At 71.0% G+C, this 56,114-nt stretch carries 52 protein-coding genes (1 of these 52 running past the window's edge); 26 read left to right on the forward strand and 26 right to left on the reverse strand.

What is annotated here, in order from left to right; translation table 11 throughout:
• Positions 1-195: 195 nt before the first annotated feature.
• From L3K22_RS08605 to L3K22_RS08615, 3 genes are all read right to left on the reverse strand, one after another.
• On the reverse strand, positions 196-1,761 hold the full coding sequence (locus L3K22_RS08605) for a GMC family oxidoreductase (RefSeq protein ID WP_263311007.1): 1,566 nt from the start codon (positions 1,759-1,761) through the stop codon (positions 196-198).
• On the reverse strand, positions 1,758-2,351 hold the full coding sequence (locus tag L3K22_RS08610; RefSeq protein ID WP_062947727.1) for a hypothetical protein: 594 nt from the start codon (positions 2,349-2,351) through the stop codon (positions 1,758-1,760). The genes L3K22_RS08605 and L3K22_RS08610 overlap by 4 nt, the downstream gene beginning before the upstream one ends.
• Positions 2,352-2,465: 114 nt before the next feature.
• Complete coding sequence (locus tag L3K22_RS08615; RefSeq protein ID WP_263311008.1) at positions 2,466-3,257, reverse strand: IclR family transcriptional regulator; 792 nt, start codon at positions 3,255-3,257, stop codon at positions 2,466-2,468.
• Between the two features lie 123 nt (positions 3,258-3,380).
• Here L3K22_RS08615 and L3K22_RS08620 point away from each other — a divergent pair, with 123 nt between their 5' ends.
• The 6 genes from L3K22_RS08620 to L3K22_RS08645 all read left to right on the forward strand — a co-directional run bounded on the left by L3K22_RS08620 (position 3,381) and on the right by L3K22_RS08645 (position 8,631).
• A complete protein-coding gene (locus L3K22_RS08620; protein ID WP_263311009.1) occupies positions 3,381-3,701 on the forward strand; it encodes a putative quinol monooxygenase in 321 nt (106 codons plus the stop codon).
• A gap of 524 nt (positions 3,702-4,225) precedes the next feature.
• Entirely contained in the window at positions 4,226-5,671 is a 1,446-nt protein-coding gene (locus tag L3K22_RS08625; protein WP_263311010.1) for an MDR family MFS transporter, read from the forward strand.
• Between the two features lie 169 nt (positions 5,672-5,840).
• On the forward strand, positions 5,841-6,596 hold the full coding sequence (locus L3K22_RS08630; protein WP_263311011.1) for a helix-turn-helix transcriptional regulator: 756 nt from the start codon (positions 5,841-5,843) through the stop codon (positions 6,594-6,596).
• Positions 6,597-6,724: 128 nt separating this feature from the next.
• Positions 6,725-7,528: a VOC family protein gene (locus tag L3K22_RS08635; RefSeq protein WP_263311012.1), complete on the forward strand. Its 804-nt coding sequence runs from the start codon at positions 6,725-6,727 to the stop codon at positions 7,526-7,528.
• A 101-nt stretch (positions 7,529-7,629) separates the two neighbouring features.
• Positions 7,630-8,124 (forward strand): flavin reductase family protein, encoded by a 495-nt coding sequence (locus L3K22_RS08640; protein WP_263311013.1) that lies wholly within the window; start codon positions 7,630-7,632, stop codon positions 8,122-8,124.
• 195 nt (positions 8,125-8,319) lie between these two features.
• Positions 8,320-8,631 (forward strand): hypothetical protein, encoded by a 312-nt coding sequence (locus tag L3K22_RS08645; RefSeq protein ID WP_263311014.1) that lies wholly within the window; start codon positions 8,320-8,322, stop codon positions 8,629-8,631.
• Positions 8,632-8,647: 16 nt separating this feature from the next.
• Here L3K22_RS08645 and L3K22_RS08650 read toward each other — a convergent pair whose 3' ends face one another.
• Positions 8,648-10,309: an ABC-F family ATP-binding cassette domain-containing protein gene (locus tag L3K22_RS08650; protein WP_263311015.1), complete on the reverse strand. Its 1,662-nt coding sequence runs from the start codon at positions 10,307-10,309 to the stop codon at positions 8,648-8,650.
• A gap of 136 nt (positions 10,310-10,445) precedes the next feature.
• On the opposite strand from L3K22_RS08650, the gene L3K22_RS08655 reads away from it, so the two are divergent.
• Complete coding sequence (locus L3K22_RS08655) at positions 10,446-11,666, forward strand: acyl-CoA dehydrogenase family protein (protein WP_263311016.1); 1,221 nt, start codon at positions 10,446-10,448, stop codon at positions 11,664-11,666.
• A 1-nt stretch (position 11,667) separates the two neighbouring features.
• Here L3K22_RS08655 and L3K22_RS08660 read toward each other — a convergent pair whose 3' ends face one another.
• The 7 genes from L3K22_RS08660 to L3K22_RS08690 form a co-directional block, all read right to left on the reverse strand.
• Positions 11,668-13,962, reverse strand: coding sequence for a sodium-translocating pyrophosphatase (locus tag L3K22_RS08660; protein ID WP_263311017.1), 2,295 nt, complete (start codon positions 13,960-13,962; stop codon positions 11,668-11,670).
• Between the two features lie 223 nt (positions 13,963-14,185).
• The gene (locus L3K22_RS08665; RefSeq protein ID WP_263311018.1) at positions 14,186-14,731 is read right to left on the reverse strand and encodes a DUF4411 family protein; all 546 of its coding nucleotides are present in this window, start codon (positions 14,729-14,731) and stop codon (positions 14,186-14,188) included.
• Complete coding sequence (locus tag L3K22_RS08670) at positions 14,731-15,891, reverse strand: ImmA/IrrE family metallo-endopeptidase (protein WP_263311019.1); 1,161 nt, start codon at positions 15,889-15,891, stop codon at positions 14,731-14,733. Before L3K22_RS08670 ends, L3K22_RS08665 begins: the two co-directional genes overlap by 1 nt.
• A 130-nt stretch (positions 15,892-16,021) precedes the next feature.
• Positions 16,022-19,228: a type I restriction endonuclease subunit R gene (locus L3K22_RS08675; protein ID WP_263311020.1), complete on the reverse strand. Its 3,207-nt coding sequence runs from the start codon at positions 19,226-19,228 to the stop codon at positions 16,022-16,024.
• A gap of 1 nt (position 19,229) precedes the next feature.
• Complete coding sequence (locus tag L3K22_RS08680) at positions 19,230-20,396, reverse strand: restriction endonuclease subunit S (RefSeq protein ID WP_263311021.1); 1,167 nt, start codon at positions 20,394-20,396, stop codon at positions 19,230-19,232.
• Entirely contained in the window at positions 20,393-21,994 is a 1,602-nt protein-coding gene (locus tag L3K22_RS08685; RefSeq protein ID WP_263311022.1) for a type I restriction-modification system subunit M, read from the reverse strand. The genes L3K22_RS08680 and L3K22_RS08685 overlap by 4 nt, the downstream gene beginning before the upstream one ends.
• Positions 21,994-23,955 carry a hypothetical protein gene (locus L3K22_RS08690; RefSeq protein WP_263311023.1) on the reverse strand — a complete coding sequence of 654 codons (1,962 nt, stop codon included), beginning with the start codon at positions 23,953-23,955 and terminating at the stop codon, positions 21,994-21,996. Before L3K22_RS08690 ends, L3K22_RS08685 begins: the two co-directional genes overlap by 1 nt.
• A 191-nt stretch (positions 23,956-24,146) precedes the next feature.
• Here L3K22_RS08690 and L3K22_RS08695 point away from each other — a divergent pair, with 191 nt between their 5' ends.
• Positions 24,147-25,001 carry a hypothetical protein gene (locus L3K22_RS08695; protein ID WP_263311024.1) on the forward strand — a complete coding sequence of 285 codons (855 nt, stop codon included), beginning with the start codon at positions 24,147-24,149 and terminating at the stop codon, positions 24,999-25,001.
• Positions 25,002-25,100: 99 nt separating this feature from the next.
• Positions 25,101-25,397 (forward strand): hypothetical protein, encoded by a 297-nt coding sequence (locus tag L3K22_RS08700; protein ID WP_263311025.1) that lies wholly within the window; start codon positions 25,101-25,103, stop codon positions 25,395-25,397.
• Between the two features lie 86 nt (positions 25,398-25,483).
• On the opposite strand, the gene L3K22_RS08705 is transcribed toward L3K22_RS08700, so the two are convergent.
• From L3K22_RS08705 to L3K22_RS08715, 3 genes are all read right to left on the reverse strand, one after another.
• On the reverse strand, positions 25,484-27,085 hold the full coding sequence (locus L3K22_RS08705; RefSeq protein ID WP_263311026.1) for an L-lactate permease: 1,602 nt from the start codon (positions 27,083-27,085) through the stop codon (positions 25,484-25,486).
• A gap of 140 nt (positions 27,086-27,225) precedes the next feature.
• Entirely contained in the window at positions 27,226-28,176 is a 951-nt protein-coding gene (locus tag L3K22_RS08710) for an L-lactate dehydrogenase (RefSeq protein ID WP_263311027.1), read from the reverse strand.
• Positions 28,177-28,311: 135 nt separating this feature from the next.
• On the reverse strand, positions 28,312-28,626 hold the full coding sequence (locus L3K22_RS08715) for a 4a-hydroxytetrahydrobiopterin dehydratase (RefSeq protein WP_263311028.1): 315 nt from the start codon (positions 28,624-28,626) through the stop codon (positions 28,312-28,314).
• A 61-nt stretch (positions 28,627-28,687) separates the two neighbouring features.
• Between L3K22_RS08715 and arfB the strand changes: the two genes are divergently transcribed.
• Both arfB and L3K22_RS08725 read left to right on the forward strand, forming a co-directional pair.
• On the forward strand, positions 28,688-29,128 hold the full coding sequence (arfB, locus tag L3K22_RS08720) for an alternative ribosome rescue aminoacyl-tRNA hydrolase ArfB (RefSeq protein ID WP_263311029.1): 441 nt from the start codon (positions 28,688-28,690) through the stop codon (positions 29,126-29,128).
• Between the two features lie 121 nt (positions 29,129-29,249).
• Positions 29,250-29,831 carry a 1-acyl-sn-glycerol-3-phosphate acyltransferase gene (locus L3K22_RS08725; RefSeq protein ID WP_263311030.1) on the forward strand — a complete coding sequence of 194 codons (582 nt, stop codon included), beginning with the start codon at positions 29,250-29,252 and terminating at the stop codon, positions 29,829-29,831.
• Between the two features lie 73 nt (positions 29,832-29,904).
• Here the strand turns inward: L3K22_RS08725 and L3K22_RS08730 are convergent, their stop codons facing one another.
• Positions 29,905-30,639, reverse strand: coding sequence for a DUF429 domain-containing protein (locus L3K22_RS08730; protein ID WP_263311031.1), 735 nt, complete (start codon positions 30,637-30,639; stop codon positions 29,905-29,907).
• A gap of 37 nt (positions 30,640-30,676) precedes the next feature.
• On the opposite strand from L3K22_RS08730, the gene L3K22_RS08735 reads away from it, so the two are divergent.
• The 3 genes from L3K22_RS08735 to L3K22_RS08745 all read left to right on the forward strand — a co-directional run bounded on the left by L3K22_RS08735 (position 30,677) and on the right by L3K22_RS08745 (position 33,049).
• Positions 30,677-31,579 carry a DUF3152 domain-containing protein gene (locus L3K22_RS08735; RefSeq protein ID WP_263311032.1) on the forward strand — a complete coding sequence of 301 codons (903 nt, stop codon included), beginning with the start codon at positions 30,677-30,679 and terminating at the stop codon, positions 31,577-31,579.
• 137 nt (positions 31,580-31,716) lie between these two features.
• On the forward strand, positions 31,717-31,959 hold the full coding sequence (locus L3K22_RS08740) for a PspC domain-containing protein (protein ID WP_029360345.1): 243 nt from the start codon (positions 31,717-31,719) through the stop codon (positions 31,957-31,959).
• 70 nt (positions 31,960-32,029) lie between these two features.
• Positions 32,030-33,049 (forward strand): LLM class flavin-dependent oxidoreductase, encoded by a 1,020-nt coding sequence (locus L3K22_RS08745; protein ID WP_263311033.1) that lies wholly within the window; start codon positions 32,030-32,032, stop codon positions 33,047-33,049.
• Positions 33,050-33,132: 83 nt separating this feature from the next.
• Here L3K22_RS08745 and L3K22_RS08750 read toward each other — a convergent pair whose 3' ends face one another.
• Positions 33,133-33,576: a VOC family protein gene (locus tag L3K22_RS08750; RefSeq protein ID WP_263311034.1), complete on the reverse strand. Its 444-nt coding sequence runs from the start codon at positions 33,574-33,576 to the stop codon at positions 33,133-33,135.
• A gap of 155 nt (positions 33,577-33,731) precedes the next feature.
• Between L3K22_RS08750 and L3K22_RS08755 the strand changes: the two genes are divergently transcribed.
• The 6 genes from L3K22_RS08755 (at position 33,732) to L3K22_RS08780 (ending at position 43,174) form a co-directional block, all read left to right on the forward strand.
• Positions 33,732-34,208, forward strand: coding sequence for a VOC family protein (locus L3K22_RS08755; protein WP_263311035.1), 477 nt, complete (start codon positions 33,732-33,734; stop codon positions 34,206-34,208).
• A gap of 141 nt (positions 34,209-34,349) precedes the next feature.
• The gene (locus L3K22_RS08760; RefSeq protein WP_263311036.1) at positions 34,350-35,267 is read left to right on the forward strand and encodes a DMT family transporter; all 918 of its coding nucleotides are present in this window, start codon (positions 34,350-34,352) and stop codon (positions 35,265-35,267) included.
• Positions 35,268-35,600: 333 nt separating this feature from the next.
• A complete protein-coding gene (betT, locus tag L3K22_RS08765) occupies positions 35,601-37,832 on the forward strand; it encodes a choline BCCT transporter BetT (protein WP_263311037.1) in 2,232 nt (743 codons plus the stop codon).
• On the forward strand, positions 37,825-39,309 hold the full coding sequence (locus L3K22_RS08770; protein WP_263311038.1) for an aldehyde dehydrogenase family protein: 1,485 nt from the start codon (positions 37,825-37,827) through the stop codon (positions 39,307-39,309). Before betT ends, L3K22_RS08770 begins: the two co-directional genes overlap by 8 nt.
• 78 nt (positions 39,310-39,387) lie before the next feature.
• On the forward strand, positions 39,388-40,977 hold the full coding sequence (locus tag L3K22_RS08775; RefSeq protein ID WP_263311039.1) for a GMC family oxidoreductase: 1,590 nt from the start codon (positions 39,388-39,390) through the stop codon (positions 40,975-40,977).
• Positions 40,978-41,158: 181 nt separating this feature from the next.
• Positions 41,159-43,174, forward strand: a complete 2,016-nt coding sequence (locus L3K22_RS08780; protein WP_263311040.1) for a BCCT family transporter — start codon at positions 41,159-41,161, stop codon at positions 43,172-43,174.
• Positions 43,175-43,282: 108 nt separating this feature from the next.
• Here the strand turns inward: L3K22_RS08780 and L3K22_RS08785 are convergent, their stop codons facing one another.
• A complete protein-coding gene (locus tag L3K22_RS08785; protein WP_263311041.1) occupies positions 43,283-43,651 on the reverse strand; it encodes a nuclear transport factor 2 family protein in 369 nt (122 codons plus the stop codon).
• A gap of 9 nt (positions 43,652-43,660) precedes the next feature.
• On the opposite strand from L3K22_RS08785, the gene L3K22_RS08790 reads away from it, so the two are divergent.
• Positions 43,661-43,804: a hypothetical protein gene (locus L3K22_RS08790; RefSeq protein ID WP_263311042.1), complete on the forward strand. Its 144-nt coding sequence runs from the start codon at positions 43,661-43,663 to the stop codon at positions 43,802-43,804.
• Positions 43,805-43,837: 33 nt separating this feature from the next.
• Here L3K22_RS08790 and L3K22_RS08795 read toward each other — a convergent pair whose 3' ends face one another.
• From L3K22_RS08795 to L3K22_RS08805, 3 genes are read right to left on the reverse strand one after another with little or no spacing between them, the layout of a single operon-like run.
• Positions 43,838-44,734 (reverse strand): alpha/beta fold hydrolase, encoded by an 897-nt coding sequence (locus L3K22_RS08795; protein WP_263311082.1) that lies wholly within the window; start codon positions 44,732-44,734, stop codon positions 43,838-43,840.
• On the reverse strand, positions 44,619-45,071 hold the full coding sequence (locus L3K22_RS08800; protein ID WP_263311043.1) for an NAD(+)--rifampin ADP-ribosyltransferase: 453 nt from the start codon (positions 45,069-45,071) through the stop codon (positions 44,619-44,621). Before L3K22_RS08800 ends, L3K22_RS08795 begins: the two co-directional genes overlap by 116 nt.
• Positions 45,068-47,563: an excinuclease ABC subunit UvrA gene (locus L3K22_RS08805; RefSeq protein WP_263311044.1), complete on the reverse strand. Its 2,496-nt coding sequence runs from the start codon at positions 47,561-47,563 to the stop codon at positions 45,068-45,070. Before L3K22_RS08805 ends, L3K22_RS08800 begins: the two co-directional genes overlap by 4 nt.
• A 119-nt stretch (positions 47,564-47,682) precedes the next feature.
• Here L3K22_RS08805 and L3K22_RS08810 point away from each other — a divergent pair, with 119 nt between their 5' ends.
• The gene (locus L3K22_RS08810; protein WP_263311045.1) at positions 47,683-49,323 is read left to right on the forward strand and encodes an alkaline phosphatase D family protein; all 1,641 of its coding nucleotides are present in this window, start codon (positions 47,683-47,685) and stop codon (positions 49,321-49,323) included.
• Positions 49,324-49,329: 6 nt separating this feature from the next.
• On the opposite strand, the gene L3K22_RS08815 is transcribed toward L3K22_RS08810, so the two are convergent.
• Positions 49,330-49,677 (reverse strand): putative quinol monooxygenase, encoded by a 348-nt coding sequence (locus L3K22_RS08815; protein ID WP_263311046.1) that lies wholly within the window; start codon positions 49,675-49,677, stop codon positions 49,330-49,332.
• On the reverse strand, positions 49,578-50,873 hold the full coding sequence (locus L3K22_RS08820; protein ID WP_263311047.1) for a condensation domain-containing protein: 1,296 nt from the start codon (positions 50,871-50,873) through the stop codon (positions 49,578-49,580). The genes L3K22_RS08815 and L3K22_RS08820 overlap by 100 nt, the downstream gene beginning before the upstream one ends.
• A 47-nt stretch (positions 50,874-50,920) precedes the next feature.
• On the opposite strand from L3K22_RS08820, the gene L3K22_RS08825 reads away from it, so the two are divergent.
• Positions 50,921-51,727, forward strand: coding sequence for an alpha/beta fold hydrolase (locus L3K22_RS08825; RefSeq protein ID WP_263311048.1), 807 nt, complete (start codon positions 50,921-50,923; stop codon positions 51,725-51,727).
• Here the strand turns inward: L3K22_RS08825 and L3K22_RS08830 are convergent.
• The 3 genes from L3K22_RS08830 to L3K22_RS08840 all read right to left on the reverse strand — a co-directional run bounded on the left by L3K22_RS08830 (position 51,714) and on the right by L3K22_RS08840 (position 53,560).
• Entirely contained in the window at positions 51,714-52,199 is a 486-nt protein-coding gene (locus tag L3K22_RS08830; RefSeq protein ID WP_263311049.1) for a GNAT family N-acetyltransferase, read from the reverse strand. The genes L3K22_RS08825 and L3K22_RS08830 overlap by 14 nt on opposite strands.
• Entirely contained in the window at positions 52,192-52,374 is a 183-nt protein-coding gene (locus L3K22_RS08835; protein ID WP_263311050.1) for a hypothetical protein, read from the reverse strand. Before L3K22_RS08835 ends, L3K22_RS08830 begins: the two co-directional genes overlap by 8 nt.
• A 184-nt stretch (positions 52,375-52,558) precedes the next feature.
• Positions 52,559-53,560 (reverse strand): IS481 family transposase, encoded by a 1,002-nt coding sequence (locus L3K22_RS08840; RefSeq protein WP_263311051.1) that lies wholly within the window; start codon positions 53,558-53,560, stop codon positions 52,559-52,561.
• A gap of 124 nt (positions 53,561-53,684) precedes the next feature.
• Here L3K22_RS08840 and L3K22_RS08845 point away from each other — a divergent pair, with 124 nt between their 5' ends.
• The 3 genes from L3K22_RS08845 to L3K22_RS08855 are packed head-to-tail and all read left to right on the forward strand — an operon-like array spanning position 53,685 to position 55,743.
• On the forward strand, positions 53,685-54,404 hold the full coding sequence (locus tag L3K22_RS08845) for a histidine phosphatase family protein (protein ID WP_263311052.1): 720 nt from the start codon (positions 53,685-53,687) through the stop codon (positions 54,402-54,404).
• The gene (locus L3K22_RS08850) at positions 54,401-54,976 is read left to right on the forward strand and encodes a DUF3090 domain-containing protein (protein ID WP_263311053.1); all 576 of its coding nucleotides are present in this window, start codon (positions 54,401-54,403) and stop codon (positions 54,974-54,976) included. Before L3K22_RS08845 ends, L3K22_RS08850 begins: the two co-directional genes overlap by 4 nt.
• Positions 54,976-55,743, forward strand: a complete 768-nt coding sequence (locus tag L3K22_RS08855; protein ID WP_263311054.1) for an SCO1664 family protein — start codon at positions 54,976-54,978, stop codon at positions 55,741-55,743. Before L3K22_RS08850 ends, L3K22_RS08855 begins: the two co-directional genes overlap by 1 nt.
• 300 nt (positions 55,744-56,043) lie before the next feature.
• On the opposite strand, the gene L3K22_RS08860 is transcribed toward L3K22_RS08855, so the two are convergent.
• Positions 56,044-56,114: the end of a PIN domain nuclease gene (locus L3K22_RS08860; RefSeq protein WP_070502224.1), read on the reverse strand. It continues 349 nt past the right edge of the window; the window shows 71 of its 420 coding nt (coding positions 350-420); its start codon lies beyond the right edge, outside the window — the gene reads right to left on this strand; the stop codon is at positions 56,044-56,046.

The following is a 56,114-nucleotide window of genomic DNA, read 5'->3' on the forward strand; positions in this document are numbered from 1 at the left end:
CTCCGCACCGTTCAGGACATGCTCAACGCAAGACCCCGAGTGGTCCTCGACGGGGCTACTCCCAGTGAGACACTCGAAGAACTGATCACCACAGTCGCACTCACCGACTGAACCGGCCTTCTCGATACCGGTCGAGATCTGCCTCTCGATTCCTGAAGGATCCCGGCGGGGCCGCCGGGACCCGTCCGCTCCGGATCAGACGGTGCCGGCGCGGAGCGACTCGGCGATGTGCTCGGCCTGACGGATCGCGAGCGCCACGATCGTCAGCGTCGGGTTCGCCGCGGCGCCGGTGGTGAACTGCGAGCCGTCCGAGACGAACAGGTTCGGCACGTCGTGCGCCCGCCCGAAGCGATCCACCACACCGTCCTCCGGCCGCTCGCTCATCCGGCAGGTGCCGAGGTTGTGCGTGGAGGGGTACGGGGTGGTGCGATGCGTGCCCACCGCCCCCACGGCCTCGTACAGCGCCTCGCCGCGGGAGTAGGCGTGCTCGCGCATCGCGAGGTCGTTGGGGTGATCGTCGAAGTGGACGTGCGCGACCGGCAGGCCGTGCTGGTCCGTGACGGTGGGGTCGAGCGTGACGGCGTTGGACTCCTGGGGCATGTCCTCCCCCACCAGCCAGCAGCCGGCGGTGTTCTCGTAGGCGTCCAGCAGACGGGTGAAGCTCGGCCCCCAGGCGCCCGGCTCGACGAAGGTCGCCATGAAGGCGGGCCCGAGAGAGATGGTCTGGATGTAGTAGCCGCCGGCGAAGCCGCGGGAGGGATCGTGCACGGACTCGTCGCTGATGTTCCCGGCCATCGTCTCGCCGCGGTACATGTGCACCGGCTTGTCGAACTGCGCGTACACGCTGCCGGTCATGTGGCGCATGTAGTTGCGGCCCACGAGGCCGGAGGAGTTCGCGAGCCCGTCGGGGAACAGCGACGAGGAGCTCAGGTGCAGCAGGCGCGGCGTCTCGATCGCGTTGCCGGCGACGCACACGAGCTTCGCCGCCTGGCGGTGCAGGTTGCCCTCGGCGTCGAGGTAGAGCACTGCATCGACCCGCCCCGTCCGGTCGTGCAGGATCTGCGCGACGTGGGAGTCGGGCCGCAGGTCGAGCTTCCCCGTGGCGAGGGCGCGCGGGATCTCGCGCACCATCGTCGACCACTTCGCGCCGCTCTTGTCACCCTGGAAGTTGAAGCCGTCCTGGATCGAAGCGGGTCGGCCGTCATAGGGCTCGGCGTTGGTGCCGTAGGGCCCGGTGGCGTAGTGGCGGTAGCCGAGCTTCTCGGCGCCCGCAGCGAGGACCTTGTAATTGTTGTTCGCCGGCAGCGGCGGTCGGCCCCCGCGGTGGGTGGAACCGATCGCGTCCTCGGCGCGGGTGTAGTACGGCTCGAGCTCCTCGTAGCTCAGCGGCCAGTCCATCAGGCTCGCGCCGTCGACCCGGCCGTAGGTGCTGCGGGTGCGGAACTCGTGCGGCTTGAAGCGGGGGGTCGCCCCGGACCAATGGGTGGTGGTGCCGCCGACGGCCTTGACGATCCAGGCCGGCAGGTTCGGGAAGTCCTTCGCGATGCGCCAGCTGCCGGAGGTGGTGCGGGTGTCGGCCCACGCCATCTGGTCGAAGGCGGCCCATTCGAGGTTCATGTAGTCCTCGCCGCGCAGGTACGGGCCGGCCTCGAGCAGCACGCACTCGATGCCCGCCTTGGTCAGCTCGTAGGCGAGGGTGCCGCCGCCGGCACCCGACCCGATGATGACGACGGCCTCGGTGGAGTGGTCGATACTGCTCATGCCTGCTGCCCCTTCGTCCCGCGGCCGGTGCGTCCGGCGCGCGCCCTGCTCTGTCCTGCCGGGACGGCGGCGCCCCGGACGCTCTTAGTGGTCGCCCCGCGGGGGAGATCGGAGACGACCTCCTCCAGCGGCTCCCCGTCGTACTCCTCGATCCGCGGATCCGGCAGCCAGTCCAGATCGTCGAAGCCGCGGTGGAGGTAGCCGCCCTTCTCGAAGGACGGGCCCTCGTAGCCGATCACCTCCCAGACCTCCTCGTCCTCGTAGAGGCTGACCACCACGGTCTGCCGCACGAAGCCGAAGAAGGTCGTGTGCTGGATGCGCAGCAGCAGCGGAAGCGCCTCCTCGGGGCTCAGCTCGGCGAAGCGGCCGTCCGCGAGGGCCTCGAGGGAGTCGAGGCCGTGGGCGAGCTTGACCCGCATCCACGCGCTCTCCTCCGCCGCGCAGCGGACGGTGTCCGCGGCCCGCCGGTAGGCCGAGTCCGGCACGCGCTCGTGCGGGAACGCGGCCTTGATCAGGGCGGTGAGCGTCGCCTCCGCCTCGTCGGTCCCTTCGATCTCGTTCACGGCCTCGTCGCCGTCCGGTGCGCTCATGGCGTCTCCTTCCCACTGCATCTTCGTCAGTGACCTGAGGCACACGATAGGCAGGGGCTGCGGCGAGCGCACAGCGCCGTTATCGCCGGGCGAGAACGCCGACGGGTGTCGCGGTCAGTGGGTCTGCGCCCCCAGGCGATAGGCGCGCCCGGCGCGGGAGGCGCAGGCCCGCACCCGGTCCTCGACATGGCGCAGACGCCCCTCATAGGCGGCGACCGGCGCGGAGACCGCGACGGTGCCCAGCAGCATCCCGTCGTCGGCCTTGATCGTCGCGGCGAGGCAGCTGGAGCCGGGCACGAACTCCTGGTGCTCCCAGGCGATGCCGCGCTCGGCGATCTCGGCGAGCTGGCTGCGCAGCTCCCCCGGGTCGACGAGGGTGCGGTCGGTGTGGGCACGCAGCGGCCCTGCCAGGTACTCCTCCTGCTCGTCGGGAGCGAGGGAGGCGAGCCCCGCCTTCCCGAAGGCGGTCGCGTGCGGGCTCTCGTGGAAGCCGAAGCCGAGCGGGGACAGCCGCGGAGCCTGCGGCGAGTCGGAGACGTGCACGACGACGAAGTCGGTGCCGCGGTGGATCGCGAGATAGGCGGCCATGCCCAGGTCACGATGCATGGCGTGAACCTCCTCGCGCACGGAGCGCGGGATGCCGAGATCGTCATGGAGGCCGACGGCCAGGCGGTGCAGCTTGTAGCCCAGCGCGAAGCGCTTCTCCGTGCGCAGGTGCACCAGGTACTCGGAGCGGATCAGCTCCTGCGCGATCCGGTACACCGTGGGCAGCGGGATCGAGGTCGCCTCGGAGATCCCCCGAGCGGTGCTGCTGCCGTGCTCCGCCACCGCCTCCAGCACCGCGATCGCCCGGGCGACCTGGCCGCCCTGGTCCTGGGCTGATCGGCCTGTGTCGTTCGAGGTCATCGTCGTCCTCCTTCCGGCGACCATTGTGCCTGAGCTCTGCTTCTTGCCCTGCGAGAATCGAGGTTCCCCGCGCGTGCCGGATACGGCAGGCTGGTCCCGTCACCTCTCAGAAAGGACCCGACGATGATCCTCATCAACGTGAAGTTCCCTGTGAAGCCCGAGTTCGCCGACCGCTGGCCCGAGATCGCGAGCGAGTTCACCGAGAACACGCTCGCCGAGCCGGGCAACCTGTGGTTCGAGTGGTCGCGCAGCGTCAAGGATCCCAACACCTACGTGCTCATCGAGGCGTTCACCGACGAGGGCGCCGGCCCGCACGTGGACTCCCCGCACTTCAAGAAGATGCAGGAGGAGTTCCCGCAGTACCTCACGGCGACGCCGCAGATCATCTCCCACCAGATCGACAGCGACGGCTGGGGCCCGATGGGCGAGATCTCCGTCGACTGACAGCGGCGCGAGCTGGCGTCGGAGCGGCAGGCCCTGCGCTTCGGGAGGCTCGACCGTCGCCACGACGGGCCGACGCGGGGGCGTCCACCGGGCGGTGGGCGCCCCCGCCGCGTCGTCCTGTCGAACGCTCCCGCCCGTCACCCCACACCCCGGTTATCGCCCTGCCCGTCACACGCTGCTCACGGTAAGCATCAGGCCTCTCGCCGACCGAGACCCGGGCGAGCGCGGCGGTGACGGGGCCACCTACCGAGGGCCTCGGCGAGGGCAGGTGCTCGCCGGGCGAAGCACCCGGGAGCGAGGGAGGCGATCGACTCGTCGACGCGCACGAGGAGGGAGGAGGGGTCGGCCACCGCTCCATCGAGCGAAGAGCGTTGCCGGATGAGGCATGCACCTCCCTCCTCAGAACTTGCACTCAGTGCAAATTTCGACCTACTGTGATGGAGGCGGTCGAGACCGCCGACCGCCTCGAGCGGGGACGAGCAGAGAGGGGCCAGGTGGCGACCCGGACGAGAGAGGTGCCCGCCGTGAGCGGCGAGACGAACGGCAGGACGGCAGGCTCCGGGGGCCCGGCCCCGGCGCGAGTGAACCCGAACATCGTGATGGCGGTGCTGCTCGCCGGCGCCTTCGTCATCATCCTCAACCAGACGCTGCTGAACACTGCGCTGCCGGCGTTCATGGCGGACTTCGATATCACCGCGAATGCCGCCCAGTGGGTGACCACGCTGTTCATGCTGGTCAACGGGATCATGATCCCCGCGACGGCGTTCCTGATCCAGAAGTTCTCCACCCGCACGATGTTCTTCGCGGCGATGGGCATCTTCGCGCTGGGCACGCTCATCTGCGCGGTCGCGCCGGCGTACGCGGTGCTCCTGGTGGGCCGCGTGGTGCAGGCCGCCAGCGGCGGCATGATCATGCCGCTGATGCAGACGATCCTCTTCGCGATCTTCCCCATCCACCGTCGCGGCACGGCGATGGGCACCTTCGGCCTCGTGATCTCCTTCGCCCCTGCGATCGGCCCGACCCTGTCGGGCTTCATCGTGGACCACTGGTCCTGGCGGGTGCTGTTCGTGATGATGCTGCCGATCACGCTCGGCGCACTGGTCTTCGCCCATCTCACGCTGCGCAACGTCACCGAGCAGACCGATCCCCGCCTCGATGTGCTCTCCCTGATCCTGTCGACCTTCGGCTTCGGCGGCCTGCTGTTCGGATTCTCCACGGCGGGCACCTCCGGCTGGGCGAGCGCGCAGGTGATCGCGCCGCTGGCCGTCGGGGTGGTCGCGCTGGCGTGGTTCGTGCGGCGCCAGCTGCGGATCGAGGAGCCGCTGCTGCAGCTGCGGGTCCTGCGCACTCCGATGTTCACCCTCGGCACCGTGCTGGGCATGCTGGTGTTCATGGCGATGATCGGCGGCATGCTGATGATCCCGCTGTTCATGCAGAACATGAGCGACTTCTCCGCGATGGAGTCGGGGATGGTGCTGCTGCCGGGCGCGGTCATCATGGGCGTCATGTCCCCGGTGACGGGCCGGATCTTCGACCGCTTCGGCGCCCGGGCGCTCGCGATCGTCGGCTTCGCGCTGCTGGCGTCGATGAGCCTGATGCTGGCACGTCTCACCCCGGAGACCTCCTTCGCCTACATCGCGATCGTCAACGCGGCGCGGATGCTGGGCACCGCGATGGTGATCATGCCGGTCACCACAGCGGCGCTGAACCAGCTGCCGCAGCGCCTCATCCCCCACGGCGCCGCCGTGAACAACACCCTGCGCCAGATCGCCGCCTCGGTCGGCACCGCCGTGCTCGTCACCGTGATGACGGTCGCCGCGCTGGACCCGGCCGAGCACGGGATCGAGGGCCAGATCCACGGCGTCAACGTCGCGTTCGACGTCTCCGCCGGGATCGCCGCGCTGGGCCTCGTCGGGGCGCTCTTCCTGCGCAACTCGAAGCCGGCCGGGGGCGTCGACCCCGAGCGCTGATCCCAGCATCTCCGGTCCGCCGCTCGGCGCGCCCCTCCCCCGCGATCCCGTCGACCCGTCCCGGTCGGCGGGGTCGCCGCACTCCCGGCCGTCCGCGTCGCCGCAGGTCCGATGAACGAGCTCCCGTCGGCCAGGCCGTCCGACGGGCCGCCGCCGTAGACTCTCGAGGGTGACGCCGCTCACGACGCCCCTGCCGGAGGCCGCGCTGACCTCCGTGGTGGAGCTCGCCCGGGATCGGGCGCCCTCGCTGCGGGTCGCCGATCTCGCCGATGCGGCCGGCTACAGCCCTTTCCACTTCTCGCGGCTGTTCAGCGCGCAGCTCGGGATCGGCCCCGGCCAGTACCTGATCGCCCTGCGCGTCGGACGGGCGAAGGAGCTGCTGCTGGCGGACGACGCCGCGGTCATCGACGTGGCCTGCGAGGTGGGCTTCGACTCCCTGTCGAGCTTCGGCCGCCGCTTCCGCAGCACCGTCGGCGTCACCCCGGGACAGCTGCGCCGCCTCGCGCAGACGGTCGCCGATGCTCCCCCGCGCCCCTTCACGATGCTGCGCCCGCACCCGCTGGGCGCCCGGGCAGTGCGGGCGGTGCTGGAGCTCCCCGAGGGCGCGGACCGGCGCGGCGATCCCTCGATCTGGGTGGGCTGGTATCCGCAGCCCGCGCCGATCGGCCAGCCGGCCTCGGGCGTGCTCGTCACGGGAGTCGACCACGTCGACCTCCCACTGTGCGCGGGCGCCCCGTTCCTGCTCGCCTTCGCGGTGCCGCCGCACGCCGATCCGCTGGACCTGCTCGCACCGCGGGCGCCGATGGTCGCGGCGCACCCTGCGCCGCTGACCGGGACAGGGGAGGTCACGCTCCGCTTCGGGACCTCCGCGGCGGGCGGGAGCGTGCCGATGCTCTCCGCACTGCCGGCGCTGCGCCCCGCCTGATCCCGCGGCGCCGCGGCCACGCGGACTGCGCATGATCGGACGCACCTCCGCCCCGCCCCCGCCCTAGCGTGGGAGCCCCGGCCGGACCGGCCGCGGCCGCCGCAAGGACCACGAACACAGGAGGAACCATGACCCGCAGCACCGGCACCACCACCTGGCTCGATCTCTCCGCGCAGGACGTCTCCGCCGTGATGCCCTTCTACTCCGGTCTGTTCGGCTGGGAGGTCGAGGGCCTCGGCGAGGAGTTCGGCGGCTATCGGATCCTCCGCAACGACGGGAAGCTCGTCGGCGGCGCGATGTCCGTGGCGGGGATGACCTGCCCCGAGGGCAGCCCCCTGCCGTCCGAGTGGGGCGTCTACCTCACCGTCGACGACGTCGACGCCCGCGTCGCCAGGGCCCGCGAGGCGGGCGGCGGCGTCGTCGTCCCCGCCGATGAAATCGGCGACTCCGGCCGCATGGCCGTGGTCCTCGACTCCGTCGGCGCCCCCATCGGGATGTGGCAGCCGAAGCAGCTCGAGGGCTACGAGTTCACCGGGAGACCCGGCTCCCCCGTCTGGTTCGAGCTGATGACCCACCGCTACGACGACGCCGCCGCCTTCTACACCGCGGTGTTCGACGCCGAGCTGACGCCGATGGGCGAGGGGATGGACGAGGACGGGGACGGCTTCCGCTACGCGACCAACGGCTCCGGAGAGAGCGCGAGCTGGGGCCTCTGCGATGCGGCGGGGATGACGCCCGAGGAGGCCATGGGATGGCGCGTCTACTTCGGCGTCGAGAGGACCGAGCAGGCGCTCGCGAAGGTGCAGGAGCTCGGCGGGAGCGTGCTCGACGGCCCGATCGACTCACCCTTCGGACGGATCACCACCATCGCGGATCCCGAGGGGGCGAGCTTCCAGATCAGCGCGATGGGCGAGGCGATCTCGGAGGGCTGATCCACCTCGCTGACCTGCCACTATGACGCCGCATGACGGTCGGGTCCCAGGACGTGGGCCCGGCCGTGCGCGGGCGCGGCACGCGTCCTAGAGTCAGGAGCATGCTGACCGATTCCGCGCTCCGTGAGGCCTTCTCCCACTTCCCGCAGGGAGTGGTGCTGGTCGCCGCAGAGATCGACGGCGTGCGCCACGGACTCGTCGCCTCGACCTTCACGGTCGGGGTCTCCCTCGAGCCGCCGCTGGTCTCCGTCGCGGTGCAGCACAGCTCGCGCACCTGGCCGCTGCTGCGCGAGCACGGACATCTCGGGATCACCGTGCTCGGCGAGCGCCAGCGCGGCGTCACCCGCCAGCTCGCGGGACCCGACCGGGAGCGCCGCTTCGAGGGCCTGGACGTGGAGACCGACGAGCACGGCGCGCTGGTGCTGCAGGGCGCCCCCGCCTGGATGACGGTGCGGGTCCACGACGAGGTGCGCGCGGGTGATCATGACCTCGCGCTGCTCGAGGTCCTCTCGATCGACAGCTCCCCGACCGCCGAGGCGATGGTGTTCCATCGCAGCCGCTTCAAGGGGCTCGTCGAGGACGACATCGCCTGCTGAGCCCCGAGGCTGGCCCCGGGGCGCGTGAGACGCGTCTCAGACCGCCGGATTCCCGTGAGGAGTACGCCTCGGTCACTCCCATCTGTCGGACCGCTGTCCGACAATTTCCGGGAGACCGCATTCCGGGCGGTCGAGCTGTTCCCCGTCGGGCCCTGAGCGCCCGAGCGGATCCTGGCTTCCGAGGAAGGACCCTCCATGCAGTTCACCCGTGCCCACGCGGTCGCCTTCGGCGACTGGCTCGAGCGCGAGCAGATCCGCCGCGCCCTCCTCGCGGAGCGTCCCGAGCTCGACGGCGTCCTGCACCTGGACCCGGAGCGTCCGCTGCTGCGGATCCCGGGCGTGGAGCGCGGTGCGGTGATCGTGGCCCGGCTCGACGAAGAGGACGGGGCGACCTGGCTGGTGGGTGTCGCGGGCGATTCCGATCCGGTGCTGCACGAGGCCTCCTCCCCCGATGAGGCGGCGCGGATCGCGCTCGACGTGCTCGAGCCCTGCCCGCTCGCGGGCTGACGGGGACGCCGGGTCCTCAGAGCTCGGTGACCTCGCCGTCCTCCACCTGCCACCGCCGGTCGATGCGCACGGTCTCGAGCATGCGCCGGTCGTGCGTGACCAGCAGCAGCGTTCCGGTGTAGCTCTCGAGCGCCTGCTCGAGCTGCTCGATGGCGGGCAGATCCAGATGGTTCGTCGGCTCGTCGAGCACCAGCAGGTTCACGCCGCGCGCCTGGAGCAGGGCGAGCGCCGCACGGGTCCGCTCGCCCGGGGACAGCTCGGCGCAGGGCCGACCCACGTGGTCCGCGCGCAGTCCGAACTTCGCCAGCAGGGTGCGCACGTCCGCCGGGGTCATCTCCGGCAGCAGCGCCCCCGCCGCGTCGGCCAGCGGCGCCTCGTCGGCCAGCAGGGAGCGCGCCTGGTCGATCTCGCCGATCCGCACGTTCGCGCCGAGCGAGGCCGCGCCCTCGTCGGGCTCGATCCTGCCCAGCAGCAGCTGCAGCAGGGTCGACTTCCCGGCGCCGTTGGGGCCGGTGATGCCGATGCGGTCACCGGCGTCGACCTGGAGGGAGAGCGGCCCCAGCGTGAAGGCGCCCCGGTGCACCGCGGCGCCCGCGAGGGTGGCGACGACGCTGCCGGAGCGGGGCGCGGCCCCGATCGTGAACTGGAGCTGCCACTCCTTGCGCGGCTCCTCGACCTCCTCGAGCCGCGCGATCCGGCTCTCCATCTGCCGCACCTTCCGCGCCTGCTTCTCGCTGGACTCGGTCTGGGCGCGTCGGCGGATCCGGTCGTTGTCCGGCGCCTTGCGCATCGCGTTGCGGACGCCCTGGCTGGACCATTCGCGCTGGGTGCGGGCGCGGTCGACGAGGTCGGCCTTCTTCTGCGCGAACTCCTCGTAGCGCTCGCGGGCATGGCGTCGCACCGTGGAGCGCTCCTCGAGATAGGCCTCGTAGCCGCCGCCGTAGAGACGGTGGGAGTGCTGGGCGAGGTCCAGCTCGAGCACCTCGGTGACGCAGCGGGCGAGGAACTCGCGGTCGTGGCTGACCAGCACCACCCCGCCGCGGAGGCCCTGGACGAAGGCCTCGAGCCGGTCGAGGCCGTCGAGGTCGAGGTCGTTGGTGGGCTCGTCCAGCAGCACCAGGTCGAAGCGGGAGAGCAGCAGCGCGGCGAGTCCCACCCGGGCGGCCTGGCCGCCGGAGAGGGAGGTCATCGCCACCTGCTCCGCCTCTCCCGGGCCGATCGGCAGGCCGAGATCGGCGAGCACGACGGGCAGGCGCTCCTCGAGGTCGGCCGCGCCGCTGGCGAGCCAGCGGTCCAGCGCCGCGGCGTAGACGTCGGACGGGTCGGGGCCGCCGGGCGGGGCGTCGTGCTCGAGGGCGGTGGCGGCGGCATCCAGGTCGGCGGTGGCCCGGGCGCAGCCCGTGCGTCGGGCGACGTACCCGGCGACGCTCTCCCCGGGGGTCCGCTCGTGCTCCTGCGGGAGCCAGCCCACGAAGGCGTCCGACGGGGAGAGGGTCAGTCCGCCCTGCTGCGGGGCGGCGGCTCCTGCAAGGAGGCGCAGCAGCGTCGACTTCCCGGCGCCGTTCACGCCGACCACGCCGATCACGTCCCCGGGGGCGACGGTGAGGTCGAGGCCGTCGAAGAGGACGCGGTGGCCGTACCCTCCGGCGAGGTCATGGGCGACGAGGGTGGCGGTCATCCCGGCATTCTCGCACCTGCCCGAGCGGCTGCTCCGCAACGCCGTGTGACGGCATGAGTCAGCACCCTGGGCCCGGCGGCGCACGTCACCCTAAGGTCGACCATCACCACCCGTGAGCACCGAGGAAAGGACACCTATGACCACGCTCGCCGAGCTCCGCGCCCGCTTCGCCCCCGTCATCGAGACCATCGCCCAGGGGACCCTGGACCGGGAGCGCGAGCGCGCCCTGCCCCACGGCGCCGTGCGCGCCCTGGCCGAGGCCGGCTTCGGGACCGTGCGCCTGCCGGTCGAGGCGGGTGGCTTGGGTGCCACCTTCGGGCAGCTGACCTCGCTGCTGGTGGACCTGGCCGCCGCCGATGCGAACCTCCCCCAGATCTGGCGCGGGCACATCGCCTTCGTCGAGGACCTCCTGATCACACCGCACGCCGAGTTCCGGCAGCGATGGCTGCGACGGATCGCCGACGGGGCGGTGATCGGGAACGCCTGGTCGGAGATCGGCTCCGTGGAGCGAGGCTCCCAGGGCACGAAGGTCGCGGTCGAGGGCGAGCACGCCGAGGTGACGGGCCGGAAGTTCTACACCACCGGCTCCTACTTCGCCGACTACTCGGACACCCTGGTCGAGGCGGCCGACGGGTCCCAGCACATCGCCGTGGTGCCGTTGGTCCAGGCCGCGGTCACGCGCAGCGACGACTGGGACGGGTTCGGGCAGAAGCTCACCGGGACCGGCACGATCGTCTACGACCGCGCGCGGCTCGACGCCCGGGACGTCATCCCCTTCGAGGACCGGTTCGGCTACCAGACCGCCGTGTACCAGCTGGTGCTGATCGCCGTGCACGCCGGGATCGCCGCGGCAGTGCGCGAGGACGCCACGGCGGCGGTCGCGGCCCGCACCCGCACCTACAGCCATGGCAACGCCGACCGGGTGCGGGAGGATCCGCAGATCCTGCAGGTGCTCGGCGAGATCTCCGCGGTCGCCGCGACCGCGGAGGCGCTGGCGGGCCAGGTGGCGGAGGCGATCGAGGAGGCCGCCCGCGCGGCGGGTGCCGGCGGCGAGGAGGAGCGCTCCGCCCTGGTGGCGGCGGAGCTCGCCTCTGCCCGGGCCCAGGTGGTCACCTCCCGCTTGGTGCCGGAGGCGGCGACGCGGCTGTTCGACGCGCTCGGGGCCTCGGCCGTGCGCGAGACCTCGGCGCTGGATCGCCATTGGCGCAACGCCCGCACGGTCGCCTCCCACAACCCCTGGGTGTACAAGGCCCGCGAGATCGGCGCCTTCGAGGTCAACGGCACCGAGCCGGGATACCAGTGGTCCATCGGCACCGTGGGGTCGCGGGAGGACGCCTCGGCGCCCGTCCCCGTCTGAATCAGCTGCCCTGCGCGTCGACGGCCTCGAGGTCGTCCTCGGTCTCGAGCACCACACCGCGGCGGATCGAGATGGTGACGGCCACCGCGATCGCGATGATCGCGACCGCGGCGATCGCGTAGCGCAGCGGATCGGCCTGGCCGCTGAGCGCGCTCATCCCCACCACCGCGGGCGCGATCAGCACGGCGACCAGGTTCATCACCTTGATCAGGGGGTTGATCGACGGGCCGGCGGTGTCCTTGAAGGGATCGCCGACGGTGTCGCCGATGATCGTGGCCGCATGGGCGTCGGAGCCCTTTCCGCCGTGGTGGCCGTCCTCGACGATCTTCTTCGCGTTGTCCCAGGCCCCGCCGGAGTTCGCGAGCAGGATCGCCATCAGCACACCGGAGGCGATGGCGCCGGCGAGATACCCGGCGAGCGCCGGGGCGCCGAGGCCGAAGCCGACCGCGATCGGCGCGGCGACCGCGAGCAGGCCGGGCGTGGCCAGCTCCCGCAGCGAGTCGCGGGTGACGATGTCGACGACCTTCCCGTACTCGGGCTTCGCGGTGCCCTCCATGATCCCGGCGATGTCCCGGAACTGGCGGCGCACCTCGTAGACCACGGCCCCGGCGGCCCGGCCCACCGCGCTGATGGCGAGGCCGGAGAACAGGAACACGACGGCCGCGCCGATGATCACGCCGACCAGGGTCTGCGGGGAGAAGACCACCGATTGGGCGAGGAAGTCCTGGTAGCGGTCCCCGAGCACGTCGCGGATCGCGTCGGTGTAGGAACCGAACAGCGCTGTCGCGGCGAGCACGGCGGTCGCGATCGCGATGCCCTTGGTGATGGCCTTGGTGGTGTTGCCGACGGCGTCGAGCTCGGTGAGCACCTGCGCGCCCTCGCCGTCCACGTCCCCCGACATCTCCGCGATGCCCTGGGCGTTGTCGGTGACCGGGCCGAAGGTGTCCATCGCGACGATCACGCCGACGGTGGTGAGCAGTCCGCAGCCGGCGAGCGCGATCGCGAACAGGCCGGTCACGCCGGCGCCGCCGAGCAGGAACGCCCCGAACACGGCCGCGGCGATCACCAGCGCCGTGAAAACTGCGGACTCGAGCCCGAGGGAGAAGCCGGAGAGCACGACGGTCGCGGCGCCGGTGCGGGAGGTCGCGGCGACCTGCCGGACGGGCCGATCCTCGGTGGAGGTGTAGTACCCGGTGAGGTACAGGATCGCGATGCCGAGGGCGATGCCGATCACGACGGCGCCGGCGGCGACGATCCGCGGGTCGTCGATCGCGGCGGAGGCGTCCTCGATGCCGAGGGCGGAGAAGCTCGCGGGCAGGTGCACGAAGGCCGCGATCGTGCAGAGCACGGCGGAGACGATCGCGGAGAGCAGGAAGGAGCGGCGGATGGTGGCCAGCGCGCTCTGGCCCTTCTTCGGAGTGGTGAGGTAGATGCCGATCAGCGCCGTGATCACACCGATCGCGGGAACGACGAGGGGGAAGACCATCCCGGCCTCGCCGAGCGCGGCGAGGCCCAGGATCAGCGCGGCGACGAGCGTGACCGCGTAGGACTCGAAGAGGTCCGCGGCCATGCCCGCGCAGTCCCCGACGTTGTCGCCCACGTTGTCGGCGATGGTCGCGGCGTTGCGGGGGTCGTCCTCGGGGATGTTCTGCTCGACCTTGCCCACGAGGTCGGCGCCGACGTCGGCCGCCTTGGTGAAGATGCCGCCGCCGACGCGCATGAACATCGCGACCATCGCGGCGCCGAAGCCGAATCCCTCGAGCACGAGCGCGGCGTCCCCGCGGAAGAGCAGCACGACGGCCCCGGCGCCGAGGAGGCCGAAGCCGATCGTCGCCATGCCCACGCACGCCCCGGTGCGCACCGCGATCAGCATCGCGGGGTCGCGACCGGTCTCGTGCGCGGCGGCGGCGACGCGCACGTTCGCGCGCACCGCGAGCCACATGCCCAGGTAGCCGATCAGGCCGGAGAACGCGGCGCCGACGAGGAAGGCGACCGAGCGGGCGCCGCGCAGCAACAGGCCCTCGGTCCCCTCGACGCCGTGGGTGGGCAGGAGGAGCAGCAGCAGGAAGGCGATCACGGCGAAGACGCCGAGGGTGCGCAGCTGGCGGCGCAGGTAGGCGGCCGCGCCCTCCTGCACGGCGCCGGCGACCTCGTCCATCGCCTCGGTGCCGGTGCGGGCCCGCAGCACCTCGGCGCGGAAGCGCAGCGCCATCGCGATCGCGATCAGGGCGATCACCACGATCACCCCCACCGTGGTGAGACTGCCCAGGGAGAGCGTGATGGAATCGGGGTTCATGAGGTCCTCCGCACGTCGTCGTGTTCCGGGGTCCTTCCAGGTGCCGGAACACTAGCCCGTCGCCGGGCCGACGTACAGACCCGCGGGTAGGGAGCGGGCTCTCCACCACCGCCCCCTTGTTCCGCGGAGACCGATGGGTACGCTGGTCCCGCCGGTGACAAGAGGGTCAGGGATCCTCTTCCGCAGAGCGGATAGCCGGCGCTCTCGCGCCCGGCCCCTGCGATCAGTCGAGGCCCGGGATCGTCGGCGCTCGCGTCTCGGCACGGAGCTCTGTCTCAGCTGAGTCGACGAGATGGAGAGCTGCCCCGGTCTCCCTCAGCACGGTGAAGATGTCAGCGGTCGCCACTCCCATGCCGGCGCAGGCGTCGGGGATCTTCACTCGCTTCTGCGCCTGCGGGCTGGGCTGCTCGTTGGTGATCACCGTGTCGCCGTGCCCGATCGCGTGTGCGATCAGGAGGAAGTCCGCCCGATCGCTGGAGAACTCATTCAGCGCTGATTGCCGATAGTTCTGGTGCCGAGCCCAGTCGCTGAGCGGTCGGAAACGCTGGACCGTGAGCTGATCGATCGGCAGGAAGAAGTCTCGACGACCTCGAGCCCATTCCGCGAGCTCATCATCGCCCTGCACAAGCTCATCACGGACGGCGTCGATGCTGATCAGCTTCCCCGTCCGGTGGCCCTGCTCGAGCCATGCCCAGAACCCGGGCGCGATGTCGAACGCGTAGTACCTGTTCTTCGCCTCGATCAGGACGTTCGCGTCGACGAGATGCATCAGCGCGTCCCGACCCGCTCGGCGAGCGCCTCGAACGTGCTGTGCTTCTTGGTGCCGAGCAGCTTGTAGGCATCGCGATAGCTGGTCCCGCCCTCGCGTGCGCTCGCGACGACCGCGCGCGCGAACTGCCTGCTGAGGCGTTGCGATTGGACGTTGTAGAAGTTCCCGCCTCCGGACCGGTTCTCCTTCGTCTCGGCGAAGAGCGCGAGGACGCGCTCCTCCTCCTGCGCATAGAGCTCCCGAAAACGGTCCCGCGGGACCAGCTCGGCGTCGACGAGACGCTGAAGGACGACGAGCGTGCTGACGGTGAAACGGCGTGCCAGGACATCGAGACCTTCGGCGGAGAGGTCGCCTCGGAACGTGGAACGCACGGATTCGATCGGCATCAACACCTCGGCTGCGACGGCATTGCACCACCGTTCCTCGGGAGGACCGCCTTCTTCGCCGGGTACGACGTCGGAGAGGGCGCTGCCCCCGAGCCAGACGTGCGCGAACTCGTGGAGGAGCGTAAAGATCTGTGCGGACTTGCTGTCCGCCCCATTGATGAACACCACCGGGGCCAAGTCGTCGGCCAGGGTGAAGCCGCGGAACTCCTCGGGCCGCAATGCGCGGTGCGTATTGGACCCCACCACACCATTGACCATCACGAGCGTCCCGCTCGCCTCGACTTGGTCGGACAGCAGGCGGAAGGCCGCGCTCCAGCTCGGTGCCAGAGGCTCGGTCCTCGGGTCGAGGCCGAGAACCTCCTGCATTCTCTGCGCCATGACAGTGGGGTCGTCGTCGGTCGTCGCCGTGCCGACATAGGCGACAGGTTCCATCCCGTTCTCCACTGCGTGGTCACGGAACCAGCTCTGACGCATCTGGCACTGGTAGATCGTGTCGAGGAGGTCCGCGGATGGGCGGGTGATCCCTGTGCCGCGCAGGGTGCGCATGTCGGGCACCGGGAGCGGCTCCTCCGGCGGCGCGGGGAGGAAGAGCTGGCCGAACGGCGCATGAGTGGCGTTCGCGAAACGCTCCAGCTGCTTCACCGTCGGCCGGCGAGTCCCGGCCCTCCACTCGGTGAGCTGAGGGAACTTCCGCTCGGCGGTCTCCTCGTCCCACCCGGCGCGTTCGACTGCCCAGTCGAGGATCGTCGGAGCGACATCCACATGGACTGTCACGGCGCGACCTCCCGTCCTGGTCTCTCTCGGCGCTCTACCCGGGTTTCCATGGTAGGGGTGCGCACCGTCCGTGGACCGGTTCCTGTGGACGACGCCATCACGGGCCGCGACAGGTGCTTGCCACGCATCGTCAGGCCGATGCGCCTTGCAGTTCCTCCGCATACCGGGGCGCGAGCGATTCCATCTGGTGCATGACGTTCACGATCGCCTCGCTCTGCTGGTCCGGCGGGTACCTGTACTTGCGCAGCAGGCGTTTGATCGAGGAGCGGAGCTTGGCCTTCACGTCGTCGCGCACGGTCCAGTCGGTGCGGATGTCGCGGCGCATGGTCGCCACCAGCTCCCGGGCGATCTGGGCGAGGGTGTCGTCGCCCATCACATCGACGGCCGACGGGTTCTGGGAAACCACGTCGTAGAACGCGAGCTCGTCGGTGGCCAGCGGCGGCGAGAACCTCTCGCCGCGGTCGGACTCCGCACGGACCTCCTCGGCCATCTCGATGAGCCGAGCGATGACTTCGGCGGCGGTGAGCTGCTTGTTGGTGTACTTCAGCATCAGCTCGTTGATCCGCTCGGAGAACAGCTTCGAGCGGACCTCGTTGCCACGGGTGACTCGTGCCGCCTCCTCCAGGATGGAGGCCTTCAGCGCCTCGATCGCGAGCTGGGACTTCGACGGCTTCTTCGCCTCCTCGACCCAGGCGGGGGTGATCGCGTCAAGACGCTGCAGCTCGAGCCCCGCCTCCTGGTAGATGTCGACCACCCCGGTGCTCTCCGCGGAGCCGACCAGCAGTTCGCCGAGCAGGCGCCGCACCTCGTCGGTGATGGGCTCTCCGCGGGAGAGGCGCTCGCGGGCGTCGTACTTCGCCATCCACACCCGCACCTCCTTGTAGAACTGCACCTCGGGCAGCAGCGGCTGGATGTCCTGGTGCCCAGCAGCGAGCGCCCAGGCACGGTCCAACTTCGAGGAGAGGCTGCGGAAGGCGTCGGCGAGGGGGCGGGCGTTCGGATCCTCCGGGTCGGTGTTCCCGTCGGTCAGCGGCGAGCGCAGAAAGTTCGTGGTCGCGGAGACGGCGTCGATGAAGCCGCGGCGCACGTCAGCGTTCTGGATCGCCCTCCAGTCGAGGGTGACGATCTCGCGCAGCGAGCCGACGAGGCTGTGGACCAGCTGGGCGGCCTCGTCGACGTCGCGCCGGCCGACGTTGGGGTCGGTCGGGTCGGCATCGTGGGTGAACTCCCGCAGGGCGGCGTTGAGGTTCTCGAGCAGCGGGGCGTAGGCGACGAGGAGCCCGTCCTGCTTGCCCTTGTAGGTGCGGTTGACGCGGGCGAGGGTCTGCATGAGCAGGGCGCCCTTGATGCTGCGATCGAGGTAGAGGGTGTGCAGGGCGGGGGCGTCGAAGCCTGTCAGCATCATGTCCTTGACGATGACGATCTCGAGCTCGTCGTCGGGGTCCTTGACGCGCTGCTTGACGGCGGCGATCGCGCTGGGGCGGCGCATGTGCGCCTTGATCTGCTCTGGGTCCGACGGGTTCGCGGTGTAGACCGCCTTGATCCTCCCCTTGGCGTCGGAGTCGTCGTGCCAGTCGGGGCGCAGCGCGATGATCTCGTCGTAGAGCCGGGCGGCGATGGAACGGGTGGCGGTGACGATCATGGCCTTGCCGGGTCCCTCGATCGCGGTGCGCATGTTCTCCCGCCGCTGCTCCCAGTGCGCGACGAAGTCCTCCGCGAGGGTGCGCAGGCGCTCGGGTGCGCCGTAGAGCGCTTCGAGCACGACGACGGACTGCTGGAGGCGCTGGCGGTCCACGTCGTCCAGGCCCGCGGTGGCCTCCTCGGCGGCGTCGTCGATCGTGTCGTCGTCGAGGTCGGCGAGGCGGGCGAGCTGGATGAGGCGGGGTTCGAAGTAGACAGGCACGGTGGCCTTGTCGTCCACCGCCCGACGCAGGTCGTACACGTCGATGTCGGCGCCGAACACCTCGCGGGTGTCGCGGTCCGCTTCCCGGATGGGTGTGCCGGTGAAGGCAATCAGCGCGGCGTTCGGCAGGGCGCTGCGGAGGTGGCGGGCGTAGCCGTCGAGATCGCCGTAGTGGCTGCGGTGGGCCTCGTCGGCGATGACGATGATGTTCCGACGGTCCGAGAGCAGGGGATGCGCGGCACCGGCCTCACGTTCGGTCTGGGTGCGGCCGAACTTCTGCAGGGTGGTGAAGTAGATCCCGCCGGTGCGGCGCTCGCTGAGCTGGGCGCGCAGCTCCTCGCGGGAGCCGATCTGGCGGGGCTGCTCGGGCAGCAGCGTGGAGCGCTGGAACCCGTCGAACAGCTGGGTGTCGAGCTCGGTGCGGTCGGTGAGGACGACGATGGTGGGGTTCGCGAGCTGCGGGTGGCCCATCACCTTCGCGGTGTACAGCTCCATCTCCATGGACTTGCCGGAGCCCTGGGTGTGCCAGACCACGCCGATCCGGCCGTCGGAGCGGACGGCCTCGATGGTGGAGCCGACCGCTTTGGTCACCGCGAAGTACTGGTGCGGCTTGGCGATGCGCTTGGTGAGCCCGGAGGCATCTTCATCGAAGGCGATGAAGTCGTGCAGCAGCTGTCCGAAGCGCTCGAGGTTGAACAGGCCGTTCAGCGTCCAGTCGATCTCGGTGTGGTGCTCGCCGTCCGGGCCGGGCTCCCCCATGGCGACGGGGTGTCCGTCATCGTCCACGTTCCAGGAGGCGAAGTGGTTCCAGGGCGTGAACGGCGTGCCGTAGCGGGCGTTGATCCCGTCGGTGGCGACGACGAACGCCGCGAAGCGGAACGCCATCGGCAGCTCGGCGACGTAGGTCTGCAGCTGGTTGAACGCGGCCTCGGCGGTCGCGGCCCGGGAGCCGGCCTGCTTGAGCTCCATGATCGCCAGCGGCAGACCGTTGACGTAGGCGATGAGGTCGAAACGGCGCTCTGTCTGCCCGCGCCGCATGGTCACCTGGTTCACCACCCGGTAGCTGTTCAGCGCCGCGTCACCGGAGAGGAAGCGGATCACTGGGGTGCGCTCGCGCCCGTCGTGGTCGACAAACGTGATGCCTCGGTACCCGTCGCGCAGAATCGTGTGGAGGCGGTGGTTCTCCGTGATCGCGTCCTGCGACTGCGGGGTCAGCACCTCCGTCGCGGCCTGCTGCAGAAACTCCCCCGGCACGTCGGGGTTCAGGTTCTTCAGCGCCCGGTCGAGCGTGCCGCGCAGCACGATGTCCTGCCACGACTCCCGCTCCCCCGAGCCCGGCGCGACCTCCGCGCCGGGCGTGTACTGCCAGTCGAGCTCGCCCATTCGATCGATGACGAGCTGCTCCCAGGCATCCTCTCCGGTGTGGGACGACATGTCAGACGACCTCCTCGACGGTCTTCTCGGCATCCTTGACGGTGATCTTGCCGGACATCAGCAGCGGGAGGAGCTCGCCGCGGGTGGCGCTGAGAACTTCGTTCTCGCCTTCAGAGAGCACGACTCTCTCCATAAGTGGCCGGTTCACCTTGCCGAAATTCTTCGCGCTAGCAGAGTCGTACGATACGGCAAGTGACCCTACAGAGTTCTTGTTCACATGCTGCTGGGCGCCTCCCGTAGCCCAACCCATTAGTTGCTCTCTTTCGGCGCGGACGGCTAGGTGCAGCCACAGCCGATCCTCGGGGGGAGCCACAACGCCAACTACAGACTGATTCGCGGCCATGGGCGCGGCGAGCCATCCCATCTGCCCCAATGTTGCACCGGTAATCGCCACACAAGTGGTGCCAGCCGGAAGGATCTTTGCAGCGCTCTTCTCGAGACCAACACGAGTAATCATCTCTGAAGCCGAGAAGATTACTCGACTATTGCAGGCGCCAGAATTAATCCACGGAACATCGCCGCCCCAATAGCCATCCACCTTCCGACTCGGGGTTCCGCCAAGCAAAACTTGCGCCAACTCAGAAAGCATCAGCTTCCCAACGCCTCTCCGGGCACTTTCAAACCTAAAATTGAGCAGTTCGAGCCCGCCAGCAACTACTGACCGATTCGCGGCAATCTTGTCGTCGAGAGCGCCGAGAATTTCGCCAATAGCGCGCTGGACAGGCATGCGAGGCAACTGCCCCGCATCCAACGTTCGCACGTCTGCAACGTTAAGGTGCGGTACCGTCGATCCGGCAGCGAGCGACTGCACCACCGACTGAACACTCGGAGATTGAAGAAGATAATAGAGGAACCGGGCATCAAGAAGACCAGGAATCGCTCGGATAAGTACGGTTCTTTGACCTGGCGCGATGTTTTCCGCATCAGGAATCCGCACGACTGGGCCCACCGGAGCCTCTCGCGCAAACAAGACGTCTCCCGCTCGGGGTTTCATCCGCCGCGTCCAATGCTCGAAGGTGTCCCTATCGATACGTCGGGCCTCGGCGTAGTTGATGACATTTCCGCGCATGGCCGGAGTCCCGACCGCAAAAAACTCGCCGTGAGGCGACTCTGGCGCAGTCTTATGTTCGCAGTCAACGAGGTCGACCAAGGTGCCGAGTACTGTCATGCCAACCTCCCCAGCTGCTCCCGCACCACCGCGTCCAGCCGCGCGGACTCGTCCAGCGCTGCGGTGAGCTCCTTCGTCAGCCGGTCGATCTTCTCGTCGATCGGCTCGTCGTCCTCCTCGGCCTCAGGCGCGCCGACGAAGCGGCCCGGCGTGACCGCCCAGCCTGCCTGCTCGATCTCGTCGATCGTCGCGGACTTGCAGAAGCCGGGTACGTCCTCGTACTCACCCTCGGCGGAGGCGCGGCCGCGCCAGGTCCGGAAGGTGTTAGCGATCCGGTGGATGTCCTCGTCAGAGAAGGTGCGCTCCACGCGGTCGACCATGTGCCCCATCTCGCGGGCGTCGATGAACAGCACCTCGCGGCTGCGATCGATCGATCCCTTGGATCCTGCGGTCTTGTCGTTCGCGAAGAACCACACGCACACCGGGATCGCGACCGAGCGGAACAGGTTCGGCGGCATCGCGACCACGGCGGAGACCACGCCGGCCTTCAGCATGTTCTTGCGGATCTCGCCCTCTCCCCCGGTGTTCGAGGCCATGGTGCCGTTGGCCATCACCACCGCGGCCTCGCCCTGCGCGGAGAGCTTGGAGAGGATGTGCTGCATCCAGGCGTAGTTGGCGTTGCGCACCGGGGGCACGCCGTAGGTCCAGCGCTTATCGTCCTCGCTGCGGGCCCAGTCCTTGATGTTGAACGGCGGGTTCGCCAGCACATAGTCCGCCACCAAGTTCGGGTGGATGTCGCGGGCGAAGGTGTCGCCCCAGCGGGCGCTGAGGCCCTGGGAGTCCATGCCGTGGATGGCGAGGTTCATCTTCGCCATCCGCCAGGTGCGCTCGTTGAGCTCCTGGCCGTACACGGCGATGTTCGTCGGGTCCTCGTCGTGCGCGGCGAGGAACTTCTCCGCCTGCACGAACATGCCGCCCGAGCCGCAGCACGGGTCATAGACCCGGCCCCTGTGCGGCTCGAGGATCTCTACCAGCGTGCGCACCAGCACCGGCGGGGTGTAGAACTCGCCGCCGCGCTTGCCCTCGGCCTTGGCGAACTTGTCCAGGAAGTACTCGTAGACCTCCCCGAGCAGGTCTCTCGCCTTCGAGGCGCCCTGCCCGGTGAAGCGGGCAGAGTTCAGCAGGTCCACCAGCTCGCCCAGGCGGCGCTGGTCCACGTTGTCGCGCCCGTAGATCCGCGGCAGGGTGCCCTCGAGGGAGGTGTTGTCGCGGCCCAGATGCCCCATCGCGGCATCGATCAGGTCGCCGACCGTCTGCCGGTCGGTGCCGGGCCCGGCCTGGGTGCCCTTGGCGTTCGCGGCGATGTGCTCCCAGCGCGCGGCGGGATCCACCCAGAACACGCCGGAGCCGGTGTACTCGTCGACCTCCTCGAGGGTCTCGGCGATGAACTGCTCGTCCTCGCCGTCGAGCTCGGCGCGGATCGCCTCGCGCCGTTCCTCGAAGGCGTCGGAGACGTACTTGAGGAACACGAGTCCCAGCACGACGTCCTTGTACTGGCTGGCGTCCATGGAGCCGCGGAGCTTATCCGCCGCCTTCCACAGGGTGTCCTTGAGCTCCTTGGGCGTCGAGGGCGCCAAGGTCGCCTGTTTCGTGGCCATCAGTTCTCCTTTGTGGGGGTGGTGAGCGTGGCGGCGAGGGTGCCGGCCGCCACGGCCTGGATGAGTTCGTCCTCGAGCTGGTCGAGGGAGTCGAGTCGCCGACGGAGCTCGGCACGGCGATCCTCCAGCAGGGGTCCGACAGCGTCGAGCGCCGTGACCGCCTCGGCGGGGATCGTGCGCAGGCGCCAGGTGCGCCGGTCGCGGCCCTCCTGGGCGGCGATGTCGGCGGCCACCACGCGGGGGTGCAGCACCCGGGACGCGTGTGGACCGGTCAGGCAGCGCAGCACTCGTGCCGGGGCCTGCAGCACGTGACCACCGGCCGTATCGACCACAGCGGCGGCGCCGCCCTCGGCCGTGAACACCACGTCGCCGGGGAGGGTGAGGATGCTGCGCGGGACGGTCTGCTCCAGCACGAGACGGTCCACGGCCCGCTGTCCGAGGCGGCTCGGCTCGCGCACCTCCTCCGGTCCGATCACGGCGACGCTGCCCGCCGCAGGGGCACCGATCACCTGGGAGGGCAGGCGTGTGCCGCGGACCTCGCGGGCCAGGCCGTTCAGGGCCTGCGCCCAGGAGAGCGTGGGATCGGTCCGGTTCTCCTCGGTGGCGCGAAGGGCGAGGGTCTGCGAGAGCGACCCGTCGTCGAGCTCCCAGAGCCGGGCCAGGCTCTCGCCGCCGCTGCGCGCCGGTCCGGACTGCGGGGAGAGCAGCAGATCCGGTCGCTGCAGGAGCGCGCCGGTCGCCAGTCGCGTGCTGCGGAGGAAGGCGTGGGCGGTCAGGGAGGTGCCCCCGGCCAGTGCCGCGGCGACATCGGCGGCGAGCGCCGTGCGGGAGGAAGCGTCCAGGGTAGTGTCCGCATGCTCTCCGTAGACGGTCCAGTCCGTGCCGGCATGTGGCGTCGCGGTGCCGAACACCCACATCGCGAGCCGGCGTCGGCCGCTGAAGCGGCAAAGGCCCTTCGGCAGCCGGGCCGCGTAACGCAGCGGGGCCGGGCTCTCGGGGCGGGGCAGCAGCAGGCGCGAGCGTGCGGCGCGATGGGCTTCCTGCCGGAGCGGATCCAGCAGGAGCTCGCTCGGGCCGATCACCATGGCGAGGTCCGACGGACCGAGGTCCAGCAGCATCGACTCGATCCGGTCGTACAGCTCGTCCGGGTCCTCGGCGGCCGGATCGTGGTGGAGCGCGAGGTGCGGCTCCTCGGCTCCGGCCTCTCGATCGACGACGTGGTCGGTCCCGGCATGCGCGGCGAGCATGCGGAGCGCCGCCCAGGACTCCGCGGCCATGTCGGCAGAGAGGTCGACCCCGTACCGCGGCTGGTCCTCGTCCTCGAGGGCGAGTGCGAGCTCTGTGGCGAGCAGCAGCGCCCCCGGATCCTGGGGGTCGAGGCGCCGGGGCGCGAGCTCGAGCAGTCCGCGCAGGATCTCGACCACCAGCGCGATTCCGGGCGCGGTGAGCGCCTCCCGGGCCCAGGGCCCGCGGGGGCGGCTGAATGACCCCGCCAGCCGGTCTAGCAGGGCACGCCCCGAGAAGGCCGCCTCGGCGAGCTCGTCCACGGCGGACAGGAGCTCGGCCCGAGCCCACAGGCCTTCGAGTCGATGCTGGGGGATCAGCAGCTCGGAGGTTCGGTGCGCGAGGGCCTCACGGACGTCCTCCGGCCGGACCTCCGTGAGCGGCCCGCCCACCAGATCGTGCAGGAGGAACAGGACCGAGGCGGTCTCGGGGTCGCCCCGCAGCTCCTCGAACTGCGAGGAGTGCAGGAGCACCTCGAGCGGCGCCTCGGGATTGTTCCCCTTCCCCGACGCCTCCAGCCAGGCGGCCACCTGCTGTGCGTCGAAGAGCAGCTCATCCTCCGACAGCGAGGGCGGGAACGGGTGCGGCGTGCCGGCGAAGCGGGTGCGCCACATGCTCACCACTCCCCGCTGCACGCGGGTGAGGTCGGCGATGGACTGCATGGTCACGGTCGGCACGGCTCACCTCCTCGGGGGATGACCTCACCGTAACCGAGCACCAAGATCGCATCTGCCGATTTCCTGCTAAGGGGCCTTATCTCATTCTTGTGCTCCGATTGTCGCCGCGACTCCGCATGGTCTACCCATGCACCGCGGATCTCGCAGTGCTCTCACGATCGGACGCGATCCGACCCAGCAAAGGAGCAGACATGCGCACCACCACCTCCCCGTCCTCGGCGACCCGTCGTCGGCGCTCCACAGGACGCCTCGCCGGCGGCCTCACGGGCACTGTCGCCGCTCTGATGCTGCTCGGCGCCTGCGGCGTCGTGACGGATCCGCCCGCCGGCGACGACGAGGCGACCCCTGCCGTCGCTGCCGAGGCCCAGGCCACCGAGCACGACGAGGCCGGGACCGAATCGGGCACCACAACAGGTACGACGCCGGCCGAGAGCGCAGACTCCTCCGCGGCATCGACCGAGAGCGCCAAGGCCTCCCCCGAGGAGGAGCCCGAGGTCGCGCCGGAGCCGGAACCCGCCGAGCCGCAGTCCTTCTCCGGCACCGGCCCCGAGGTGGTCATGCTCGATCCGCTCGGCGAGGACGTGTTCTATGCAACCGTCACGCACGACGGCTCCAGCAACATCGCCCTGTGGTCCGTGGACGAGAACGGACAGGACATCGACCTGCTGGTCAACGAGACCGGCGGCTACGAGGGGGAGGTCGCGCTGAACTTCGGCGAGGACCCCGCCGCGCTGCGCATCGAGGCCGACGGCGCCTGGACCATCGACCTCGTGCATCTGGCCGAGGCACCGCGCTGGGACGGCGAGGGCGTCTACGAGGACAGGGGCGATTCCGTGCTCATCGTGGACGGCGTCGCCGACGGCCTGACCCCGGTCACCCTCACCCATGACGGGGAGAGCAACTTCGCGATCTGGACCTGGGGCGAGAGCTACCCCGACCTGATCGTCAACGACATCGGAGCCTACGACGGCACCACGCTGCTGCCCGACGGCACCCTGGTCCTCCAGATCGATGCCGACGGCACCTGGACCATCTCCCCCAGCTGAGACCGAACAGCGGACGCCAGGCGGCCCCGCCGCCCACGCTCCTCCACCGCTCACTCGCCGTCGGCCCCACGATCTCGGGCCCCGTCGGAAGGACCTTCCATGCGCTTCACCCAGGACATGACATCCGCTTTCGGCGACTGGCTCGAATGCGACCGCATCCGGCATGCGCTCATCGCGGAGCGCCCCGACATCGCCTCCAGAACGACGCTCCATCCCCAGCGCCCGATGCTGCGCATCCACCTCCCAGGCGGAGATGTCGTGGTCGCGAGGGCAGGAGACGACGGACCCGCCGCCTGGATCGTGGGGGTCGCCGCCTCTCCCGACCCCGTGCTCCACGACGCGAGCTCCGCCGAGTCGGCGACCGCTCTCGCGCTGACCCTGCTGGACCGCAGCTGACCGGCGAGGCGCCTCCGCCACGCAGGCCCGCACCGACCTCCTTCAGGACGGCGGCGCTCCCGTGGCCGAGGATCACCACCGCGCGCTCAGCGAAGAGTCGCGAGCACGAGGCTCCACACGCAGATCACCAGCAGCATGCCCAGGCTGGGCCCGAGCGCCTTCCTGGTGATCTCCCCCTCCCGGCCGGAGAGCCCGACGGCGCCGGCCGCGATCGCGATCGACTGCGGGGAGATGACCTTGGCGGTCGTGCCGCCGGCGGTGTTCGCGCCGACGAGCAGCGCCGAGGACACCCCGATGCCGGCAGCTGTGGTCTCCTGCAGCGGGGCGAAGAGGGTGTTGTTGTTGACGACCGATCCGGTGAGGAACACGCCGATCCAGCCGATCACCGGCGCGATCAGCGGGAACAGCGGGCCCACGGCCGCGAGGGCGGTGCCCATCGTGGCCGAGCCCCCTGAGTGGCCGGCGATGTTCGCGAGCATCAGGATCACGGCGATCAGGGCGATCGCCGGGCCGAGGCTGCGCGCCGTCGCGACCAGCTCGCCGAGCAGCCGGCGCGCCGTGACCTGTGGGGTGGTGAGGAAGGAGACGATCACCGCCAGGAGGATCGCGGTGCCGGTCGCGCCGAGGAGGGAGAGGTTCCAGGTGACCTCGACGACGGTGCCGTCCGCGGCGGCGATCTGCCCGGTCAGGCCGGGAAGCGGGACCGCGAGCGTGGTGAATCCCAGGGCACCCGTGGTGAACAGCTCCTTCACCGGCGGCAGGGACCACAGCAGGATGAGTCCCGAGAGGATGTAGAAAGGGCTCCAGGCGACGACCACGTTGTTGAAGCTGTGGGTGCCGGGCACCGGGTCGGGGGCGCCGGGCTCGCGATGCACGCGCCTCGGCGACCACACCTGGCACACCGCGAAAACGGCCACCATCGTCGCGAGGCCGGCACCGATGTCGGCGAGCTCGGGGCCGAGGAACCACAGCACCCCGCCCTGCACCGCGCTGAAGACGAGGGAGACGGCCAGTACGACGGGGAAGGTCTCCCGCAGGCCGCGCAGCCCGTCCATGAGGATCACCAGCAGGAACGGGACCAGCACCGTGAGCGGCTGGAGCAGGAGCACCATCGCGCGGGACAGCTCCATCACCTCGAGCCCCGTCACCTGAGCTCCGACGAGGACCGGGATGCCGATCGCGCCGTAGGCGCCCGCTCCGACGTTCGCGATCAGGGAGAGCACCGCCGCGCGCATCGGGGCGAAGCCGAGCTGCACCAGCAGCGCCGCGCAGATCGCGATCGGCACCCCGAACCCTGCGACGCCCTCGAGGAAGGCCCCGAAGGCGAAGCTGATCAGCAGCACCTGGATGCGCTGGTCGGCGGAGACCGCGCTGATCGAGTCGCGGATGATGTCGAAACGGCCCGAGAGCACCGCCAGACGGTACAGCCACACCGCCATCACGATGATGTACGCGATCGGCCAGAGTGCCGTGAGCAGCCCCGAGAGCCCGGCGCCGGCGACTGCGGTGGCGGGCATGCCGTAGGCGATCAGGGCGACGAGCACCTCGACGGCCAGGGCGATCAGACCCGAGAGCACCCCGGAGAGCTTCAGCACCACCATCAGCAGCAGGAAGACGAAGATGGGGAGGGCGGCCGCGAGGGCCGAGAGGAGGAGGTTGTCGAGCGGGTCGAGGGTCTGGGTCCACATGAGAGGTCTCCGAGGTCGTGCCGGAGCGGGCGCTCCGGCGGTGACGCGGTCAGGGACGAGGCCCCGACATCCCGGGGATGTCGGGGGCCTCGACTCTGAGGCTCCCGGGGAGGCCCGCGCGACCTCCCGAGCCTGGTGCGTCAGCCGCGCAGGCTGGCGGCGACGGCTTCGAGCGCATCGGCGCTGGAGCGCAGCTTCTCGAGCTCCGGCGCGTCGAACGGCGTCTCGCGGACCGGTCGGGCGCCGAACGAGCCGACGATGCTCGGCACGGACAGGGCCACCCCATCGATGCCGTGGAAGTCTTCGAGCACGGTGGAGACGTTCAGCACCGCGTTTTCGTCCTTGAGGATCGCCTCGACGATGCGCGCGCTGGACAGGCCGATCGCGTAGTTCGTCGCCCCCTTGCCCTGGATCACCTTGTAGGCGGCGTCCCGCACGTCCACGGCGATCCGGTCGAGCTCCTCGAGCGTAAACCGCTGTGCGCCGTCCTCCGCCCGCCACTCGAGGATCGGCACGGAGTGGATGCGGGCGGCGGACCACAACGGGAACTCGGTGTCGCCGTGCTCGCCGACGATCTGGGCGTGGACGGAGGTGGGCGCCACCCCGGTGCGTCGCGCGATCTCCCAGCGCAGGCGCGAGGTGTCCAGCACGGTGCCGGAGGCGAACACCCTTTCGGCCGGCAGTCCGGAGGCTTCGTGGGCGAGCATGGTGAGGACGTCGCAGGGGTTCGTGACGATCACGAAGACCGCGTTCGGTGCGACCTCGAGGGTGCGGCGCATGATGTCCCCGACGATCTTCGCGTTGGTCGCGGCGAGCTCGATGCGGGTCTGTCCGGGCTTCTGCTTGGCGCCGGCGGTGATCACCACGACATGGGAGCCCTCGACCACGCCGATGTCGGAGCCGCCGATGATGTCGCTGGCACGGGTGAACAGGGTGCCGTGGGCGAGGTCGAGCACCTCGGCCTCGGTCTTCGCGGCGTCGATGTCGTACAGGGCGACGTGGCGGGCGGAGCCGCGGATGAGCGAGGCGTAGGCGACGCTGGAGCCGACGGCGCCGGCCCCGATGACGGTGAGCTTCGAATTCTCGATCATGCGTCGACCTTAGTTCCGGCGCCCCGAGCGGTCCAGGGCCCGAAGTCCTGTCTCGCGGGATCTCATGGACGCCCTGACGCGGCGGCCGGGAGTTCGGGCGCGCCCCGATGGCCCTCCTGCGCGCGCGTACGGATCTCAGCCCTCCGCAGGGCGGATCCCGAGCTCCTCGGCATGGGTGCTGATGGTCCCGGCGAGTGCGAGGTCGCGGGAGGTCACCCCGCCCACGTCGTGGCTCGAGAGGGTCACGGTGACCTCGGGATAGGTCAGGAGGATGTCGGGATGGTGATTCGCCGCCTCGGCGGAGACGCCGACACGGTTCACGAACGCGAGCCCGGTCGCGAAGTCGCCGGTGTCGAAGCGTGCGGTGAGGGTATCGCCCTCCTGGTGCCAGCCGGTGAGCTCGGCGTCGGCGATCTGCTCGGGGGTCAGGGTCTGCTTCGGATCAGCCATGGCCCCATCGTGCCCCGTCCGCGGCCCGACGGCCAGACCCTCGGCGCGGCACACTGGGGACATGGAAGACCTGCGAGTGGATCCCGGCCCGGGGGCGCCCCGCGGCCTGCGCATCCCCGCCGCGGAGCTGGTCGAGCAGTTCTCCCATGCCTCCGGACCAGGAGGCCAGGGGGTGAACACCGCCGACTCGCGGGTGCAGCTGAGCCTGGACCTCGCCGCCACCTCGGCCCTGGACGAGGTCCAGCGTGCCCGCGTGCTCGAACGTCTCGCGACCCGCACCGCCGGCAGGGTCCTCACCGTCACCGCCTCCGAGCAGCGCTCCCAGCACCGGAACCGTCGGGCGGCGCGCGAGCGGCTCGCCGCGCTGCTGCGCGAGGCTGTCGCCCCGGAGGTGCCGCGTCGGGCGACCCGGCCGACGTCCGGCTCCCGCCGCCGACGCCTCGCCGCCAAGCGTCGCCGCGCCGACCTCAAGCAGACCCGCAGGCCGCCGCGGGACGAATGAGCGGCAGGCGGGCCCTGGGGGCCGGGCCCCGACCGCCCGGCGGGACCTACGCTCGCAGACCGATCAGCCCAGACATGGGCATTCGCCCGTCCGCGCCCCGGTCAGCGCATACCCTCGCACCATGATCCGTCAGCTCATCGCACGCCTGTTCTGGGCGGTGTCGCCCTGGAGGCTCGTCGTCGAGCGCGTCCCGGACCGGCCCACGCTCTTGATCGGGGCACCGCACACCTCCAACTGGGACTTCGTGCTCATGCTGGGGATCGCCTGGCGGCTGCGGATCAAACTGCGCTGGCTGGGCAAGCACGACCTGTTCACCGGCTGGAAGGGACCGGTGATGCGAACGCTCGGCGGCATCCCGGTGGACCGCCGCGACCCCGCCAAGGTGGTCGACGAGGTCATCGCCCTGGTCCGCACCGGCACGGTGTTCGGGCTGGTCATCACCCCGGACGGCACGCGCGGGGAGCACACGCACTGGAAGTCCGGCTTCTACCGGATCGCGCGCGCGACGGGGCTCCCGCTCACCCTCGGCTACGTGGACCGCACCACCATGACCAGCGGGCTCGGCCCGATCATGGAGGTGACCGGGGACGTGCGAGCCGACATGGACCGCATCCGCGCCTTCTTCGCCGACAAGGCCGGCTTCGCCCCCGAGCGGCGGGTCGAGCCGAGGCTGCGCGAGGAGGACCTGCCCGAGACGGACTGAGCCGTCGCGGCGGGGCCGGCCGACAGGACCGCACCTGGACGCGGTGCGCTGGGGACCGACCGGACGCTGCGGGCTACCGGGGCAGCCAGGTCCACCCCTCGACCAGGGCGATCTCCCGCAGCGGGTCCGGCGGCGGGACGGCACGGCCGCGGGCGACCTCCCGGGCCATGAGCGCGGCGATCACCGCGTCCAGGACGTCGTCCTCCTCCACGCAGGCGGCGTCGTGGCCGGCCCAGTCCAGGCCGGGGAACCGCCCGCCGAGCGCCTCGACCAGTCCGCGACGCGCCGCGCGCCCGCCTGTGCCCTTGTAGCCGCGGTGCGGCAGACCCCACCGCCGCAGCGCCGCCGCGGGGTAGACCTCGCAGATCCGCCCGTTCCCGTCGCGGGCGACGTCGATCCCCTCCTCCCGCAGTCGCGCCTCGATCCCGGCCCAGCGCAGCGCGGGATGGGCGATGCGGTCCGTGGAGACGCTCAGCGGGGTCAGGCCCGTGCGGGCGTGGACGGCACGGTCGGTCTCCCGCATCGCCAGTCCTCGACGCCACTCGTCCCCGGTCGACCCGGGCGGCGAGAGGGTCCCGGTCGCCTGGGCGGCGAGCAGCTCGACGAAGCGGCGCGGCCAGCCGACCGGCACATCGACCCCAACCTTCCCCGCGCCGCGCACCCTCTGCGCGATCAGGGCATCGTCCGCTCCGGTGGCCGCCTCCGCGAGCACGAGCGCGCCGGAGGCGGGATCCTCCTCGCGTAGCACCGCGAGTCCGGTGCGACGGTCCTGGGCGGCCAGATCGAGGCCGACATAGCGCGTGGGCATCCGCCCAGGATAGGGACCTCGCCCGTACCCTCGAGGGGTGACCGAGCCCACACCGCACCGCCCCGTCCTCCGCCTGACGAGGCGGGGTCGCCTCGTGCGCACGGCGCTCGTGCTGCTGGTCGTGATCGCGCTGGTGCTGCTGCTCGTCTCGCTCGTGCGCGGGGCGGGCACGCCGTCGGAGCAGCAGGAGCGCAGCACCGCCGCGGAGTCCGCGGCCCCGGAGCACGAGGAGACGCCCGCCGCCTCCGACGAGGGCGGCGGGAGCGCGGCGGAGGACGGCGCCCCAGCGGCGGAGCCGACCGGCGAAGAGGCCTCTGGCGAGGAGGCGACGCCGACCGACGACGCGGCGGAGGGGACCCCCGAGGCGGAGTCCCCGGAGGCGGGCGGTGACGAGGAGATGGTGCGCAGCGGGACCGTCGGCGCCGGGACCTGGACGGTCGCCGCCGCGGCGGGGGACGCGCCGACCGAGGGCGTGCTGCGCACCTACGCGGTGCGGGTCGAAGACGGGATCGGCGTCGATGCCGAGGAGGCCGCGGAGGAGATCGCCGCCGTGCTCGCCGACGAGCGCGGCTGGCAGGGCCCTGCCGACGTCGTCTTCCACCGGGTCGCGGACCCGGCGGAGGCGGAGTTCACGATCTCGATCGGCTCCCCGCCCACGGTCGACGAGCTGTGCCTGCCGGCGAGGACAGGCGGGCTGTGGAGCTGCCGGATCGGCCCCGAGGTGGCGCTGAACTCCGACCGCTGGCTGCATGCGACCCCCACCTACGACGACCTCGTCGAGTACCGCGCGTACATGATCAACCACGAGGTGGGTCACTTCCTCGGCCACGGCCACTCGAGCTGCCCGGCCGACGGCTCACCCGCCCCGGTCATGCTCCAGCAGTCCATCGACCTGCAGGGATGCACGCCGAACGCCTGGCCCGCCGGCGAGGAGGGCTGACAGGACCGGGCCACAGCCGCCGGACCCGGGAGCTGCGGACCCGTCCTCGCCGCCCGGCGCACGAGCGGGAATCCCGCGCCGAGGACGGGGGCCAGCCCCAGTGCCGAGGGGCCGCCGCCGGGCCTAGCCTCATGGGCATGAACTCCTTCTTCGCCACCCTCCGCGGCTTCCGCTTCCGCCGCGGCCCCCAGCGCATCCTCGGCGGCATCGCCGGTGGTCTCGCCGAGCTCACCGGACTGAACGTGTGGCTCATGCGTCTGCTCGTGCTCGCCTCGTTCCTGCTGCCCGTGCTCGGCGTCGGCGCGTATCTCGCGGTGTGGCTGCTGACCCCCTGGCAGGACGGCACGATCCCGCTCGAGCGTCTGCTCGACCGCGGCTGATCACCGGGGAGCGTCGCTGGCTACGATGAGCGCACCGCGCCCCAGGGCGCCCTGCTCCGGAAGGTCCTCGATGCCCGATCGCTCCCGTCCCCTGCGCCGCCTCGGCTTCCTCACCATCGGCCTGTTCGACCCGGCCGATCCCGCGCTCGGGCACGAGTCGACCCTGTCGCTCATCGAGCTCGGCGAGGAGCTCGGCCTCGACAGTGCCTGGCTGCGCCACCGACACCTGCAGTTCGGGATCTCCTCCCCGATCGCGGTGATGGCCGCGGCGAGCCAGCGCACCTCCCGGATCGAGCTGGGCACCGCGGTGACGCCGCTGGGCTGGGAGAACCCGCTGCGCCTCGCGGAGGACCTCGCGACCGTCGACGTGCTCTCCGGCGGCCGGATCAATCCCGGCGTCAGCGTCGGCACCCCGATGCAGTACGACACCGTCAAGGACGCCCTCTACCCGGACACCGCCGAGGTCGAGGACTTCTCCAAGACCAGGGTGGAGCGTCTCGCGGGCCTGCTCGCCGGCGAGCGGGTGCGGGAGCTGGAGGGGAAGCAGGGCGTGGTCGAGGAGTACTCCTCCCGCGTCGAGCCCCACTCCCCCGGTCTGCGCGAGCGGCTCTGGTACGGCGCCGGGTCCCTCGACTCCGCTGTCTGGGCCGGGGAGCACGGCCTGCACCTGCTCTCCTCCAGCGTCCTCTTCCCCGGTCCCGACGAGGAGCCGGACTTCGCCGCGGTCCAGGCCGCACAGATCCGCGCCTTCCGTGCCGCGGGCGGCACCCGCGCCTCGCAGGGCCTGGTCGTGATCCCCACCGACTCGGCGTCGGCCGAGCAGGCGGAGCGCTACCGCGCCTATGCCGCCGAGCGCCTCCCGCGCACCCGCACCCCGCAGGGTCCGCGCCGGATGATGTTCGCCCCGGACCTGGTGGGCACGAGCGAGGAGATCGCCGAGCAGCTGTGGGCGCACGAGGGCTTCCGCGAGGTCGACGAGGTCGCCTTCGCGCTCCCCTTCAGCTTCTCCCACGAGGACTACGTGCAGATCCTCACCGACATCGCCACCCGGCTCGGACCGGCGCTCGGCTGGTCCCCGGAGAGCGCCTGAGGGCCGACGAGCCCGATGGCACGCCGTGCCGCGTCCCGTCGGCCGCTCCTCCGGTCGCCTCGGCCCGCCGCCGGCCCTCCGGCTCAGTCCCCGGTCCCGCCGAGCTGCTCGGCGAGCATGACCAGGATCCCGCTCGGGCCGCGCAGGTAGGTCAGGCGGTAGACGTCCTCGTAGGTCGCCACGCCCCGCACGGGACGGCAGCCGTGACGCGCCGCGATCTCGAGCGCCGCGTCGAGGTCCTCGACCCGGAAGGCGACGCGGTGCATTCCGATCTCGTGCGGCTGCGTCGGGGCGGTCTCGATCGCCTCGGGGTGGAGGTACTCGAACAGCTCCAGCTGCCCGCTCCCGTCGGGCAGTCCGAGCAGCGCGATCCGCGCGTGGTTGTCGTCCAGCCCCACGGCGGTCGAGGCCCATTCGCCCTGCACGGTGTCGGTCCCGAGCACGGTCAGGCCCAGGTCGGTGAAGAAGGCGATCGCCTCCTCGAGATCACGCACCGCGATCCCGACGTTATCCATGTGGATGCTCATGCCGCGCACGATAGACCCGCCCCTCCGCGGCGGGCAGGGCCCGCAGTGCGCAGGATCGGACCTACCTGCGGCGGCGCCACGGCTCTACTGTGAGCGCACGACGTGCCGCCGGCCCGCACCGACCCGCAGCACCGACACTGCAGGAGGACAGCCCCATGACCACCATCGGCACCTGTCTCTGGTTCGACGGCCGCATCGACGAGGCCGCCGAGTTCTACGTCTCCCTCGTCGAGGACTCCCGGATCCTCCAGCGCACCGTCTACGAGGCCGGCGGCGGCCCGCCGGACGGTCCCGATATGACCGGTCAGGCGCTCACCGTCGACCTGGTGCTCGGCGGGGTGCCGTACACGCTGCTGAACGGCGGGCCCGCCTTCCCGCTGTCGGAGGCGGTCTCGATCATGCTCACCGTCGAGTCGCAGGAGGAGGTCGACCGGCTGTGGGAGGCGCTGATCGCCGACGGCGGCGCGGAGTCGCAGTGCGGCTGGTACCGTGACCGGTTCGGCCTGTCCTGGCAGGTGATCCCGCAGCGGCTGAACGAGCTGCTGCAGGGCCCGCACGCCGAGGCGGTGACGCGCGAGATGATGACGCAGACGAAGCTCGACGTCGCCCGGCTCGAGGCCGCCGCCGGCTGAGCGGACCGCACCGCCCGACAGCAGGCGGGACGCCCGCGCCGCCCGGCGACAGGGCCTTCCGACCTGCGGGCGGGCCGACCGAGCCGTGAGACCCGCGCCGGCGTTTCGCCCTCGCGTCCGACCGAGGAGCACGATGGAGGCATGCCGTCCCCCGTCGCCCCCGCCGCACCGTCCCGCCCGGCGCTGCCCTGGCTCGCCGCCGCCGCGGTGATGCTGCTGTGGGCGTCCTCCTTCATCGTCATCCGCTTCTCCGGTGCGCACCTCTCCCCCGGCGCGATGACGCTGCTGCGGATGGTGACCGCGGTGCTGGTGATGCTCCCGCTTCTGCTGACCGGGCGGGTGCGGACGCCGCGGAACGGCCGGATGTGGGCCGGGGTGCTCGCCTGGGGCGTGGCCTGGTTCTGCGTGTACTCGGTGGTGCTCAACGCCTCGGAGCTGTTCCTGGATCCCGCGACCGCCGCGATGCTCGTGAATCTCGCGCCGCTGATCGTGGCCGTCGCCTCCGGCGTGCTGCTCGGCGAGGGACTGTCCCTGCGGCTGCTCGTCGGCGTCGTGATCGCGCTGTGCGGGATCGGGCTGATCACTCTGGCCACCTCGACCGGGCACGTGGAGGGACCGGGGCTCGTGCTCGGGCTGCTCGCGGCCGTGCTCTACGCCGGCAGCGTGCTGGGGCAGAAGCCGCTGCTGGCCCACATCGACTCGACCTCGATGACCGTCGTCGGGATGACGGCGGGGATGCTGGCCTGCCTGCCCTTCGCCCCGCAGCTCGTCGCGGAGCTGAGCCGTGCCCCGGCCTCGGCGATCGCGGCGGTGGTGTACATGGGCGTGCTGCCCACCGCGGCCGCCTTCCTGCTGTGGGGCTACGCCCTCACCCACACGCCGGCCGGGGTGCTCACTTCCTCCTCCCTGATCGTCCCCGCGATCACGGTGGTGCTCGCCTGGACGATCCTCGGCGAGGTGCCGCCGCCGCTCGCCGCGCTCGGCGGCGTGCTGTGCCTGGCCGGCGCCGCGGTCGCGATCCTGCCCGCGATGCTCGCGTCGCTGCGCTCCCGGACGTGATCGCGGCCACCGTCCTCACCGGCCCGACGGCGCGCGCGGGCAGGGGAGCGCACGGACATCGCAGGACGAGGGAGTCCAGCTGCCGCCTCACTGCGCAGGTCAGGGCGATCCCGGGACGATCCCGGCAATCCCGCGCAGATGCCTGACTGGTTCCTCACGAATCGTCCCGGGAACTGGAGCATCCGACAATCCGTTCCTAGAGTCGGGCTCGGTCGGCGGCCAGGGACAGCGTCCGCGCAGGAGCAGCGGTCCTCGCTCGCCGAGCCGGATCTCCCCGTCGGATCGCTCGTGCCGCGAGCGGTCCTGTCCCGAGCGTCGACCGAGAGGATCGTGATGGCCGAGGCCCCGCCCGCCCCCAGCGCACAGAAGGAGGGAGGTGCTCGGCCCGCGCACTCCCGCGTGAACCTGCCGGTCTTCGTCGGCACCTCCGTGATCATCGTGGCGTTCGTGCTGTTCGCCGCGATCTGGCCCGGCGCCGCCGAGACCGCGATCTTCGGCTCGATGGCCTGGATCGCGACGAACTTCGGCTGGTACTACGTCCTGACCGCCGCGATCGTGGTCGTCTTCGTGCTGCTCGTGGCGCTCTCCCGCGTGGGCCGCACCCGGATGGGCCCGGATCATTCCGTGCCGAAGTACAACCTCTTCACCTGGGCGGCGATGCTGTTCGCGGCCGGCATCGGCGTGGACCTGATGTTCTTCGGCATCTCGGGCCCGGCCACCAACATCCTCACCCCGCCCGATGCGCCGGCGGGCTCCGACGAGGCCGCCCGGATGGCGACGATCTGGACGATCTTCCACTACGGCATCCCCGGCTGGGCGATGTACGCGCTGATGGGCATGGCCTTCGGCCTGTTCGCCTATCGCTACCACCTGCCGCTGTCGATCCGCTCGGCGCTCGCACCGATCTTCGGCCGGCGCATCCACGGCGCCGTCGGCCATGTCGCCGAGATCGGCTCGACGATCGGCACGATCTTCGGGATATCCGTCTCCCTCGGCATCGGCGTGGTGTTCCTGAACTACGGGCTCTCCGCCCTGTTCGGGATCCCGAACTCGATCTCGGTGCAGATCGCCCTGATGGCGCTCGCGGTCGGCATCACGATCGTCTCGACCGTCTCCGGCGTCGACAAGGGCATCCGTCGCCTCTCCGAGCTCAACGTGCTGCTGGCGATCGCACTGATGCTGTGGGTTCTCTTCTCCGGGCAGACCCACCAGCTGCTCAACGCCCTCGTCCAGAACATCGGCGACTTCTTCTCCCGCTTCCCCGGGATGATGATGAACACCTTCGCCTACACCGACGGCGCCGCCGACTACCCCTCCGACCAGTGGATGGCGGACTGGACCCTGTTCTTCTGGGCATGGTGGATCGCCTGGGCGCCCTTCGTGAGCCTGTTCCTGGCGCGCATCTCCCGTGGCCGCACCCTTCGCGAGTTCGTCGTCGGCGTGCTGCTGATCCCCTTCTCGTTCATCCTGCTGTGGGTGTCGATCTTCGGGAACGCGGCGCTGAGCTTCGCAGGCGACGGAGACTTCCTCGACCTCGCCGTGAACCAGCCCGAGTCCGGCTTCTTCAACCTGCTCGAGCAGTACCCGGGTGCGCTCTTCACCGTCTCGCTCGCCGTGGTGACGGGACTGTTCTTCTACGTCACCTCCGCGGACTCCGGCTCGCTGGTGATGGCGAACATGACCTCGAAGGCCTCCAGCACGGACTCCGACGGCCCGCCCTGGCTGCGGATCGTATGGGCCGTGGTCACCGGCGCGCTCACCCTCGTGATGCTCTTCATCGACGGGGTGTACACCCTCCAGGCCGCGACCGTGGTGGTGGGCCTGCCGCTGTCGATCCTGGTGTACCTGGTGATGTTCAGCCTGTGGAAGGTGCTGCGCACCGAGCAGATGGACCTCGACGCCCGCACCGCGGCCCTGCCCGGCGTGCTCACCTCCCGGGTGCGCGGCGGCGAGTCCCACGACCGCGTCCCGTGGCAGCAGCGCCTGCGGGGCCGCATGTCCTACGCCGACGAGGGCAGGGCCCGGGCCTTCGTGGCGGAGGTCGCGACCCCCGCCGTCGAGGAGGTCGCCTCGGAGCTGCGCGCCCTCGGCGCGGATGTCTCCTGCCATCGCGGCGAACATCCCGACCACGGCGTGCCGTACATCGACCTGGTCGTCTCGTTCCCGCATGCCGAGGACTTCAAGTATCAGGCCTACCCGGTCGCGTACTCGGTGCCGAGCTTCGCCGCGAACCTCTCCACCGTGCGGGACGTCTACTACCGCATCGAGATCTTCTCGCGCACCGGCTCCCGCGGACGCGACATCATGGGGTACGCGAAGGAGCAGGTCATCAGCGACGTCCTGGACGCCTACGACGCTCACATCATGTACCTGACGATGAGCGACGAGATCGGCACCGCCACCGGCACGATCCCTGTCACCGCCCCGGACACCTGGGACGACGCCGACCACGTCGACGCCGAGCCCGAAGGCGCACAGGGCGAGGACCACCGGTCCGATGCGACCCAGCCCGACCAGCCCACAGGCCCCGCCACCGCGCGGACGACGAAGGAGAACCATGACTGAGAGCCCCGCGACCCTGTTCATCGACGGCGCCTGGGTGCCGTCCTCCACCGGTGAGACCCGCACGATCACCTGTCCGGCCGACGGCACCGAGGTGGGCGTGGTCTCCGAGGCCGGCGCCGAGGACGTCGAGCGCGCGATCCTCGCCGCCCGCGCTGCCTTCGAGCGCGGCGAGTGGTCCGGCACCCCGGCCGGCCAGCGCGGCGACTTCCTGCTGCGCGTCGCGGATCGCCTGGCCGAGCGGAAGGACGAGTTCGCCCGCGCCGAGGCGCAGGACACCGGCAAGCGCCTGGTCGAGGCCGAGGGCGACATGGACGACATCGCCTCCTGCTTCCGCTACTTCGGGAAGATCGCCGACCAGGACCCGGGCCGTCTGGTCGACGCGGGCGATGCCGCGGTGATCTCCCGCGTGGTCCGCGAGCCCGTCGGCGTGTGCGGCATGATCACGCCGTGGAACTTCCCGCTGCTGCAGGGCGCGTGGAAGATCGCCCCCGCGCTCGCAGCCGGCAACGCCTTCGTGATCAAGCCCGCCGAGCTCACCCCGCACACCGCGATCCTGATGATGGAGGTACTCGACGAGCTCGGGCTCCCCAAGGGCGTGGCGAACCTGGTGCTCGGCGACGGCGGCACCGTCGGCGCCCCGCTGTCCTCCCACCCGGAGATCGACCTGGTCTCCTTCACGGGCGGCCTGGTCACCGGGCGGAAGATCGCCGAGTCCGCCGCGAAGGGCATCAAGAAGGTCGCCCTCGAGCTCGGCGGGAAGAACCCCAACGTCGTCTTCGCCGACGCGGACTACGGGGCGGCGCTCGACAACGCGCTGAACGCCGGCTTCCTCGACTCGGGCCTGGTGTGCTCGGCGGGCACGCGTCTGATCATCCACGAGTCCATCGCCGAGCGATTCGTCGACGACCTCGTCGCCCGCGCCGAGGGCATCGTCATGGGCGGCCCCTTCGACGAGAGCGCGGAGACCGGTCCGCTGATCTCGAAGGCCCACCGCGAGAAGGTCACCGACTACGTGAAGCGCGGCGTCGAGGCCGGGGCGCGGCTGCGCACCGGCGGCCACTGGGGCGGCCCCGAGCACGAGAACGGCTTCTTCTACGCCCCGACCGTGCTGGACCGCTGCACCCGGGACAACCCCGCCGTGATCGAGGAGGGCTTCGGCCCGGTGATCACGGTGGAGACCTTCTCCACCGAGCAGGAGGCGATCGAGATCGCCAACCACACCGAGTACGGCCTGGCCGGCGCGGTGTGGACCTCCGACGCGGGCACCGCGAACCGGGTCTCGCGCGCGCTGCGCCACGGCACGATCTGGATCAACGACTACCACCCCTACCTGCCGCAGGCGGAGTGGGGCGGCTTCAAGATGTCCGGGTTCGGGCGCGAGCTCGGCCCCACGGGTCTCGAGGAGTACACCGAGGCCAAGCACATCTACCAGAACACCGAGCCGGCCGCCTCCGGCTGGTTCCCCCGCAAGGGCTGACCGCCCCCGCGCCGTCCCGCGCGGCACCGTGCGGGACGGCACGCCTCGCCCCACCCCTCTCAGCAGGAAGCAGAAGAGATGACCCAGAAGGACCTCACGTCCGAGAACCCCATCGCCGAGTACGACTACATCGTGGTCGGCGGCGGCTCCGCCGGAGCCGTCGTCGCCGCCCGCCTGAGCGAGGACCCGAGCCTCGAGGTGGCGCTGCTCGAGGCCGGCCCGCACGACCTCGATCACGAGGAGGTGCTGCAGCTGAAGCGCTGGCCGGAGCTGCTGGAGTCGGGGCTGGACTGGGACTACCCGATCGAGCCGCAGGAGAACGGCAACTCCTTCATGCGCCACGCCCGGGCCAAGGTGCTGGGCGGCTGCTCCTCCCACAACTCCTGCATCGCCTTCCACCCGCCGGCGGAGGACATGGACCTGTGGGAGCGCCTCGGCGCCGAGGGCTGGGGCTCCAAGGACATGCTCCCGCTCATCGAGCGCCTGGAGAACAACCGCGACCGCGAGGGCGCCGGCCACGGCAGCGAGGGCCCCGTCGAGCTGATGGACGCCCCGGCCGACGACAAGCTCGGCATCGCCCTGCTCGACGCGTGCGAGCAGGCCGGGATCCCCCGCGCCCGCTTCAACGACTTCTCCACCGTCGTCAACGGCGCGAACTGGTTCCAGGTCAACCGCCAGGCCGACGGCACCCGCGCCTCCTCCTCCGTCTCCTACCTCCACCCGATCCGGGACCGGGAGAACCTGCACGTCCTCACCGGGCACCAGGTCATGCAGGTCCTCTTCGACGAGGACCAGCGGGCCACGGGCGTGGAGTACATCGACAACTCCTTCGACCGCTCCTCGATCATGAACGCCCGCAAGGAGGTCATCCTCTCCGCCGGCGCGATCGACTCGCCGAAGCTGCTGATGCTCTCCGGTATCGGCCCCGCCGATCACCTGCACGAGGTGGGCATCGCGGTGCGCGTGGACTCCCCCGGCGTCGGCTCGAACCTGCAGGACCACCCCGAGGCGGTCATCTCCTGGGAGTCGACGCAGAAGATGACGCGCGAGTCCACCCAGTGGTGGGAGATCGGGATCTTCACCCCCACCGAGGAGGGCCTGGACCTGCCGGACCTGATGATGCACTACGGCTCGGTGCCCTTCGACATGCACACCCGCCGCCAGGGCTACCCCACCTCCCCGGAGTCCTTCGCCCTGACCCCGAACGTCACCCACGCCCGCTCCCGCGGCACGGTGCGCCTGCGCACGATCGACTATCGCGACAAGCCGAAGGTCGATCCGCGCTACTTCACCGACGAGGAGGGCCACGACATGCGCGTGGCCGTCGCGGGCATCCGCAAGGCCCGCGAGATCGTCGCCCAGTCCGGGATGGACGCCTACCGCGGCCGGGAGCTGTTCCCCGGCGAGGACGTGCAGAGCGACGAGGAGATCGCCGACTACGTCTCGAAGACGCACAACACCGTCTACCACCCCGCGGGGACGGTGCGGATGGGCGCCGCCGACGACGAGATGTCGCCGCTGGACCCGCAGCTGCGGGTCAAGGGTGTGAAGGGCCTGCGGGTCGTGGACGGCTCGGTCATGCCGCAGCTGGTCGCGGTGAACCCCAACATCACCACGATGCTGATCGGCGAGCGCGCCGCGGACCTGATCCGCGAGCAGCAGGCCTGATCCGCCCCCACGGGGCCTGATCCGCGCACTCCGCGAGGCCGTGCCCCCTCCGCGAGACCGTGCCCCCTCCGCGAGACCGTGCCCCGAGACCGCGCCGGGCAGGGCCGTCCATCGGCCCTGCCCGGCGTTGCAGCACCCGCACCACGATTCGCTTCCCCGACTCCCCACGAACGGAGACCTTGTGAACACCGAGGACGACTCCCACCAGAGAACGGAGCAGACCCAGCGCTCCGCGCCGCGACGTCGAGCCGCCCGCCGCTCGGACAAGCTGGCGACCTTCGACTATGCACGCCCCAAGTACCCCCACAACATCCACCCCGCCCTCGTGCCCGGCATCGCCATCGACGAGCAGCGCCGCCGCTACAGCATCGACAAGTTCGTCCTCGCCGTGGCCGGGGTCCTCGCCGTCGGATTCGTGATCTGGGGCATCGTCGCCACCGACAGCGTCAGCGTGGTCGCGAACGCGGCCTACGGCTGGGTGATGGAGCACCTGGGGTGGCTGTTCAACGCCGTCGCCAGCATCGTGCTGGTGACCATGCTGGTCCTGGCCTTCACCCGCTACGGCAGGATCCCGCTGGGCAAGGACGAGGAGCGTCCCGAGTTCTCGACCTTCAGCTGGGTGGCGATGCTGTTCGCCGCCGGGCTCGGTATCGGCGTGATGTTCTGGGGGCCCTCGGAGCCTCTGACCTACTTCCTGTCCCCGCCGCCGCTGACGCATGAGGCGGAGTCCACCGAGGCCATGCACCACGCCCTGGCGCAGACCTACTTCCACTGGGGCTTCCACGCCTGGGCGATCTACGCCCTGGTGGGCGGGGCCGTCGCCTACTCCGCATACCGACGCGGCCGCACCCTGCTGATGTCCTCCGTGTTCGAACGCCTCTTCGGCAAGAAGCGCTCCGAGGGGTGGGCCGGCCAGCTGGTGGACATCTTCGCGATCATCGCCACCCTGTTCGGCACCGCGGCGGCCCTGGGCATCGCCGCTCTGCAGATCGGCGAGGGGGTCGTCATCGTCTCCGGCGCCTCCGAGCTGACCAACACGGTGCTGGTGCTGATCATCGGCGTGCTCTCGATCGGCTTCGTGATCTCGGCGGTCTCGGGGGTCTCCCGCGGCATCCGCTACCTCTCCAACACCAACATCGTGCTGACGATCGGCTTCGCCGGGCTGATCTTCCTGCTCGGCCCGACGCTGCTGCTGCTGAACCTGGTGCCCTCCGGCGTCATGCAGTACTTCAACTCGATGTTGGAGATGATGGGCCGCTCGGCCTCCTGGGGCCAGGACACGCTCGACTTCCAGTCCGCCTGGACCGTCTACTACTGGGCCTGGTGGATCTCCTGGTCGCCCTTCGTCGGCATCTTCATCGCCCGCATCTCCCGCGGTCGCACGATCCGCCAGTTCATCCTCGGGGTCATCTTCATCCCCTCCGCGCTGCTGTTCGTGGCGTACGGCGTGATGGGCGGCACGGCCATCTCCATGTATCGCGACGGGAAGCTCGGGGAGATCGAGACCGTGAACCCGGCTCAGGTGCTGTTCGACATGGTGGAGAACCTGCCGTTCGCAGACGTCCTGCCCGTGCTGATCATGGCGATCCTGGCGATCTTCTTCATCACCGCCGCGGACTCGGCCTCGGTGGTGATGGGCATCCTCACCACGCGCGGCAGCCAGAACCCGCCCAAGCTGCTGGTGGTGTTCTGGGGCATGGTGATGGGCGGCATCGCCCTGGTGATGCTGCTGCTGGGCGACGAGTCCGCGCTGCAGGGCCTGCAGTCGCTGGTGATCATCACCGCGGTGCCCTTCGCGATCATCGTGCTGCTGCTGATCATCGCCTGGCTGCGGGAGCTGAGCACCGATCCGCGGACGCTGCGCGAGAAGTACGCGGACACCGCCCTGCGCAACGCCATCGTGACGGGCGTCGACAGGTACGACGACGACTTCGAGCTCCAGGTCGTCCCCTCGGCGCCCGGGACCGGCGCCGGAGCGGACGTCGAGTCCACGCATGCGGACTACACCGACTGGTACCGCCGTACTGATGAGGACGGCAGGCCCGTGGGGTACGACTTCGAGACCGACACCTGGGCCGACGGCTGGGAGCCGGAGAACGCGGGCGACGGCACCGGCGGGGCGGACGCCGCCCCCACCGACTCCGACGACACCACCGCCGGCGACGGCGGCAACGGCACGAGGAGGGGCCAGTCATGACATCGGTCAGGCAGAGAAGCACCCCCTGGCCCACACGGAGGACTTCCGGCACTTCGCAGAGCACGGCACGGACCTGCGTGAGGAGGAGGGCCGACGGGCTGAACGAGCTCAGCGGGCGGCGGGGGTGTCCTGGCTGAAGGTGTTCCACCAGCGATCCTCGCGCCGCTGCCAGAGCGAGGTGATGAAGAAGGTCTCCGCGGCCTGCTCGCGCGCGGCGCGGGCGTCGGCCCGGTAGCTCAGCAGCACAGCGTCCTGCCCCACCCGCAGCAGCCGCGCCTCGGACAGCGCGAAGTCCGCGGTGATCGGCCCGTCGGCCAGCTGGGCGAGATGGCGCTCCAGGTCGTTGACCCCATCGGTCTCCACGCCGAGGAAGTCCGGAGGCAGCAGCTCCCGCTCGGCCGCGACGTCCCCCGTGACCTGCGCCTGCCACACCTGCTCCTCGAGGGCGAGGAAGAACTGCACGTCGTCGGGTTCCATACGCTCATCGTGCCATTGCCCCCGGGTGTCGGCGCGCACCGGCGGCAAGCAGGGGCGGCGCACCGCTACAGGATCGACGGCTTCGCGATGCCGAAGCGGGATCTCGCCGAGCTGCTGGAGGCGATCCGGGCCTACCTGGCGGCACAGCGATAGCTCGGCGCACTCGCCACCGGTCGGCCCAGCCCCTCAGCCCTCCGTCGCGCGATCGGCGAAGGCGAGGATCTCCTGCACGACGTCGTCGCGGGTGGTGGGCTCGTTGTGGACCTCGTGGCGCACGCCCGGGTAGATGCGCGTGCGCACGTCGGTGCAGCCGGCCTCGTGCAGACGGTTGGCGACGTGAAGCGCGCCCTCGCCGTAGTTCGCCACCGGGTCCTGGTCGCCGGCGAGGATCAGCACGGGCAGTCCCGCGGGCAGGTCGGAGTAGAACGCCTCGGAGTTCGCCCGGTCGTAGACGTCCACGAAGCCCTGGAGGAAGCGGGCGCTCATGGGGGCGCCGAAGTTGTTGAGGGGGTCGCGGCCGTGGTCGGTGACGACGTCCTCGTCGAGCGCGACCCAGGCGGTGGGCCCGGCGTCCTCCCCGAAGCGGTCGAGGAACCCGTCGAAGAGCTGGGCGACGAGCTCCTCGGGGGCGGGGTCGGCCCTCTGCGCGCCGGTGGCGAGGGCGGCGAGCGCCTCGCGGTCGATGCTCGCCTCGATCCCTCGCATCTGCGCCGCGATCCCGCCGAGCACCAGACCGGCGAGCTGCGCCTGCGGTGCGGTCGCGACGACGCGCGCGATCATCGAGCCCCAGCTGTGGCCGTAGAGGACGTGCGGCAGGCCGGGCAGGATCTCACGGGCACGAGCCTGGAGCGCGAGCTCGTCCTCGACGACGATGCGCGCCGCCTCGTCCCCGGCGTCCGCCCAGATTCCCGAGCGCATCGCGGTCGCGCCGTGGCCGGCGTGGTCGCCCGCGAGGACGGCGAAGCCGTCATCGACGAGGGCGCTGATCACATGCAGGTAGCGGCGGGAGTGCTCGCCGAGCCCGTGGACGATCTGCACGATGCCACGGGGCTCGGCGGCGGGCACGTGCAGCCACGCCTGGATCTCGTCGCGACCGTTCGCGGAGGGGAAGGTGATCTCGTGCAGGGCCATGGGGTCTCCTCGTGCCGGGGTGCCGCGCCTCTGCGCACGGCCGTAGCCAGCCTAGCCGTGGGGGGGGGTGTCCGCGCCCTCGTCGATTGATGATCTCGGCGGCCGGTCCCCGCCGTCGCGGCGAGCGAGTGAAGCAGGCGTGGTTCATGACCACGTCGTCCTGGTAGCGCGAGCGGTGGCCTGCGGTGATCAGGTCCCCCGGCCGCAGCGCCGCGCGCGTGCCGTGGAAGTACTGGGGGTGCTGGGGCTCGTCTTCGCTCTCCACAGGCGGAGTGCCCGTCGCCGTCATCCGCCCAGGTGGCGGCGCAGATGGGTGCCCGTGAGGCTGTCGTCGTCGGCGGCGATCTGCTCGGGGGTGCCGCGGGCGACGAGGCGGCCGCCCGCGGCGCCGCCGCCCGGTCCCATGTCGATCACCCAGTCGGCGTTGGCGATCAGGTCGAGGTCGTGCTCGATGACCAGGACGGTCGCGCCGTTGTCGACGAGCCGGTCCAGGACGTGCACGAGGGTGCGCACGTCCAGCGGGTGCAGGCCGACGCTCGGCTCGTCGAAGACGAACACGGCGTCGCGCTGGGTGCGTCCCATCTGCCCGGCGAGCTTGAGCCGCTGCGCCTCGCCGCCCGAGAGGGCCGGGGTGTCCTCGCCCAGGGTGAGATAGCCGAGCCCGAGGTCGACCAGGGTCTCGAGGGTGCGACGGACGGCGCGGACGTCGCCGACGAGCTCGATCGCCTCGGCGACGGTGGCGGAGAGCAGGCCGGGCAGGGTCACGTCCCCTCGCCGGATCTCCGAGGCCTCAGGGGCAAAGCGGCTCCCCTCGCAGTCGGGGCAGTCGATGTCGACGTCGGGCAGGAACTGCACGTCGAGCTCGACGCGGCCCGTGCCCTCGCAGCGCGGACAGCGCAGGGAGCCGGTGTTGTAGGAGAAGTCGCCCATGGTCAGTCCGCGCTCCTGCGCGGCCGGGGTGCGGGCGAACTCGCGCCGCAGGGGGTCCAGCACGCCCGAGTAGGTGGCGACGGTCGAGCGGACGTTCACGCCGATCGGGGTCGCGTCGATGCGGTGGACGTGCTCGACCCCGTCGGCCTCGAGCGCACGGACATGAGCGGGCAGGTCGCGGCCCTCGCTGCTCGCGCGCAGGGCGGGCACGAGCGTCTCGAGCACCAGGGTGGTCTTGCCCGAGCCGGAGACGCCGGTGACCGCGGTGAGGCGGCCGCGCGGCACGGAGACGTCGAGCTCCCGGACGGTGTGCAGCGGCGCGCTCTCCAGGCGGATCGCGCCGTGCGCGAAGACGTCCTGCTCGGCGGCGCGCTCGCGGACGACGATCTCCTCGCGGCCGTCGAGGAACGGGCCGAGCCGGGAGGCGGCGTCGGCGATGATCTCCTCGACGCTCCCCTGGGCGATGACGGTGCCGCCGTCGCCGCCCGCGCCGGGGCCGATCTCGAGGATCTCCTCGGCTTCGCGCAGCAGTTGCACGTCGTGGTCGACGACGAGCACGGAGTTCCCGTCGGCGAGCAGGTCGCCGATCAGCTCGACGAGCCCGTCGATGTTCGAGGGGTGCATGCCGATGCTGGGCTCGTCGAGCACGTAGAGCACGCCGGTGGTGCGGTTGCGGACGGCACGGGCGAGCTGGGCGCGCTGGCGCTCCCCGGTGGAGAGGGTGGAGCCGGCCCGGTCCAGGGAGAGATAGCCGAGGCCGAGGTGGACGAGACGCTCCGCCATCTGCAGGAACTGGTCCACGAGCCCGCGCGCCATCGGATGCATCTCGGACGGTAGGGGCTCGATGATCCTCGGCGCCCAGTCCAGGAGCTCGTCGAGCGTCATCGCGGAGGCGGCGGCGAGGTCCTTCCCGTCGATCTCGGGTTCCCGCGCCGCGGGCGAGAGCCGCGTGCCCTCGCAGGCGGGGCAGGTGCGCTCGACGAGGAAGCGGGAGACGCGGGCGAGCCGCCTCTCGTCATGGGCGCGGCGCAGCTCCTCGGTGACGGTGAGGCGGGCGTTGCGGAAGGTGAAGTCGAGGTCGTGGGCGCCCTTCTTCGAGCGGACCGTGATCACCTTCTTCTCCTCGGGACCGTCCAGGACGATCTCCTTCTCCCAGTCCTCGAGGTCCCGCCAGGGCACGTCGGTGCGCACCCCGAACTCGCGGGCGATGTCCGGCTGCACCTTCCAGCCGAACATGTTCCAGGGCTTCACGGCGCCCTCGTCGAGGGTCTTCGAGGGGTCCGGGACCAGGGCGTCGTCGTCGACCTCGCGCACGATCCCGGTGCCCTCGCAGGCGGGACAGGCGCCCTCGGAGTTGAAGGCGAGCGCCTCCGCGCCGGGCGGGTCCACGTCCGCTCCGCACTCCGGACAGGGATAGGGCTCCTCGGCGGCGACCAGCAGCGAGGGCGGGACGCGGTGCCCGTTCGGGCAGAGGTGGGAGGCCAGGCGCGAGTACATCAGTCGCAGCACGTTCAGCAGCTCGGTGGAGGTGCCGAAGGTGGAGCGGACGCTCGGCACCCCGGGCCGTTGGCGCAGCGCGAGCGCGGCGGGGACGTGCACGACCTCATCGACGTCCGCGCGCGGGGCCTGCGCCATGCGTCGACGGGTGTAGGTCGACAGCGCCTCGACGTAGCGGCGGGAGCCCTCGGCGTAGACCACGCCCATGGCGAGGGAGGACTTGCCGGAGCCGGAGACGCCGGCGATCGCGACCAGGCGGTCCAGCGGGATGTCGACGTCGAGGCCGCGGAGGTTGTGCACGCGCGCTCCGCGCACCTCGATGTGGTCGGGTCGCTGCGGCGTCGCTGTGCTCATGGCCCCACGGTAGTCGCGTGCTGCGGGGACGACGACAGGGCCGGGCGGTGACCGCCGGGCCCGCTCGGAGTTCATCGTCGGGCCATGCCCTCGTCACCCTGGCGGAGTTCACTCCCGACATGGACACCTTCCGCTCCCCTGCCCGTCGCACCCTCCTCAAGGGCGCCGCCGCGGCCTCCCTCGCCGCCGCGGTCCCTGCCGTCACCCCGTCCGCCGCCGCCCGCCCCGCGCCCTCCCGCCCCGCCGCCGCTCGCCTGACCCTGCCCTCCGGCCTGCAGACCGGCGACGTCACCATGGACTCCGCCGTGCTCTGGACCCGCGCCTCGGGCGAGGGCCGGCTCCACGCGGTCCTGCACGCCCTGGACCGTGAGGGCCGTCGCTTCACCTCCTCCTCGAGGGGCCGCGGGAGGGCCCGCGGCCGGGACGGCGTGCCGATCGTGCTGCGCGGCCCCTGGGCCACCGAGCGGACCGACTTCACCGCCCGGATCAGCGCGACGGACCTCCCCTCCGACACGATGTACGAGGTCGAGCTGTTCTTCGAGGACGAGAACGGGAAACGGGGCGAGGTCGGCGTCGGCCGCTTCGGGACCGCACCCGGGCACCGCTCCGACGGGGCGCAGTCCTTCGTCTGGACGGCCGACACCGCCGGCCAGGGCTACGGCATCAACCCCGAGGTCGGCGGCATGTTCGGCTACGAGGCGATGCGCGGAGTGGAGCCGGACTTCTTCCTCCACGCCGGAGACACGATCTACGCCGACGGCCCGATCGAGGAGAGCATCGAGGAGCCCGACGGCACGATCTGGCGCAACCTGGTCACCGACGAGGTCGCGAAGGTCGCCGAGACCCTGCGGGAGTTCCGCGGCCGCCACAGCTACAACCTGAGGGACGAGAACATCCGCGCGCTGTACGCCGAGGTCCCGGTCATCGCCACCTGGGACGACCACGAGACCACCAACAACTGGTGGCCCGGCGAGGTGCTGGAGGACGACCGCTACAGCGTCGTCGACGTGGACACCCTCGCCGCCCGGGGCCGACGCGCCTGGCAGGAGTACCAGCCGATCGCCGACGTCCGCTCCCTGACCCCCGGCACCGGCTTCGAGCCGGAGCGCATCTACCGGAAGATCTCCCGCGGCCCGGCGCTGGACGTGTTCGTGCTCGACATGCGCACCCACAAGGGCGAGAACACCGACGGGCGCGAGCAGCGCGCCACGTCGATGCTCGGCGAGGAGCAGCTGCAGTGGCTGCTGAAGGGTCTACGCAGATCGCAGGCGACCTGGAAGGTGATCCTCGCGGACCTGCCGCTGGGGATCGTGGTGCCCGACGGCGAGGGCCAGGAGTCGATCGCCAACGCCGAGGACGGCGCGCCCCTGGGCCGTGAGCTGGAGCTCGCGCGCCTGCTGTCGGGGATCAAGTCCCAGCGCACCCGCAACGTCGTCTTCCTCACCGGCGACGTCCACTACTGCGCCGCGCACCACTACTCCCCCGAGCGGGCCGCGTTCACCGACTTCGACCCGTTCTGGGAGTTCGTGGCCGGACCGATCAACGCCGGCTCCTTCGGCCCCAACGAGATGGACGGCACCTTCGGCCCCGAGGTCGACTTCCAGAAGGCCGGCCCCGCGATGGGCTCCCCGCGCGACGGGAAGGGCCAGTTCTTCGGGCGGGTGGAGATCGCGCCCGACGGAGAGGAGTTCACCGTCGAGCTGATCGATGCCGGCGGCGAGGTGCAGTACACCCGCACGCTGACGCCGCAGCCCCGGTGACGGGGCCTAGTCCCGCGTAGGACTGACGACATAGTCCCGTGCGATCCCCGACGTGGCCTCGAAACAGGCGCTGGAGCGGACGCGCTCCCGGTGCGCCTCGAAGGCGGCGTGGTCCCTGAACAGCTCGGAGACGCTCCAGACCAGGGGGTCCTCCGTCGGCTCGACCGCGACGCGGAGGCACCCGGGCTCTGCCAGGGTGAGGGCGACGTGCTCGGGCAGGTGCCGCCTGAGGGCGTCGGCCTCCGCGAGGAGGATCAGCCTCCTCCGGCACCCGCTCGACGCATGCGGGCGACGAGGTCGTCCAGCCAGGCGCCCACGCTCTGCCGCGCCTCCGGGGTGTCCGGGTACCGGCACCGCAGGTGGATGCCGGAGGTGTCGGTGACGAACCACAGCATCACCCCGTCGGTGCGGATGCCGGCGCTGATGTACTGGGCGTCCAGGCCCTGGTTGTCGATCGTCACCGGCAGGCGACGCATGTCCAGCCACGACACGGCCAGCATCCCCGGCGCCTCGGGCATGCCGCCCCATGGCGTCATGAGCTCGGCGAGCGGATGGGAGCCGAGCCGCAGCGACTCCTTGAGCGCGGCGGCGCAGGCCGACGGGTCGGGATCGCCGGACTCCAGCACCGAGTTCGTGATGAACCAGCCGACGGAGTCGTGCCAGCGCTGCTCGTAGCGGCTGTGCACCGGGAACACGGCTCGCAGCGCCGTGCCCGCCAGGTCCCGGGTGGTGCTCGTCATCGCGGAGATCGTCAGGGCGAGGGTCGAGACCCCCTCCTGCCGCGCCCGCTCGGAATAGGCCGCCAGAGCGTCGGCGTCGAGCACGTCCCGGACGACGACCCGCTCGGCATGGGCCAGCGGAGCTCCCAGCGGCAGCGGGAAACGGGGCATCGCACCGCCGCCCGCGTCGATGACCTCCTGCCAGCGCCGCTGAACTTCCTCCGGCGCCGGGGGAAGGTCCTGGAGAGCCTGCGTGTGCTCGACGAAGGCAGGCACGTGCGCCGGTGCGGGGACCCCGCCCCGCTGGATCCTGTCGAGGGCGGCCAGCAGGTCTCGGACGATGACCAGCATCGACCACATGTCCACGTGAGAGTGGTCGGCGGCGACCACGAGCGTGGGCCCGTCGGACGTTTCGATCATGCACAGCCGGTGCGAGGGTCGCGAGAGCGGTCGGCAGTGCGCGTCCAGGACGCCCTGCAGCGCGGAGCTCATCGACTGCCCGGGCGCGACCTCGTGCTCGACCCAGGTCCCGGGACCGTACGTGACCTGGTGCAGCGATGGGGGCAAGTCTCCATGGTCCACGAAGACGGTGCGCAGGGTGCCGTGGGTCCGCACCACCGCCGTCCACGCGGCGGCGAGCTCGTCACGTTCGAGGGGGCCGGGCAGCCGGAAGGCGAGAGCCATCCAGGACCCGGGCCGGTCCCCGAGCTGCACGTGCCGCGCCTGGTCGAAGGAGATCGGCAGAGACCGTCCGGGCGCCGACGCCTCGAGATCGATCCCGAGCAGAGGCCCGAACGGCAGCCGCAGGTGGGAGACGTGCGTGAGCCGCATGGCGCTACTATAGGCGCGACCAGCGCAGATGCAGAGGCGGCGATCAGATGCACAGGATCGAGGTCCCCGGAGCGCAGATCGCCTGGGCGTTCAGCGACGAGTCCGGCCCGCCTGTGGTCCAGCTGCACGGGCTCACCTCGAGCCGATCCCGCGATCGGCTGCTGGATCTCGATCTCGGCCGCGGGCTCTCCGACACGCGACTGCTGCGCTACGACGCGCGCGGGCACGGACACTCCACCGGCCGTCCGGTCCCGGAGGACTATCTGTGGCCCACCCTCGCCGAGGACCTGCTGCACCTGCTCGAGGTGTGGTTCCCCGGCGAGCAGGTGCACGGCGTGGGCCCCTCCATGGGGGCGGGCACGCTGCTCCACGCGGCGGTACGGGAGCCCGACCGCTTCAGCGGGTTCACCCTGCTGCTCCCGCCGACCGCCTGGGCGACGAGGGCGGCGCGGGCCGAGGAGTACCGCAGGGCCGCCACGTTCCTCGAGGCGCACGGCGTCGAGCGCGTGCTCGCGGCCGACGCCGCGGCCCCGCGTCCGCCGGCGGCACCAGGCCGCCCCGACACGGTGCCTCATGTCGCGGCGGATCTCCTGCCCGCCGTCTATCGCGGGGCGGCGCTCAGCGACCTCCCGGCGCCGGAGCAGATCGCGGGTCTCGCCCAGCCGACCACGGTGCTCGCCTGGATCGGCGACCCGGGTCACCCGGTCTCGACCGCCGAGGCGCTGGTCTCGCTCATGCCGAACGCCGCGCTGCAGGTCGCCTCGATGCCCGAGGAGGTGCGACGGTGGCCGGCCGTGCTCGCCGCCGACATCGCACGGTCGCCCACCCCGCCTGGTGCGCTCACAGACCGATGAGCAGGGGCAGGGCGTCGAACTCGGGTGCCGGATCCGCCCGCAGCCGGCCGTAGGTCTCGACGTCGATGCGCTGCCCGTCGATGAGGAACTTGCCGCGCTCGGTGAGCGCCCATTCCGCGACGGTCGCGGCCGCACGGCGGGTGAGGCCGCGTCCGCGCGCGCGGTGCGTCATCCAGTACCAGAACCAGCCGCTGCGGTTCTCCTCGTCGACCGTGACGCCGATGACCCCGATCAGCTCGTCGGCCTCGACGATCGCCCAGGCCTCGTGCGACGAGCCCGCCTCGAGCAGGCGCGCGACGTACCGCTCGGCCCCCTCCGCAGTGGTCACGTCCCCCTGGCGGGCCATGTCGCCGGCCGAGGCGAACGCCTCGTGCACCGCCGCGGCGTCGGACATGCGGAGCCGTCGCAGCGCCACGGTCTCCCTGCGGACCTCACCGGTGCGGTGCGGCTCGATCCCGTCAGAGTCAGCCATCGTCCTCCGCCTCGGGCCGCACCGCGACCAGGCCGACGTCGATCCCCGCGTGCTGGATGACCCGGGTATGCGCCGGGGTGAACGAGTCGAGGAATCGCCGCCGCACGCGCTCCGGGTCGTAGCGCCCCAGGCGCTCAAGATCCGGCTGCATGACTACCGCACGGAGCTCGGCCATCCAGGCCGCATCGTCGACGCTGCTCGGTCGAACGCTCCGCTGCTGTGTCACGCGACGAGACCAGCCGCCTGCCGGCCGCACAGTCCGGCAGGGCCGGCACCGGGGATCGGGCCGCCGGGCGACATGGAAGGGGCCCTACCCCGTGATTGATGGACAGAGGCTGACGCGGACCTCGACCGCGCAGCTAGGTGTAGTTGGCAATGACTTTATCGACGCCGGTATGGAGTCGTGAGGCTGGGGGCTGATCGCTGCAGGCGGTGTGCGGGCGATGGTAGTCGTAGTGGTGGACCCAGATCCTGATCGCGTCTCGCCGCTCGTTCTCTGAGTCGTAGGCGCGGGCGTAGAGGCATTCGTCGGTCATGAGCCGCTGGTAGCGCTCGACCTTCCCGTTGTGGCGGGGCGTGTAGATCCTGGTGCGCTGGTGCCGGCCGATGAACGCCCTGGTTGACCGTCGGAATGCCTTGGCGGTGTAGTTGCTGCCGTTGTCGGTGATCAGGCGGGAGATCCGCGTGATGCCGTGCGCGGTGAAGAACGTCCGGGCTCGGTGGAAGAACGCGATGGTCGTTGCGGCGGTCTCGTCCTCGAGTGCTTCGGTGTAGGCCAGGCGGGAGAACCCGTCGATGATCGAGTGGAGGTAGGTGTAGCCGATCCGCTGGGAGTGCTTCTTCTTGTCCTGCACGGAACCGCGGCCATGCGCCCACCACCCGCCGCCGTCGCGGAGCTTGCCGATCTTCTTCACGTCCATGTGGACCATGTGCCCGGGATAGCGGGCATGGATCTTCCCAGGTCGGCGGAGGTTCTCTCCGTCCGGGGTGATGTCCCGGATCCGGTTCAATCCCAGCCGGTCCAGCCAACGAGTCACCGTCCGCACGCAGCATGCGAAGCCGTGGCCGTCGGTGAGTTCGCGGGCGATCCGGCGGGCGGACCACTTCTTCTCTCGTCGCCAGGACTCGATCAGCTCGAGCACCCAGACCGGGAGCCGGGTGGGTCGCTTCATTGGCGCGCTGGAGCGGTCCTGCAGACCGACCTCGCCATGCTCGCGGTAGCGGCCGACCCATTTCGACAGGGTCGAGCGGGAGATGTGGAACTCCGCGGCGACGTGCGCGATCGGACGGCCTCTCCCGATCACCTGGTCGACGGCTCGCTGCCTTCCAAGCGTCGTCAGCGGGGCATTACGGTGGGTCATGGAACGGGTCCCCTCCTGCGAGATGGTTGCTTAGACACCACCCATCGTGCCGGTCACGGGGCCCGTTCCCTCATCCCCGGCCAGCGTCCACAACGTCATGACCCGCAACAGCTAGGCTGGAGGGATGGCGACAGTTCTCCTCGTGCGGCACGGTCGCACCACAGCCAATGCGACAGGACTGCTGGCAGGGCGGACCCCCGGTGTCGCCCTGGACGCCCACGGACAGGACCAGGCGGCGCGGACCGGGGACAGGATCGCGGCAGTTCCCGTGGCCAGGGTGGTCTCCAGCCCCCTCGATCGCTGCCTGGAGACTGCCCGGGCCATCGTCGATCGGCAGACAGGCGCTCCGCCCTCGTCGGTCGATGACGAGCTCACGGAGTGCGACTACGGGCAGTGGCAGGGCCGCCGGCTCGACGAGCTCGCGAAGGAGGACCTGTGGCGGACCGTGCAGTCGCATCCCTCCGCAGTCGTCTTCCCCGGTGGTGAATCCCTGGCGGGGATGCAGGCCAGGGCGGTGGCGGCGATCAGACGTCATGATGCGGCCATAGAGACCGAGCACGGGCCGGGGGCGGTGTGGGTGGCGGTGAGCCACGGCGACATCATCAAGTCTGTCCTGGCCGATGCGCTCGGCATGCACCTGGACATGTTCCAGAGGCTCGAGGCGGGACCCGCCTCGGTGTCGATCGTGAGCTACGGCGCGAGCAGGCCGAGGGTCCTGGCGAGCAACACCGACTCCGGCGACCTGTCCTGGCTCGCGGAAGGCGCCCGCGCCGGCGACGCCGCGGTGGGCGGCGGTGCGGGAGCTCCCGCTGCCGACGGCCCGACGCCTAGGATCGTCCCATGACCGACGTGCCCGCCCATGTTCATGAGTTCGACTGGCCGGACCGGGTCGTCATCGGGACGATCGGACGTCCCGGGGCCCGGACCTTCTACCTGCAGGCGCGCACGGGGGCGCAGATCGTGAGCATCGCCCTTGAGAAGGAGCAGTCGGCCCTGCTCGCGCAGAAGATCGACGAGGTCCTCGACCAGCTCCGCGAGGTCGAGGGCAACCGCTGGAGCGTGCCCACCAGCACTCCCGTCGAGCTCGTCGACAACGATCCGCTCGACGCCGTCCAGGAGCAGTTCCGTGCAGGCACCATCGGCATCGGCTGGGACCCCACCATGGCGCAGCTGATCATCGAGGTGCATCCGCTGCCCGCCGACGACGAGCTCGACGAGGGGCTCGCAGAGGACGCGTTCGCGGAGGACTCCTTCGCCGAGGACTCCGGGATGCTGAGGGTGAAGATGCCCGTCGGCACCGCGAGGGCGTTCACCCAGCGCACCCGCGAGGTCGTGGACGCCGGGCGTCCCCTGTGCACGCTCTGCGGCCATCCCATCGACCCCGATGGCCACACCTGCATCATCCCCGAGTCCTGATGTCCCAGGCTGACCTGGTGACCGCCGAGCTGACGCTCACCGGTCGCCTCGCTACGGCGTCGAACGCGACGTTCCTGGGCAGCATCGGCGACGATGCGGTCGTGTACAAGCCGGTGGCGGGCGAGGCCCCTCTCTGGGACTTCCCCGGCGGGACCCTGGCCCGTCGGGAAGTGGCCTCCTTCCTGGTCTCCGAGGCCCTCGGCTGGGACGTCGTGCCGCGCACCTGGCTGCGCGACGGCCCGTTCGGCGAGGGGATGGTGCAGCTCTGGCAGGAGCGGGACCCCGATCAGAGCCCTGTGGACCTCGTCGCGGCGGACCAGGTGCCCGACACGGGCTGGCGGGCCGTCCTCGAGGGCGAGGACCAGGACGGTCAGCGGATCGTCCTGGCCCACGAGGACACGCCCGTGCTGAGGCGCATGGCGGTGTTCGACGTGATCGTCAACAACGCCGACCGCAAGGGCGACCACGTCCTCGCCATGGAGGGCGGGCACCGCTACGGCGTCGACCACGGCCTCACCTTCCACCACGACGACAAGCTGCGCACCGTCCTGTGGGGCTGGCTGGGCGAGCCTTTGACCGCCGAGGAGCTGGGAGGCGTCGGCCGCGTCGCCGACGAGCTGGACGGCGAGCTCGGCGAGCGTCTTGCGGAGCTGCTCAGCGCCGACGAGCTCGCAGCCCTCGCAGCGCGATGCGCCCGGCTGCAGGAGGACGGGCTCTTCCCGGCCCCGGGCGGCGAGATGCCGGCGGTGCCGTGGCCGCTGTTCTGAGCGCGGCCACCCTCTCCGACGACACCCCCTGGCGGCGGGCGACTGCACCGACCGCATGTCACGCAGCCGGCGTCATCACCTCGACACGATTGCCGAAGCCGTCGCGCGCAGAGCCCACCGCCCCGACGGCGGAGAGACTGCAGCTGCTGGCGGCGTGGAACGCCGCCGATGCGACAGAGCTGCGCAGGATCTGACGGAAGCACGGGCACTGGCGGCACCAGTGCCGGGACATCGTCTCGAAGCCCACTGAGATCCTGCACCGCCAGCCGATTCATGGGCCGGTGACGCGACCGCAATGGGTCAGTTCAGTACGAGCGTCTCCACAGGCTGACCGGTGACCTCCGCGATGAGATCGAAGTCCTTGTCGACGG

Source organism: Brachybacterium atlanticum, assembly GCF_025669985.1.
Taxonomy (GTDB): Bacteria; Actinomycetota; Actinomycetes; order Actinomycetales; family Dermabacteraceae; genus Brachybacterium; species Brachybacterium conglomeratum.

Bases quoted from the DNA above. Each gene is read 5' to 3' on its own strand.
- L3K22_RS08605 (WP_263311007.1), bottom strand. From the start codon at position 1,761: ATGAGCAGTATCGACCACTCCACCGAGGCCGTCGTCATCATCGGGTCG.
- L3K22_RS08610 (WP_062947727.1), bottom strand. From the start codon at position 2,351: ATGAGCGCACCGGACGGCGACGAGGCCGTGAACGAGATCGAAGGGACC.
- L3K22_RS08615 (WP_263311008.1), bottom strand. From the start codon at position 3,257: ATGACCTCGAACGACACAGGCCGATCAGCCCAGGACCAGGGCGGCCAG.
- L3K22_RS08620 (WP_263311009.1), top strand. From the start codon at position 3,381: ATGATCCTCATCAACGTGAAGTTCCCTGTGAAGCCCGAGTTCGCCGAC.
- L3K22_RS08635 (WP_263311012.1), top strand. From the start codon at position 6,725: ATGACCCGCAGCACCGGCACCACCACCTGGCTCGATCTCTCCGCGCAG.
- L3K22_RS08640 (WP_263311013.1), top strand. From the start codon at position 7,630: ATGCTGACCGATTCCGCGCTCCGTGAGGCCTTCTCCCACTTCCCGCAG.
- L3K22_RS08645 (WP_263311014.1), top strand. From the start codon at position 8,320: ATGCAGTTCACCCGTGCCCACGCGGTCGCCTTCGGCGACTGGCTCGAG.
- L3K22_RS08650 (WP_263311015.1), bottom strand. From the start codon at position 10,309: ATGACCGCCACCCTCGTCGCCCATGACCTCGCCGGAGGGTACGGCCAC.
- L3K22_RS08655 (WP_263311016.1), top strand. From the start codon at position 10,446: ATGACCACGCTCGCCGAGCTCCGCGCCCGCTTCGCCCCCGTCATCGAG.
- L3K22_RS08660 (WP_263311017.1), bottom strand. From the start codon at position 13,962: ATGAACCCCGATTCCATCACGCTCTCCCTGGGCAGTCTCACCACGGTG.
- L3K22_RS08665 (WP_263311018.1), bottom strand. From the start codon at position 14,731: ATGCATCTCGTCGACGCGAACGTCCTGATCGAGGCGAAGAACAGGTAC.
- L3K22_RS08675 (WP_263311020.1), bottom strand. From the start codon at position 19,228: ATGTCGTCCCACACCGGAGAGGATGCCTGGGAGCAGCTCGTCATCGAT.
- L3K22_RS08680 (WP_263311021.1), bottom strand. From the start codon at position 20,396: ATGACAGTACTCGGCACCTTGGTCGACCTCGTTGACTGCGAACATAAG.
- L3K22_RS08685 (WP_263311022.1), bottom strand. From the start codon at position 21,994: ATGGCCACGAAACAGGCGACCTTGGCGCCCTCGACGCCCAAGGAGCTC.
- L3K22_RS08695 (WP_263311024.1), top strand. From the start codon at position 24,147: ATGCGCACCACCACCTCCCCGTCCTCGGCGACCCGTCGTCGGCGCTCC.
- L3K22_RS08700 (WP_263311025.1), top strand. From the start codon at position 25,101: ATGCGCTTCACCCAGGACATGACATCCGCTTTCGGCGACTGGCTCGAA.
- L3K22_RS08705 (WP_263311026.1), bottom strand. From the start codon at position 27,085: ATGTGGACCCAGACCCTCGACCCGCTCGACAACCTCCTCCTCTCGGCC.
- L3K22_RS08710 (WP_263311027.1), bottom strand. From the start codon at position 28,176: ATGATCGAGAATTCGAAGCTCACCGTCATCGGGGCCGGCGCCGTCGGC.
- L3K22_RS08715 (WP_263311028.1), bottom strand. From the start codon at position 28,626: ATGGCTGATCCGAAGCAGACCCTGACCCCCGAGCAGATCGCCGACGCC.
- arfB (WP_263311029.1), top strand. From the start codon at position 28,688: ATGGAAGACCTGCGAGTGGATCCCGGCCCGGGGGCGCCCCGCGGCCTG.
- L3K22_RS08725 (WP_263311030.1), top strand. From the start codon at position 29,250: ATGATCCGTCAGCTCATCGCACGCCTGTTCTGGGCGGTGTCGCCCTGG.
- L3K22_RS08730 (WP_263311031.1), bottom strand. From the start codon at position 30,639: ATGCCCACGCGCTATGTCGGCCTCGATCTGGCCGCCCAGGACCGTCGC.
- L3K22_RS08740 (WP_029360345.1), top strand. From the start codon at position 31,717: ATGAACTCCTTCTTCGCCACCCTCCGCGGCTTCCGCTTCCGCCGCGGC.
- L3K22_RS08745 (WP_263311033.1), top strand. From the start codon at position 32,030: ATGCCCGATCGCTCCCGTCCCCTGCGCCGCCTCGGCTTCCTCACCATC.
- L3K22_RS08750 (WP_263311034.1), bottom strand. From the start codon at position 33,576: ATGAGCATCCACATGGATAACGTCGGGATCGCGGTGCGTGATCTCGAG.
- L3K22_RS08755 (WP_263311035.1), top strand. From the start codon at position 33,732: ATGACCACCATCGGCACCTGTCTCTGGTTCGACGGCCGCATCGACGAG.
- L3K22_RS08760 (WP_263311036.1), top strand. From the start codon at position 34,350: ATGCCGTCCCCCGTCGCCCCCGCCGCACCGTCCCGCCCGGCGCTGCCC.
- betT (WP_263311037.1), top strand. From the start codon at position 35,601: ATGGCCGAGGCCCCGCCCGCCCCCAGCGCACAGAAGGAGGGAGGTGCT.
- L3K22_RS08770 (WP_263311038.1), top strand. From the start codon at position 37,825: ATGACTGAGAGCCCCGCGACCCTGTTCATCGACGGCGCCTGGGTGCCG.
- L3K22_RS08775 (WP_263311039.1), top strand. From the start codon at position 39,388: ATGACCCAGAAGGACCTCACGTCCGAGAACCCCATCGCCGAGTACGAC.
- L3K22_RS08785 (WP_263311041.1), bottom strand. From the start codon at position 43,651: ATGGAACCCGACGACGTGCAGTTCTTCCTCGCCCTCGAGGAGCAGGTG.
- L3K22_RS08800 (WP_263311043.1), bottom strand. From the start codon at position 45,071: ATGACGGCGACGGGCACTCCGCCTGTGGAGAGCGAAGACGAGCCCCAG.
- L3K22_RS08805 (WP_263311044.1), bottom strand. From the start codon at position 47,563: ATGAGCACAGCGACGCCGCAGCGACCCGACCACATCGAGGTGCGCGGA.
- L3K22_RS08810 (WP_263311045.1), top strand. From the start codon at position 47,683: ATGGACACCTTCCGCTCCCCTGCCCGTCGCACCCTCCTCAAGGGCGCC.
- L3K22_RS08820 (WP_263311047.1), bottom strand. From the start codon at position 50,873: ATGCGGCTCACGCACGTCTCCCACCTGCGGCTGCCGTTCGGGCCTCTG.
- L3K22_RS08825 (WP_263311048.1), top strand. From the start codon at position 50,921: ATGCACAGGATCGAGGTCCCCGGAGCGCAGATCGCCTGGGCGTTCAGC.
- L3K22_RS08830 (WP_263311049.1), bottom strand. From the start codon at position 52,199: ATGGCTGACTCTGACGGGATCGAGCCGCACCGCACCGGTGAGGTCCGC.
- L3K22_RS08835 (WP_263311050.1), bottom strand. From the start codon at position 52,374: ATGGCCGAGCTCCGTGCGGTAGTCATGCAGCCGGATCTTGAGCGCCTG.
- L3K22_RS08840 (WP_263311051.1), bottom strand. From the start codon at position 53,560: ATGACCCACCGTAATGCCCCGCTGACGACGCTTGGAAGGCAGCGAGCC.
- L3K22_RS08845 (WP_263311052.1), top strand. From the start codon at position 53,685: ATGGCGACAGTTCTCCTCGTGCGGCACGGTCGCACCACAGCCAATGCG.
- L3K22_RS08850 (WP_263311053.1), top strand. From the start codon at position 54,401: ATGACCGACGTGCCCGCCCATGTTCATGAGTTCGACTGGCCGGACCGG.
- L3K22_RS08855 (WP_263311054.1), top strand. From the start codon at position 54,976: ATGTCCCAGGCTGACCTGGTGACCGCCGAGCTGACGCTCACCGGTCGC.